This window comes from Ignavibacteriota bacterium (assembly GCA_016212665.1).
Lineage (GTDB): Bacteria > Bacteroidota > Ignavibacteria > UBA10030 > SZUA-254 > FW602-bin19.
Genome location: JACREZ010000034.1, coordinates 115,343 through 173,013, shown reverse-complemented (window position 1 = coordinate 173,013; position 57,671 = coordinate 115,343). Strand labels below are relative to the sequence as shown.

The following is a 57,671-nucleotide window of genomic DNA, read 5'->3' as shown; positions in this document are numbered from 1 at the left end:
ACCACCAACAACATAAATCTTATTACCAAGGACTGTTGCACCAAGCCGCTGTCTTGCTGTGGGCATTGGTAATCCACTTGACCAGCTATCAGTCGAAGGATCGTATATTTGTACATCGTTATAAATAACTGTCCCGGGAACCCCCTTTCCCCCGAAAACATACACCTTGTTGTTGTACACTGCAACAGCATGAACACCTGTTGGTTGTGGTAAACTCGTTTTGGTTGTCCATGGACTTCCACCGACTGTATCGGCTACAGGATTATACTCTTCGACCGTGGCTAACGAAGTTCCAGATTGATTTTCACCTCCAATTACATAAATTTTGTTATTGACCACACCACCTGCAACACCGCCTCTCGCTGTTGGCATAGAAGTTTTTGAAGTCCATGTGTTGGTAGATGGGTCATACAACTCAACACTTGTTATAGGGTTACTACCATTATGCCCACCAATAGCATAGATTTTTCCATCTACAACGGATAATGCAAAATCATAACGGGTATTTTGCAACTGTTGCTTTATTGTCCAAGTATCGGTTGAAGGGTCATATTCTTCCGTCCTCCGATGATTCCACGGGTTGCTTGCCAATCCACCACCTATTGCATAAATTTTTCCATTGACCACAACTGCAGAAAGATTTCTTCTCCCTTCTGCAATGGAAGATTTATAAGTCCATGAGCCAAGTACACCTGCGGAACATTCAAAAAGGAATGATAAAAATAAAAATGTTGTAAATAATCTTTTCATTGTAACACCTATGTTTATGAATAAAAGAAGTAGTTTTTCTTCTATCATCCTTACAGGTGGGTGGTTCTGCTAAATTTTCATTTAGATTTTTTTTGAATATACCGGAATGTGCCACGCACTTGCGCTTCAAGATTCGATAAGATTGAAAAGATTTGTACGATTTTGTAGGAAAAGTGCGTGGCACATACCTTCGCAAGGTTATTCCACGGGATCGGATTATGAATAGCTTTGCTTTGTATTTGTAATCGTGCGGATGTATATTTACCAAGAATTTATTATGGCAACTCGTTTCGAAAATGAGAAAAAATTCAATCATTGGATTGACCATGAAGATGGGACAAGAACGTATTGGTTCGACGTACAAGGCAAAGCGGGATGGTTTGCCCGATATGTAAAAAAGGTGAGTAAAGAAGAAATCACCTTTTCTTTTCATCAAGAAATTTATGATGATTCAGGAATTCTTGTTGAACGCCACGAGAAATACCCGATCGACAAAGGACATCAACAATTAAAAGATGAATTATGATTACTAATAGCATCGTAGCAAATAAACTTCAGCAATATTTTAATCAGATTGTTTCGCGGGAAGAACTCATTTCGTGGTGCGAGAACATGGTGCAAGAGGAAACATTTGACCGGAACCAAACACAGGAAATCGTTGCGCGTATCGGGCTAATGGATGCACAGAATTTCGAAGTCAGTTTCGAGGAACTGATGGAATTATTACATGCTCTCGGGTACAAAATGAAAGTGGAGTTGGTGCATTGAAATGAAATGCCATACACTCAACTTCTCGGCAGGAATGCGGGCTTTACAAAAAGTACTCTAATGTCATTCCCGTGCCAACGGGAATCCAAGAGACAGTGTGGTCTTGACGTGACTGATTGGATTCCCACTTGCGTGGGAACGACACGTTGACTCACACTATTTGGCATCTTGATTCTTTCTGCGTTAATTATTACATTAACGTATCAAATTCAGGTATTACTATGACTATAGCATTAGAAGAATTTTATTCGAACGTTCAACAGTATATCGAATCAGTGTTGAAGGGTGAAAATCTCGTCATTGCACAAAAAGACCAGCCGGCTATCCGGATGGAACCAATTGAGCATGAAATCAATCAGCCACGCCCGTACGGACTGGCAAAAGGGAAAATTTTTATAGCAGATGATTTTGATGACCCGCTTCCTGATTATATTCTTGATGAATTTGAAGGCAAATGAAGTTTCTTCTTGATACTGCAATTTTTATTTGGTACATAACCGAAGATGAAAAGTTATCACAAAAGCACAGAGAAATAATCCGTGATTCCCGTAATAGTGTTTACCTGAGCGCTGTTTCAATTTGGGAAGCAATTGTGAAACAGCAGACCGGGAAACTTACTCTCATCGAACCTGCATACGAGTATCCTATTGAGATGCGTCAACAACATCAGATTCTTCCTCTCCCTCTGACTGAACAGCAGATTCGAGAACTTCCTCTGTTACCATCAATCCATCGCGACCCGTTTGATAGAATGTTAACGTGTCAGTTCGCAAAAGATAAACCTAACCTTGCGGTTTACTAATCCCGTAGGTTTACGACTCGTAGAGGATGCTATATTTATAGAAAAACAACAGAACAAAATCTACAACTCCGTAGGAGTGAAATAATTTCTATGTCACTCCTACGGAGTTTTTTTTCTCGGTCTATCTTTTCTATAAATATTTCACCCTCTACGAGTCGTAGACCAACGGGGTGAAGAGTTTCAAGTTTTTCGGTGAAGAAAAAGTGCGTGGCATGTACAACAACCTTACGAAGGTTAATCCATCCGGATTAAATGTCACTCTCCTTCAATCCAGCAAGAGCAAGAAGATGTCTCTGCAATCCTTTTTTCAATGGAGTATTTCCATGTATCGGGATAGAAATTCTGAATTTACTTCCCGTCTTCCCGAAGATATGGTGACTGCCGTGTACCCGCAGTAATTCCCACCCATGATGTTCGAGGATTGATGCAAGTTCTTTCCCCGATAGTTGTCTCATACTGCAATTTCTACAATTCTCTCATTTCCCGTAAGAGTTGGTTGGTCAATATCTACCAACAAACATCCTTCCACCGCTTCATAAATATTTTGAAGAAGTTCTTCGAATGATTCTCCCTGGGTGGCACAACCGGGGATGGATGGGACTTCTGCCCAGAAGCCGCCTTCTTCTGCTTCGTGAATAATGACTTTCAATTTCATAACTTGATTAAATTTGTGTTGTCTTAATGTAATAACTCTTGATGAGAAATTCAATCACGAAAAAATGAACGTGCCACGCACTTGCTCTTCAAGATTCGATGAGATTGAAAAGATTAGTACAGTTTTGTAGGAAAAGTGCGTGGCACATACGTCGCTATTGAGCCAACGAATGATTCACTTTCGTCCAACTTTTTTGCCATGAAGTTCCGTTCCAGTACTGCACTTCATTTTTCAAATTCTCTAAATATGTTTTATCAATTGAGCCTTTGAGTTTTCCTTCTTTGATAAGTTGTTCACGAACTCTATCAGTCGCCGTGGTAGATTTCACTTCAACTACTTTCATATCATTAGAAAGTAGATAATGAAAATCAGGAACATTATCGGGTCTGTTACTTGTAGTGCTAAATGTTAATAGACCCTCCTTTTCTGATTGAAAAGTGAGGTTATTTGGTTTGTTGCCAAGAACAACATTCATATCGCATATTGGAAACTGTAAATAGAGAATTTCGGCATCGGAAAAAGGCATAGCAAAGCCCTGAGAAACTGTAGATTTTTTCTTACCAGATATTTTTGTTCCATCCAAGACAACAATGCAGAGTCGCTCAACATGAACTGAATCCAGTGCATCATCAATTCCAAAAGCTACAATTTCATTGATACCGTCATTCGTTATATCCTTTGAAAAAAGTCCATTCATTTGTCCGAAGTGCCAGTACTCCCCAAGTACATTTCCTCCAGCATCAATTCGTTGCAGGTACATTGGCGAACGGATGCTCGTCGCTGAAACGATAATATCATTCTTTCCGGCGCCTGTAAAATCTTCCACTAATAAAGCATGAGCCGTAAATACATTGTCATAACGCCTGTTAAGATATTGAAAGTCAGAATTGAATCCTTTGAAAAAAATCAAATTCTTTTTTGAATCAAAGACACGAAGTTTTTGTTGGAAGATTGCTTTCTCATCATCCGGAAGTCGAATTGTGGTTGCGACCTCGTTCACTTTATCGCCATTTAAATCTGCAATTTTTGTAAAAGTTATTCGGTTATGGATTTCAAATTCATTTAAATTGTCATCAACAAGAATGGGAAGTTCCCACAACTTGTTGTATCCCTTATTGAATACTTCAAAATAACCTGTTTTGTTATTGTAATTGTAGATGGCAGGATTTCTATCCTGAAGCAAATCACCCAAAGCAAAAAACGTCAAAGCATATAATAAACTTGAGGAAGCAACACCCGCCGCAACCGTTCTCACCGGATACCGGATGAGATAGTATTGAATTTTCTGTATAAACGTCTGCGGTCGGTACAGCACGGGGGCAGAGAAGGGTTCGTTTAGGGGAGTTACGCTCAATTCAACCGGCACAAGCGCACTTCGCTCTTTCGGTTCGAGCGATTCGTTCCGTTCGTATTCTTCCTTCATCTCGCCGTAAAACTCACGGATGTTGCTCACGAGCGTTCTGCACCCGTGGCACTCCCGCAAGTGCAATTCAATGTCCTGCCGCCGGCTCTCGACTTTTTCCGAGCCAACAACATACATTTCAAGAACATGTTCACTATAATGATTCATTGGTTTATACTATTATCCTTGCAGTTGAGGAACTCTGATAATAATGTAGGGCGAACTTCAGTTCGCCTTTTCGTTTCAAAGCATGACTGTGGAGTCTGTTTTTATCATCGGCGGGTCGAGTTGAAACTCGACCTACATTGATGTTCATAACTCTCTCCTCAGTTTCTTTATCGCGCAATCGTATGTCACCCGTGTCAGGTGTTCGAGATGCGATTTGTAGTTCTCCCGGTATTCTTCTTTCGTCAAGCCGGGAAGGAGCGTTTCCAGACGGTCGAAGTACGAGACTGCTTCTCCGTCCTGATGAATGATTCTGTCAATAAGGCTCGACTCAATCACTTGAAAATATTTCTCAAACATCTCTTCCGGTACATTTTTCTTCCCGACATAGTTCGGTGATGTTTTTGATTTCGTTTCCCTGCACGCATCTTTGATGAGTGCGAGCGAATCATCCATTGCAAGTTTCGATTCGACATCCGGCTGTGAGATTTCCATCATTGTTTCTTCCGAGAAAAGAATCCGAAACGCATACGCAATCGTCATGACGGGAACTATACGGCTGTATTCTTCTTGCTCGCGGAGGAATCGGGAGAGTTTCCCCATGAGCGCGGGGATTTTTTCATCGCCTTCGAACGAGAAACGGAGGTGTTGCTCAAGTTCCTCCCGTTCAATCTCCGGCAGATGTTCGAGCGTATCGCACATCATCGGGACGATGCAATACTCGCCGAACCGTTCGACGTAGGAAAAATTCTGTAACGATTGAAGCGCAAGTTTCATGTTGCGAAGAATTTTCCCGAGCGAAGGGTCGTTCTCGCTGAACATCCGGAAGATGTTGTTGTTTACTTTTCCGAAGACGATTCTCCGGAGATGGAAAAACAACTCATCTTCATTCAGTTCGTCGAAGGTCAGTCCTTCGAAGTATGATTTGATTTGGATGCACGAGTCGTGTTCATCAAGCATAAATACCTCGGCAATACAATCATGGATGAAATCGTCGGGCGGGAGTTTGAAATACGACGGCACAATTCTTCCCGAATGAATCTTCTTCCGAATCACCGGCGCGGCGATGGAAAAGACGATGCGGTAGAATTCTTTCATCTGCGGCGCGGTGTAGTTTCCCGACATAATAGAACTGAGAAGTTCGCGAAGGGAATATTTGAACTGCACACTCACTGTTTGGTTAGTGGTTCGGGGTGAGTGGGTAGTATAAAGGAATTGATTGTAAACAAGCCATCGTTTCGGGGACAAAGATAAAAAGAAAGTGAATAATAATGAAGCAAAAAAACTGCAAAAGAATTGTTTTATCGGACGAAGAAAGATAAATTCCATCCGCAGGAAGAGCGCTAACGGAGAGAGCGTTCCTTTTTGAGAAGAGATTTTCCTATCTTCATCTCATCAAGTAAGGAATCAATATGAATCAACGACAACTATCAACGTTTGGAGCCGGATGTTTCTGGTGTGTCGAAGCAGTCTTTCAGAGATTGAACGGAGTAGTATCCGTCGTCTCCGGCTACGCAGGCGGTCAGGTGAACAATCCTACGTACAAAGAAGTTTGCAACGGAACAACAGGACATGCAGAAGTCTGCCAGGTTACCTTCGACCCGAACATCATTTCGTTTTCCGAACTGCTCGAAGTCTTCTGGCAAACGCACGACCCGACGACACTGAACAGACAGGGGAATGATGTCGGCACGCAATACCGCTCCGTCATTTTCTATCACAACGAAGAACAGAAACAGATTGCCGAACAGTACATGCAACAACTCGATGAATCAGGCGTGTTCGGAAAACCAATTGTCACCACGCTCGAACCGTTCACAATCTTCTTTGAAGCCGAAGACTATCACCAAAATTATTACAATGAAAACGGCATGGCGCCGTATTGTTTATTCGTTGTGAAACCGAAGGTGGAGAAGTTTCAGAAGAGGTTCAGTGAGAAGGTGAAAGGTGGTAGGTCGTAAGTGGTGGATGTAGGTCATAGAAAAAATTGAAATGTTTTCAGGCGCAATGGCGCGCGGGTGTTGGGTGCGGGGGTGAAAGTTTGGCAATAATTGCAACCTCTACATAGCGGCAATCACCCGCTCCAAACGTAAGCGAACTTCCATCGCTACCGGTTCAATCTTCGGGTTGTCAATCAACTGTCCCATCACCATCGGGTCGAATGCGGCGACAACAGTTTCGTTTCCTTTTTCATACACAATAACATTGCACGGCAACAACAAACCGATTTGTTCTTCCGCCTGCAATGTTTGATATGCAAAGGATGGGTTACACGCTCCGAGAATGATATACTTTGTATAATCTGCGTTTATTTTTTTCTTGAGCGTGTCTTTCACGTCAATGGTTGTCAGCACGCCGAACCCTTCCTTCTTCAGTTCTTCCGTGACTTTTTCGATTGCCTGTTCGTAGGTGAGGTTGAGTGTTTTCGAGATACCGTAGTTCATGTTTTTTCCTTTGAATAAATTGTTTTCAATAAAAGTGTATGGGTGCAAGGGCGTTGAGAGCATGGGAGAATATTCACCCGCGCACTCTGCACCAACGCGCTCTACATATTTTTCGTTTGTTCCTCTTGTGAGCCGTTCGGGATAACAGGTTTCCGTCGAAACGAAGAGAAAACAAGAAAACCCATGAGTGCGCCATAACCGGTACTAATGTACGGATTGGAAGTGATTGCACAGGTTCCCGAAACACATCCGATAAAATAATAGTACGCGTATCCACCTGTTGCGCCAAGTAGCGTTGGGAGAATGAAGTGTTTCCACTTCTTCAGCGATTGTAAAAATTCCATTCGGCAATTCCTCCTTTCAGATTTGCGGCGATGAACCCCTGTTGATGGAGTTTTACCGCGGCAATCAAACTCCGACTCCCGCTCAGACAGTAGCAAACGATTTCCTGAGTTTTGTATCGTTCAAGTTCCTTCAGTCTGTTTGATAATTCATGCAGAGGAATGTGAAGTGAACCTTTGATATGATTCTGACTTCGCTCGCTTTGTGAACGAACATCCAACAACACGAGATTGGAATTTGCTTTCAACGCTTGCGACAATTCTGCCGGGGAATAATTTTTCACTAATTTACTCATGCGATATTTTCTGAGATAAACGAACGCGATAAGCGCGCCGATGATGAGAAGAACAATTTGCGGTGTTGACACGTTTGATGCTTTCTAATTGATGCCGCACGAACCGCCGCCGCAACATCCTCCCGTATCGCACGAAGGCGCGGAAGAGTATGAAGGCGAAGAATATGATGACATCGAAACTTGCGTCGCCGACATCAACCGTTTATGTTCTTTCGAACTGCAGGTCGGGCATACAACATCGTCAACGACTTCTCTCACTTTGTGGTAAATGTCGTACTGCGAGTTGCAGGATTTACATTGATATTCAAATACAGGCATACAGACTTGGTTAGTGGTTAGTGGTTAGTGGTTAAATAGTTTATTGTTTCCGGTTGCATTCATTGAAGTGCGTTCAGGTCTTCGACAAATTTTTCAATTTGTATGTCAGAGAATCCTTTTTCTTTCGCCGCGCTTTCGAGCGTTCCCCAAACCGGTTCGCCACATCGAAGGCAACGGATTCCCTGTTCCATCAAATACGTGACCGACTGCGGAAGTTCTCGCACGAGGTCTTCAATCACAATACTCTTTTCTATCTTCATTGACAAGGTTCAGGTTTCGGGTTACTGGTTTGCGGTTTCAAGATTCACGGACTACCCAATGACCAATGACTAATGATCATAGACAAAAGAAAAAAACTACTTTCAGTTTACGGTCGCTTCCTGCGCGTACTTGTTCAATTTTTCTTTGAGAACATTCTTCGGCACGGCGCCGACAACACCATCCACGACCTGTCCGTTCTTGAAAATCGCAAGCGTGGGGATGCTCATGATGCCGTACGTTTCCGCCGTTTGCTGATTCTCGTCAGTGTTTAGTTTTACAACTTTGACCTTCCCTGCAAATTCGCTGGCAAGTTGTTCAACCACCGGAGCGACCATTCTGCACGGTCCGCACCATGGCGCCCAAAAGTCAACTAACACCGGGACTTGTGAGTTTAATACTTCTTGTTGAAAGTTTGTGTCTGTTCCTACTACTACAGAATTGTTCATATCAGTTAAAAATTAAAAAGTGAAAAAAATAATGTTGTTAGAAATTCGGTTGTTCAATTTTATATGAGTGAGTTATCTTCACACTCGGTCTCAGCATCGCTGAGATTGCGCAATACTTTGTCGTTGAAAGTTCGATAGCCCGCTCGACATCTTCGCTGTTGATTCCTTCACCATAGAAGACGTACTCGACATGAATATCGGTCAACACCTGCGGATGTTCTTCCTGCATATTCGCTGTCAGGTTGATTTGAAAATCCTGAACCGGCGTTTTCTTTTTCTTCAGGATGGGAATGACATCCATCGCCGTGCATCCGCCGAGCGCCATCAGAAGTAATTCTTTCGGACTGGAACCGGCTTCACTTCCGCCGAACGTGGGACCGCCATCCATCATCACCCAATGGTTTGAATCTGATTTTCCCGCAAGTGTAATACCGCGGACTTGTTTTACTATTGCTGTTTTCGTTTTCATGTTTTACTGTTTCGTTGTTGATTTGTTGTTTGTTCTCTTTATTTAATAAGATGCAAGAATTCGGGAAAGGATTCACAAGGCAATTTGGGTTACACTACTACTACAATTGCAGAGCCGTACGGAGTCTTTCCCGTCCCGATTTGGACAATCTCGGCTCAGGATATGCACGAAACAATTCTATTGTTTGTTTCAAGTTATTCATATACACCGTGCAGTCCGGACAGTCATCCAAATGTTTTTTTATTATGCGGCACTCAGACGAGTTCAAATCTTTATCTAAATTATTACAGATGTGTTTGAACACATCACGGCACGTTTGCTTCTTTTTCATGATGTCATATACTCGTTTAATTGTTCGCGGAGAAAAACTCTGGCTCGTCGTAATCTTGATTTCACGGCAGGGACAGTCAACTTCATTATCTTCGCCGTCTCCTCTGCCGATTGTCCTTCAACATCCCGAAGTAAAAACACAAGGCGATAATCTACCGGCAGTTTCAAAATTGCTTCATCCAATGTAAGACGAAGTTCTTTCCCCATCATTTCATCAAGCGGAGTCTCACTCCATGCCTTAATCTTCAATCGTGAATCCTGGATCGAATCATCATACTCACTGTGCGAGTGTTCAGGCATGGATGGCTCTTCGATGCTCACCGAGTGTTGTTCTAACTTGCTTCGTCTCCGTTTCATCAAACAATTGTTCGCGACAATGCTGTACAACCACGTACTGAACTTCGACTTCCCGTCAAACTGTTTCAACTTTCGGAACACATTAACAAATGTATCTTGCAGAGTTTCTTCCGCATCATCCTTATCGCGGCACACCTTGAACGAAAAACTATAGACCATCTGCTCGTACTTCTTCACAAGTTCAGTAAACGCACGCTCATCACCCGACTTTGCTTTGGCAAGGAGTTCCCTGTCAAGTTCAATGAGTTGCGGCTCTGGTGTAATGCTTGAAATTGGTTTTCGATTCATGCGGTGAAAATGTAGTGAAAGTGTGTTGAAGTTACAATTACATTTGCAATTCTTCGTTGTGTTTTGTATGCTACTACACATTTTCAAATTTTTTTGCAATGAATTATGAATCAAAGAATTGAAATAAATCCGAACATTCATCTCGGAAAACCTTTCGTCGCCGGGACAAGAATAACAGTTGAAAACGTTCTTGAATTAGTAAACGAAGGAATCGGGTTCAGCACAATCATAAGTGATTACTACCCCGACTTACAAATTGAAGACATTCACGCATGTATCCGGCACGCTATTGATGTTTTGAAGGCAGAAGAACTTCATGTTGCAGTTACTGCATGAAATTATTACTCGATCAAGATGTCTATGAGTTAACGTATCTCTTCTTGAAGAGATCAACCCATGACATTCTTCGAGCATCAGATGTAGGTCTATCACAAGCCTCCGACGAAGAAATACTAAGCTGGTCGCAATCGCAAAACAGAATCTTGATAACTCGTGATAAAGATTTCGGGGAATTAGTTTTCTTAAAACGCCTGGGTAACGGAGTTATTTTTCTCCGGATGGTTCCACATACTTTAGATGACGTCCATAAAGAACTTACAAACGTGCTTTCTTCTTACTCGGAGGAAGATCTAAGAAAATCGTTTGTGGTTGTAGAAAAAGGGAGACATCGGTTTAGAAAATTATCAGACTAACAACCCCACGTGTACACCTTTCCCATTATATAATAAAAGATAATTATGCATCTCCAACTGATTGACTGGCTGATTATTGCCTTCACATTGTTCATCTGCTTTTTCCCGGCATTGTTCTTTGGCAAACGCGCGGGGAAAAGCACTTCCGAGTTTTTCGTTTCCGGTCGCTCCGTCCCGTGGTGGCTTGCCGGACTTTCGATGGTCGCCACAACGTTCAGCAGTGATACGCCAAACCTCGTCACCGATATTGTGCGGCGACAAGGTGTTGCAGGCAACTGGGTTTGGTGGGCGTTCGTTCTCACCGGAGTTGCAACGGTATTTTTTTATGCACGGTTGTGGCGCCGCTCCAACGTCATGACTGACTTGGAATTTTATGAAATCCGTTACTCAGGAAAAGCGGCAAGTTTTGTACGCGGCTTTCGTTCGGTCTATCTGGGATTGTTTTTCAACTGCATGATTATGGCAACGGTGAATCTTGCCGCATGTAAAATCGCCGCCATTCTTTTCGGACTTGAACGATGGCAAACATTACTTGCAGTCGGAATGTTGAATGTCATTTTTGCAACACACTCCGGACTGTGGGGCGTGCTGGTGATTGACATGATTCAATTCTTTATCAAGATGACCGCAGTAATTGCCGCCGCATATTTTGCTATCAACCTGCCACAGGTTGGCGGACTCAGCGGCTTGGTAGAGAAAGTTTCGGCGATGAAAGGTCCCGGCGGACTGAATTATCTTGATGTTCTTCCCGATTTTACCAACAACTGGGATATGGCGATTGCGGTCTTCATTATGCCGATTGCGGTGCAATGGTGGGCGGTCTGGTATCCGGGCGCAGAACCCGGCGGCGGAAGTTATATCGCACAACGTATGTTGGCATCAAAGTCGGAAAAAGATTCGCTTGGAGCGGTTCTGTTTTTCAACATCGCTCATTATGTTCTCCGTCCCTGGCCCTGGATTCTGGTCGGGCTCGCATCGTTGATTATCTATCCCGAACTCTCGGACATTCAAAAAGCATTTCCTGATTTAGACCCGACACTTCTCGGTCACGACATCGCATATCCCGCAATGTTAAAATTTCTTCCCGTCGGGTTTATTGGCTTGATGGTCGGTGGACTGATTGCCGCAAACTCCTCCACAATTCTCACACATCTCAACTGGGGCGCATCGTATCTCGTGCATGATTTTTACAGACGCTTTATCCGCAAAGATGCAGATGACCGGCATTATGTTTTCGCAGGCCGCGTAACCACGGTGCTCCTCTTTATTTTTTCATCAGCATTTGTGTTCGTATTGGATAGCGCAAAGGACGCGTTCGATATTATCCTGCAAGTCGGCGCGGGAACGGGCTTGCTCTATCTTGTGCGTTGGTTCTGGTGGCGGGTCAATGCGTGGAGCGAAGTTGCGGCAATGGTCAGTTCGTTCGCCATTTCATTGGTGTTACTCATTCTCAGCAAAAACGGAATTCATTTCAACACGCACACGGCGTTGCTCATTACGATTGCCTTCACAACTCTCTGCTGGATTCTCACCGCGTATCTCGCACCTCCAACCGATAAGCAAGTGCTTATCAGTTTTTACAAAAAAGTTCGACCCTTCGGTCCCGGCTGGAAACACATTCGCGAAGAAGTTGGTGAAGAACGAGATGAAAAATCTGCAGAAAATATTCCGCTTGCATTGCTCGGCTGGCTTTCCGGTTGCACAGCAATCTGGTCATCGCTCTTCACCGTCGGAAATTTTCTGTATGGAAGAATGAACTATGCGTTCCCGCTGCTTGCGGTGTTCATCATTTCAGGTCTTGCGTTACTGTATGTGATGAATAAGTTGTGGGGGAAGAAATCAAACCAGCCCAAACAAGTCATTTGATTTAAGAAAGCAGGAAATGTTTATCTCTTATTTTGATGAATCAGGCGATGATGGTTATCCTGATTATTCGTCTGAATTATTTGTTCTAAGCAGTATCTACTTTCATTATTCAAAATGGAAACAGAATTACTATTCCATTCAGAAGTTTCGTCAAGGACTTAAGATAACTTGGGATTTTCCTGTTAAATCAGAATTTCATACAAAGGAATTCATTACAGATAAGAACCCCTACCATGGCAAATACAAACCTGTTGAACGAAAAAACATTCTTTTTGATTTTTGTAACTTCATCTCAACTTTAGATTTCAAAATCATTTCAGTGGTCATTGATAAAACAAAAATACGAAGACCTAAATACGAGGTACTAAAGAATGCTTTAACATATAATATTCAACGTATTGAAAACGATCTCAACCTCCCTGAACATGATGGACAATTCCTTATCATTACAGATGAAGGAAGAATTAAAATGATGCGTTCAACAACACGGTCCATCCAACGTATTAATTATATCCCTTCCCAAATCTATCCCGAACCCTACAGAAAGGAAATTGAAAGATTAATAGAGGACCCTCTTCCAAAATCATCTGATGAATCGTATTTTATTCAAATTGTAGATATGATTTCTTTTTTAGTTAGTTTGTTTGCCAAACAAAACTTATGTGAACCAAAACAGGGTTGGGCAAAAAGAGTTCTTGACGTTCTTTCATATGGCGATGATTTAAAATTACTCGATGTTTTAAAACACAGATTTAATCCACGCGCAAGCAAAAGTCCCTTTGGGATTGTCTATTATCCAAAATAGAGAAGCCGCCGGGAGCGACCCAAGCGGCTTCAAAATCTACCACCAGCTACAACTCATTCGAGTCTTGACTGGTTCACTAATAATATAGTAATAAGTGAATAAATTACAAGGGATTTATTTCCTTTTTTGTAAATTTTAAATGAGATTATTTACTTAGATAAGTCATACTTCTTTTGCAATATGTTTAGCATGATATCCTTAAAACATTACACTCGCTGAGAAATATCCCCAGAATGCGGCATCTGCGCTACCGAAGTTTGCACGCATCAATTCGCCCGGGATGAATGTGCTGGCACCGAGTTCGAGATTGAGATTGGAATTGTATTTACACAAGTAGGTCAAATCAATTTCCTGTCCGAGACCTTTCTCGCCGTTCACATCTTCTGCAAGTGAGAAATTATGGAACCAGAAATTCAATGTCCCTCGGTCTGAAACTTTCATCGTTGCGCGAACAAGTAAATCGGCTAACCCGCGTCCGCCTGTGTTCACCGGGATGTTGATGAAATAATCCATGAAGCCATAAAACTTGTGCCCGGTATGAAATGTCGGGTCGAACGATTTGTATTTCGTGTCGCCGGCGGGAGTTCCACTTAATAATTCATAACCGACTGCGACGCGGGAGACCGGCATATCACTCAATGAATATCCGAGCGTTGCGGTGAGCATGTACGCCGCGGCATCAAGGTCGCGGACTTTTCCACCCTGATACGCAAGTTCCGCTTCGTAATCGAACTCATCGAACTTTCCTTTGCCGTAACCGCCGAGAGTGAAACGAGCCAAATCGGAATTGTTCGTAACCGTCGTCGTTCTGTTCCATTGATAGAGCAAGTAACCGTCAATTTTCTGATTCTCAATTCCTTTGAGTGTTGCATAGCCGCCATAAATATCATAGCCGCCATCCCAAACATACGCTGTAGTTGCAAGTGTTGCATTCGGTTGATATGCCTGAACTTCAGTGTGGTTCATTGCCATCACATCTAACCCGAATGATTCGGTATTGATTTTCAATAAGCCGCCATCAAACACCCGCCCGAAATTATGAAACCCGACAGCGCCAAGAATGCGTTCGTTCCCGTAGGCAAGTTCCATCCGTCCGAGTTTAAGTGTCATGTTATCGGAGATAAATTTTGAAACCTCAAGATATCCCTGATGTAAATCGAGATTTTTTAAATCTGTCTGCGTGGTTTGTTCCTGACCGAATGTTCGGGAATCCTGAACCTGAAGAAATGCTTTCACATTTTCAACAGGCAATGCTTCAAATCCTAACCGTGAGCGGAGAAGCGTGTAAGTGTTTGCGGGTGTAAGATTGTTGAAGTCCCGCATGTCCACTTCGCTACGTACGCGAACTTCACCGCTCCATTTTGTGGATGGTGTGAAATCTTGTGCGAACGCAGTTGAAACAAACAATGCGAGGATAAAGAGAATGAAAAGATGTTTCATGTTAGTTGTTCTTTCTTTAATTGTGGATAAAATATTTTGTCTTTTTTCTAATTGAACTAACTGGTCAGACACGCATTCCTACATGTCCTACTGTTTGTCCTATTGCCGGTCTTACAATTTATTTCAATGCTTTCTTTTCTGTTATGGCTTTTTCCAGAAACTTGATTCCATCCTGTGCGGCGGTGATTGATTGCGTCAAGGATTCACGGGCAATTGTCGGATTGTGGAATCCATCAGAGTTTTCTGCTGTCCACCACTCCCACAGTGAGTGTGCCTGATCGTGATACTTGCGTGACTCTTTCAGCGCCGTAGTATCAACACCTGCATCTTTCGCCCGCGTGTACGTATCAATGAACAAGCCGATGTTATATTCCGCTTTTCGCATCTTGCCGCGGATATAATTCTGAATTGCATCAATCTGGTACTCGGCTTCCTTTTCGTTCCATTCTTTATGGCAATTCAAACACGTTTCTTTCGTCATGTATCGTGCGCTCTTCTGTCCGTGCCAGGTAAACGTTTTGTTTCCCTTCTTTGTTTTCGGCATGTGGCAATCTTTACACTCAACTCCGGCACGTTCATGTTTGCTATTCCAGAATGTTTCCGATTCGGGATGCTGAAGTTTGGAAAGCGACGCCCCGGTCACTGCATGTTTGAAGTCCTTGAAGTTAAATGTTTCCATCTTCTTATTGTAATCCAGAACGTTCACCCACGGAAAGATATTTGTCCGGGAATCTGCGTACCCGATTGCTTCCCCGGTTTTCGGGTCGTGCCCGGGATTGCAGTTGTACTCGACATGACATTGAGCGCACATGAGATTGGAATCTTTTTTATTTAAGATTCCGATAGCCCGAAAATCTCTGAACGTAATTTTCTTCATCGTGATTTGCTTGCTTTTTTCTTTGTCATACGGATACGTTCCTTCGCCGCGGTCAACCACTGCTTCAATCAACGCATCGCGAACAACTCGCGGATTTGTTCCGTGCGGGTCGTGACAATGAATGCATCCGACCGGTTGATTGATTGCACGCGCCATCTCGACAACTTTCGACGTGCGCGACCATTTTGCATCGGGCGATGGCTCGCCTTTATATTTCCATGTAAGAATTTGATTGGTGGATTTGCAACTGATGCACGTCGGGTTTGCGGCTGTTGCCGACTGTGTGATAAATGCTTTCTGGTCGCTTGTTGATGGTTCTTTATCTTCCAGAAAATCCCATACGTTTCCGGTCTTCGTAATGTTCTGCCAACTCTTTAATTGAAAACGGCCGCCGTATGCGCGGTCAACGATGTAATGGTCCATCAGCATGAACGCATGACTGCGCGGCTCATCATGCTCTTTGGTAAAACCGTGCGGCGTCATTAATTTATCGAACGTTGGCGAGCGGCTTGTCGTTGTCGCCTTCTCCAACTTCGCTTTCGATGCAAGATTCACGTGCATGAACGACTCGTACTGGTCTTTGTGACAACCGCCGCATTTCGTCAGTTCGAGATTCGTCACCGGTTTGCTCGTCGCGTCCTCAAGATGCTTTGTCAGTTCCGAGTGACATGTTGTGCAGTTCAATTTTGCATGCTTGCTTCCGGTGTGAAGTTCTTTCACTTCTTCATGGCACTCAAAACACTGCTGCGGATTCACCGCTTGCACGGGCGATGGTTCCGTTGTTTCCGGAATCAAAATGATAAAACCAACAGTGATAAATAAGAACAGGGGAATGATAGAAATAACAAATATACGTTTCATTGTTCTTCTTTCAAGATAATAGGATAATTAGATACAAAACTCTAAGACATATGCCTCTGTACAATTCTAATGCCATCAGAAACGAAGTTTATTCTCCTTTATTTTATATAAAAATCAAAAGGGCTGAACATGACCTGTTTCAGCCCTGAGAGAAAGTGAGTTATTTAACTCTCACTATTAAGAGAGAATCTCTTTGTTGAATTCTTCAACGACGACGGAAGTTATTGAGAAACGGTTTCCATCTTCTGAAATACGGTTACCCGTTCGTTACTGTTAATCGTTCGGTCAATCGCCGGATATAAGATTTGCTCTTCTTTTTGATTGTGGGCGAACAACGTATTGAGCATCGTCTGTTCGTCCGAATCAGTTTCAGGATTGCCCGATTGAATTGCGGTGTGTATTGCTTCAAGATGTTTCTTGATTACACGGTGTTCCATCCGCATTACTTCCGTCGGACCAGAGTGATGCATTCCTGTCTTTTGTTCGAAGAGTGGAAAGAGAATTTCCTCTTCCCACATGATATGTCGAAGCAATCCCGAATGAAACTCAAGAAAAAATTCTTTCGCTCTCGGAAGTTCGTTTCGTTTTAATGATTGAAATTGTTTGAAGAGATTATCCAGCCGGTCATGGTCGTCTTCATAATAGTTTGTGATGGTTGATTGGTTCATAGTGTTTTCCTTTGTTATGTGTTGATAAAAAAATTCAAGAGGCAACGACGATAAGGTCGTGCGATGCTTCGACATCAAACGGCTCGAACGAAAGAGAGCCGAAATGCTCAATCTGTTGGAAGCCGGCTTTTGACAAATTGTATTGTAAACGAGATAGTGTCACCGGGTTCAGATGAGTCGTATGAAGAGTGTGCGTCATCTGATTCTCTTTCTGCCTGAGTGTGAGAATATTAAATGCAATGACATCATCAAGATAATCATAAAAGCGGACAAATATTTTCCCATCTCGTTCTTTCACATTCTGAATCCTTTCCTTCTTCTTCATGATTCTCCCATAATTCAGTAGTTGAAGAATTACTACTCCCTGCTCATTCAACACAGAGCGAAAATTTGTCAATGCCTGATTCACTTCTGCATCAGAAAGAAGATGCGGAAGTGTATTGCCGAGACAGAAAACAGCATCTACTTTCTGCCGAACAGTATCGGAAAGATGTTGAAAATCCGAAAGAACGGTTTCGATGTTTACGTTCATTTCAACAGCACGTTGCTTCAAACGCGAAATCATTTCAGAAGAAATATCAACTGCTGTCACCTTCACTCCCAACCATGCAAGTACAAGCGAATGAAATCCTGTACCGCATCCGGCATCAATTGCTGAGTGAATACTGTACTTTGAAACGAGTCCGTTGAAAACCGGTTGTTCCCTGTTGAACCGCTTCTCAAAGTCTATCATGCTATCATAATCCTGAGCAAGCGAATCGTAAAACGATGATATTTTTTCCATAGAATACTCAGTCATTTGGACCATATTGAGGAACTTCACCCCGGTTGTGCTGATATATCGGTGATTCAATTTGCGGGAAACGCTTTAGATATTCCTCCTTTGTCATTCCGTTTTGCCAATGCCCGGTTATCATTGCTAATCCCGTTATCCCGGCAAATGTACCGACGACGAAGACGCCAAACACCCAATTCGGGATTCGAGTCTTTGTGACGGATGTCCTGATATCGAGTGTCTCCTTAACCGGACACGCTTCGACACACGCGAGACAATTCATACATTCATCACTCCACACTCTCTTCACTTTATGAACCTTGATGTTTGACGGACAGGCTTTCGTACACAGTTCACAATCAATACAGGTGGATTTGTTGCGTGTAATTTTCAACGGGCTGAACCAACTGAGAACTCCGAGCAACGCGCCATACGGACATAAAAATCTGCACCAGAAATTTTTTATGAACAGTGAAAAGACCATCAGGATAATGATTGTCCAGAGAGCAAATGAGGAAATGTTCGCGAAGAACTGATACATCTTCACGTCAGCCATTTTGTTATACGGGCTGTAAATAAATGCTTGCAAATCAGGTACGGTCATTTGCCAAATGGAATAGGCGAAGAAAAACAGCAGGAGATATTTCAATGAACGCAACGGGTAATCAAGCCATTTGGGCGGAGTGAGATTTCTTCCGAATAATTTTTTCCCGAACATCCAGAGTGATTCACTCAGCGTTCCAACCGGGCAGAGCCAACTGCAAAATGCTTTTTTCAGTAAAACTCCACCTGCAACAATCGCGATGAAAATAAAAAGCCCCGAAGGATGAACATCGTTGATGATTCCGGTTTGCAACCAATATTTCAAACTGATGAGCGCACTTATAGGAAGAAAACCTTCAACTCCCGGAGGTCGTTCAAAATATGTAGTTTCACCATTCGACATCCCCCACTGCATGAAAAGATAGAACTCAATGCCAATCCAGACGCAAAGAAGGATAAACGAGAATTGAATAGTCGAGCGGAGAAATTGTGAATCATCCCGGAGGCGATGAACAATTCGTTTATACCAGAGTGGTTCAAGCGAAAACTTTATTTTTTTCTTCCGCTGTTCCGTCGGGATTTTTTTGATTTTCAGTTTACGCGCTTCTGCCCGATGGGGAATTGTTTGAAATGTATCAACAATTGTTTTACTGAATGGTTCAGTAAACGTCAATGAATTCGTAGTAAGAACAGATGAATCAGTATTATCAGGTTTCATAGTCAGTCTATCAGATTGTTCTCAATTTTGAGATTGCCGAAGAGTACACTCTTTGAAAATGTTTTAATTTTCGGGCTATTTCCTCAAAACCAATCTGAATAGTCCAACTTGTATGCCATATTGGATATTTATATCCAATATGATTTTTGTCTATTATTTCCTGTTAAATTGAGGTTTTTTCATTTCTGATGCTAATTGTGCAACACTTTTCGTTGTGAGAAGTTGTTTCAGTTCCTCTCTCATCCTTCCCCAATGTTCATGTAACGCACACGGATGCGCATCACCACAATCATCGAACCCCAGAACACAACCATTCATAAAACTCAAACCATCTACCGCTTCGATGATTTGATACAATGTGATTTTATCGGTTGATTTTTTTAAGGCAAATCCACCGAGCGAGCCCTTGAAGGAAGAAAGCAACCCCTTTCGCGAGAGCGCCTGGAGAATTTTCGCCGCAAAATGATACGGCAAATCCAGATGTTGAGTTAATTCCTTGATTGAAGTTTTTTCACCTTCCGGTTTCAGGGCGAGAAAAAGAACTGCTTGCAGTGCATACTCACACTGCCTGCTAAAAATGATACTCATATTATTCCAATTCCTTGATACTTATTTAAGGCTTTCATATAATTTGCGCGCTCGAATGCAGACGGGTCAGCAACTGATTGTTGGCTCATACTTCCTTTCATTTGTTGAACGGAAACATAATCATGTTCTACCATCCACTTCTCCACGTCTTGCAAAACTTGAGCAATGTAGTGGTGTCCATGTTTTAACAAAGCCGAACACATCATCGTAACATCCGCGCCCGCCATCAACATTTTTATCACATCTTCTGCTGTGTGAATGCCGCCTGTCGCCGCGAGACTCGCATTCACTCTTCCATGTAAGATTGCAATCCAACGCATTGGTACTCGCGTAGCGAATGATGTGCTTAATGTAACCCCGGGCTTCACGTCTAATGTTGTCAGGTCAATATCCGGCTGATAGAAACGATTGAATAACACTAATCCATCAGCGCCCGACTGGTCAAATCGTCGAGCCACGTTCGCGAACGAACTGAAGAACGGACTTAACTTCATCGCAACGGGAATTTTCACTGCGCGTTTTACAGCGTGCAGAACTTCGAGATACCGTTCTTCCACTTCTGCGCCGGTGAGCAACGGGTCGGTTGGAATGTAATAAACATTTAGTTCAATTGCATCTGCGCCAGCCTGTTCAAGTTTTGTGGCATAATTAATCCATCCACCGACAGTAATTCCGTTCAGGCTCGCAATGACCGGGATTTCCAACGATTGTTTTGCTTTGCGAAGAAGTTCTACATACTCGTCCGGTCCCAGATTATATTCGCCGAAGTTCGGAAAGTATGTTAATGATTCTGCAAAACTTTCCGTTCCGAAGGAGAGATAATGGTCGAGTTCGGCGGCTTCATGGGCAATTTGTTCTTCAAACAAAGAGTACATCACAACCGCCGCCGCGCCGGCATCTTCAAGACGCTTCATGCTCTCAACCGAATGGGAGAGCGGACTTGATGATGGGATGATGGGATTTTTTAGTGGGATTCCAAGGTATGTTGTTTTCAAATCCATTTTTGTGTTCCTATTTCTGAATAATGTTCATTTTGTTAAAACTTCATGGAGTGCTTTGAGTAAACTTTCAGCAGTGTATGGCTTTGCAAGAAAAGCAAACACTTCTGTTTCAAGTGTAAAAGATATTTGTGAGCCGGTTGTTAATCCGCTTGAAGCAATAATTTTTACCGATGGCTCCAATTCCTTCAGTGCGAGAATCGTCGCATTACCATCCATCACCGGCATCATCATATCAGTGATGACGACATCTATATCCTGCTTTCGTTCTTTGTATAATGCAACGCCCTTTGCGCCATCGCCCGCGGTGAGTACTTTGTAGCCGTACATTTCAAGAGTGTATTTTGTAATATCCCGAACAGACGCTTCATCATCTATCACCAACACACATTCGCCGTTGCCGGGAGGATACTCAACAATAGCTTTTGTCACTTGTATCGCTTCCGCCGATTCTATAGCAGGAAGAAAAACTTTAAATGTTGTTCCGCTTCCGATATGCGAGTACACATCAATAAACCCTTCGTGTCCCTTCACAATTGCATGAACGGTTGAAAGACCGAGTCCCGTGCCGCTCGCTTGCGGTTTCGTTGTAAAGAACGGGTCAAATATTTTGGGTAATACTTCAGGGGGAATTCCTGTTCCCGTATCGCTGACAGAGAGAACAACGTACGGACCGACTTTCGCTCCGTATTGCATTTTTGCAAAATGCTCATCAATAAAAATATTTTCCGCTTTCAGTTCCAGCGAGCCGCCATCGGGCATTGCATCGCGCGCGTTCACGCACAAGTTCAATAATACTTGGTGTAATTGCGTCGGATCTCCCAACACAGTCCATAGTTCTTTTTGAATCGAGCAATGAACTTCGATTGAGCGCGGGAATGTTTCCTTCGCAATTTGTTCCATCTCTCTAATAAGATGTCGTAATTGGATATTCCCCCGCTCTCCTTCCGAACCACGTGCAAACGAAAGGATTTGTTTAATGATATGCTTTCCGCGTTCTGCGCTACTCCGGATGGTTTGAAGAATTTTCACTGCGTGGTCTGTTGTAGCATACCGCTTCAAAACATCAATGGAAAGCAATATCGGAGCGAGAACGTTATTCAAATCGTGCGCTACACCTCCGGCGAGTGTTCCTAAACTTTCGAGTCGTTGCGAACGTAAGAACTGTTCTTCAAGGCGCTTCTTTTCTGTAATATCAAGTTGAATCGCCATGAAGCCGTCAATATTTCCAAATTCATCTAACACGGGACTCATGGAAGATTCGACGATAACCTGTTTTCCTTCTTTCGTTTTGTTGTGAATTTCGCGTTTGACAAACTGTCTGTTCAACAACGTCTCCCAAATCTTTGAATAATCTTCCCGAGAAGTTGAACCACTCTTTAATATTCGTGGAGTTACTTTTCCGATTACTTCCTCCTGGGTGTAACCGTAGAGTTTGGTAAACTCAGGGTTAGCGAACGTGATAATCCCTTCTTTGTCTGTAATAAACACAACCTCACCCAACGACTCGATTGCTTTACGGAGTTTCCCAACCTCTTCTTCTACTTTGACTTTTTCCGTTATATCGGTAAGCGAGCCGACTATGGCAATGGTTTTTCCGTTTAACACGACCGGAGACTCATTCACTTCCACCCAAATTTTTCGTGCTTTCTTTCCAACCAGTTCTAAACGAAACGGGCTTTGCCGTATCCCCGTTTCGATTGCCCGTTGAGTCATATCGTACCCGATATTGTTTATCGGATTTTCAGTCGCAAGTTCTGTCCACCGGACAAGCGCTTCCTCGGGTTCACAATCAAAATAGGAACGAGTCTGTGGGCTAACATACGTAATCACATGTTCGGGTGTGTGTGAGTAGAAAAGATTCGTGCTATGTTCAACTATTTCACGGAGTTTGATTTCACTTTGCCGCAATGCTTCCTCAGCCTTTTTGCGTTCAGTAATATCATTGATAAGCGCCATCGTTCCGATGATAGTATTGTTTCCATCTCGCAACGATGCGGTCGAAATGCTGACGTGTACAAGTGTGCCATCTTTCCGTTTTCTATATGTGTCGTGAACGATATACACACCCCCTTTTCTCACTCGTTCGGCGGCACAGTTGTATTCATCAAATTTATCTTCTGTTAGATACGGCAATGACTTCCCGATTACGTCATTCTCCGTCCAGCCAAAAATCTCCTCCGATTTTGGATTCCATATCGTAACATTCCCATTCAAATCAAGAACATTGATTGCTAACGGCGAAGCCTGAATTAACGCTTCAACAATTTGGTACGATTCCCTGAGTGCTTCTTCCGAACGTTTCCGTTCGGTTATATCGCGCATGATGCCCCTGTACCCGATAATGGACCCGATAGAATCCCGTACCGTTGTTGCCGTATCAAGAACGGTAATTTTCGTTCCGTCCTTGCGTTTCAGTTCTAATTCAAAATCCTGTACGTATCCCTGTCTCCTGATAATGCGTGATTCTTCTTCTCGTTGCCGCGGCTCCCAGTACAACTCATTTGCAACATCAACCGTGAGGAGTTCTTCCTTTGAATGATACCCGAATAGTTCTACACCAGCGGGGTTGATTTCAATAATATGTCCGAACTCTGATGTAAAATAAATAACATCTTTCGATTCTTCGAACAGTGAACGGTATCGCTCTTCAGAGCGTTGTAAATCTTCCTCTGCCTGCTTCCGGCGAATCGTCATTGCAATCTGTGATGACACATATTCCAGCACTTGCAGTTCTTCATCGCCGTACGCATGTTCATCGTGATAATCCTGAACCGCCATGACGCCGATTGTTTTTCCCTCGACAATCAACGGAACGCCCAGCCAGACTGGCGATGGAATTCCGACTAATTCAATCTCTCCCTGACGAACAAGTTCTTCAAACTTTTTCTGGGGACAAAGAAGTGATTTTCCCGTTCGTAGTACATAAGCTGTCACTCCCCTTCCCGGTCTTCCCGGCGGATTCGGAACGTCAACTTCATCAACAAAGTACGGGAAACTTAATAAATCATCCTGCTCATCATACAGTGCGATATAGAAATTACTTGCATGCATAACCTCGCTGATACTATCGTGAACTCCCTTAAACAGTTCTTCCGGCGATTGCGATTTGTCTGCAAACTGAGCAATCTGGTAAACAGTGTTTTGCAAATGTTCGCGATGTTTATGCTCGGTGATATCAATTGAATCCATTATAGCGGAAGCAACTTTTCCATCTTTAATTATCGGTCCGATGATGCACGTGTACCATGCTTCGCTTCCGTACGGACCTGCCGCAGGAACTTCAAACCAGACGGAATGTTGCTTTTCAAAAACTTCCTCGACTTGTTGACGCATAAATAGTGCCGTCTCTGTCGAGACATAATCATAAATTGTCGAACCGATAACACTGTCCCGTTCATATCCGGGTGTAGCGCGATTGATATATAATATCTTCCCTTGCCTGTCAATTTCGTGGACTAATCCGGGCGAACTTTCCATCAACGAACGCCATCGCGCTTCCGATTCTCGGACACTTTCTTCAGCACGCATTTGGTTAGTAATATCGAGCCAGATACCGATAATCTCTTTCGGATTTCCTGCGGAATCGCGAATCAGTACCGTTTGGTCTTCAAACCAGCGATAGGAACCATCGGCGCACTTCCACCGGTATTCCGTCCGGGTAGTATTCTGCTTAATAACGCCGTTGTATTCCGACATTGCATGTTCGATATCGTCCGGGTGAATTCGCGATTCCCAGAATTTCGCATCTTCAATAAAGTGATTGGGAGAAAATCCTGTTATTCGTTCAACCTGTTCGCTAATCCATGTCGTTGCCAAGGTTCTGGAAACATCGGTTGTATAAAATACCATTGGCAAAGAACGGAGAACAAGTTCTTGCTGCTCTACACTGAGCCGCAAGGCGTCTTCAACCTTCTTTCGTTCTGTGATATCACGGGAAATTCCCAACACGGATGTGACCGTTCCTTCCTGATTTTTTATCGGCACAAGATGAGTGTCATGCCAACGCAATCCTGCTTTTGTCGGGAGCGGATTTTCCGACTGCATCGGTTTACCCGTTGCAAAGATTTTCCGTAGCGCTTCTCCTTGTCTCGCCGCCGCTTCACCGGGGAATAAATTCATACGTTGTTTTCCGATAATGTTTAACGGTACATCATTAAACATTTGTGCGGCGAAACTGTTGACGTACTCTACTTCATCATTTTTATTGATGATAAATATTGCATCGTGTGCGGCTTCCGAAAGCGTTCGATACCTCTCCTCGCTTGCGGCTAATTCAGCCATTGCTTGTCGTCGTTCGATTGCAAAGGCAATATGCCCGGCAATGGTAAGCAGTATTTGTACTTCTGTTTCAGTAAACACGTGCGGTGCATCGAAATACACCATGAATTTTCCCAGCAATCTATCCTGAAAAACCAACGGGATAAATCCTAATGCAACAATATGTTCTTTCTCAAACACAGGATGATACGTTGCAAGGCTTTGCTCGTTCCGAACATCCGACACGAATATCGGCGCAGGGTTTGTTGTTTGTGGATTCCACGGCGTATGCCCTTCAACCTTACTGCGATACCAATCAGAAATTCCGCGCCATGCTTTGAACCGAAGTATTCCGTCTTTATCAAAAAGAAGAAGCGAAGCGCGGTCTATATGCAAGTTCCGCGTAATTGCCGAAAGAGATTCTTGATAAATTATATCAATATCGTCCGTGTGGTTGAGCGCGGCAGTGAGGAAGTAAATAGACTGGAGTTGTTCAAATTGATTCTTTAATTTTTGCTCTTGTTGCAGCCGCTCCGAAATATCATTTGCAACGACAAGAATTCCATCTTGCCCGTTTGGCAGCCGGATCATCCGTTCCCGGATCTCAATCGAATAGGACGTCCCGTCTTTTTTGATATTTTCAACCTGATGTTCAAGAATATTCCCTGAAAGAATTTTAGTTATATGTTTCTGGACTTGTTCCCTATGTTGAGGCGGAGCCAGAAATCGCACATTATTCCCGATCAGTTCTTCCCGCGAATACCCCGTCATGCGAAAGAATGATTCGTTTGCATCGACAATCGTTCCGTTTGCATCTTCCAACATGACCCCGCTTGGAGAAAATTCGAAGAGTGTTTTATACCGTTGTTGGTCCAAGAAACGGGCTTCTTCTGCAAGTTTCCTATCGGTAATATCCGTGATAGAACCTATCGAACGAATTGCGTTTCCCTGTTCATCCCTGAAAATAAATGCCCGGTCATGGATAAAACGATACTCACCATTTTTATGTCGAAGCCGGTAATCAATTTCTATTGTAGAAGATTTTGAGAGAGCATTTTCTATTTGCCGTGTAACATGTTCGCGCTCATCCGGATGGATATAAGATTCCCAGGGAGTTTTCTTCGTACTAAGTTCTTCGGGCACATACCCTAACACGGTTTGAAGTGTTGCGCTCCAGACCGTACTGTTCTTTTTCAAGTCCCAGTCATATACAATTTCGTCTGTAATGGAAAGTACTTTTTCATACCGCTCCTGCCATTCCTTCACAATTTTACCGGAACGTTTTCTATCAGAAATATCTCGTGCGACAACCTGTACCGCCGGATTGCCTTGGTATGTAAAAGGAACTGCGGCAACTTCTACATCAATTATTTGTCCGTCAACCCTGATAAATTTTTCCTCAATGAGCGGAACCTCCCGACCTTCTTCCGTCATCATTTGTACGCGTTTACGGACAGTGTCGTGATAGTAGGGGTGAACGATGGTAAGAACTGATTTGCCTAACAACTCATCTGCATTTTTCGCCCCGAGGAGTTTCACTCCCGAAGGATTGACATACACGAACTTCCCTTCGATATGAACAGCGATTGCATCCGGCGACATTTCTACCAAACGCCGGTACCGCTCTTCGCTTTCGCGTAAAGCATCTTCTGTCTGAATTTGACCGAACAATCGTGTCTGAAATTCCTTCCACCAACCAAATGAAAATATCCCGAAGCCGGCAGAAAAAAGTGTGAGCGTAAGAATAAGTTCGCTAACATAACGATTGGGATTTGTTATTGGAGGAAGAAGCAATTCCTCCAACAACATCGGAAGTCGAATCATTCCAATCAATAAATATAAGATTGAAGCGATACCGCCAAGAACGATTGCTTTCTTAAAGAAAGACAATTTCTCCCGTTTTCTCATCTGCAAAGAACTTTTCATAATTGATGGCTTGCGTTATACAATAATTGCACCATAAGACAAGTATCACTGTTTTCTTTTTTGATTCAACAAGAAATCATTGTCGTTATTACAGAACATAACAACATCAACAACAACATTCTCTTTTTCATTCTAAGAAAACACATTTCTATCTTATTGACACAATCGGAAACTACACAATTGTTTTCCTTTTATCAACTTTTTTTTGTTGAATTTGATTTTTTTTAGTCACCGCTTTCCGGCATTGTCTTTTTGGAAGTCACTTCAGTTTTCCCGTTAGCGGGTTGTGCAAGATGCTCATACATTTTCCATCGCGTACTTATATCTCCCTGAGCGAGAATAGCCAATTCTTTGGCTCTCTCCGGTTGGCTCTTTTCAAGCATCTTGAAGCGGGTTTCGAGTTGTGTGAATTCCCGTAACGGCAACTTTGGCGGCTTTGAATCCAACTTGAAGGGATTTTCCCCTTTCTCCGCAAACAACGGATTGTATCGGAATAATTGCCAGTAACCGGTATCCACTGCCATCTTTTGGTTTTGCATTCCTTTCGTCATGTTGATACCGTGTGCGATGCAATGGCTGTAGGCAATAATCAATGACGGACCATCGTACGCTTCCGCTTCGAGGAACGCCTTCACCGTGTGCAGGTCATTTGAACCCATAGCCACTTTTGCGACATAAACATTCCCGTACGTCATCGCAAGGAGTGCGAGGTCTTTCTTCTCCGTCGGTTTTCCGGCGGCTGAAAATTTTGCAACTGCCGAGCGCGGTGTTGACTTCGATGTCTGTCCGCCCGTGTTTGAATAGACTTCGGTATCCAGCACAAGAATATTTACGTTCTTGCCTGAAGCAAGGACGTGGTCAAGTCCGCCGTAGCCGATGTCGTACGCCCAACCATCACCGCCGATAATCCAGACACTTCGCTTGGTAAGATTATCTGCAAGACTCAGAAGATGTTTCGCTTCCGGCGAATTGTTGTTCGCGAGTTTTTCTTTGAGAAGTTCGACACGTCTTCGTTGTTCATAAATTCCCGCTTCATCCGATTGGTTTGCGTTGAGAATTGAGAGGACAAATTCTTCGCCAAGCGAAGGGGAAAGTTTCTCGACAAGTTCACGAGCCATCTCATTATGCTTATCAACCGTTAATCGCATCCCAAGCCCGAACTCTGCGTTGTCCTCGAACAATGAATTCGACCATGCCGGACCGCGTCCATCGTTGTTCACCGTCCAGGGAGTTGTCGGCAGATTTCCGCCGTAGATTGAAGAGCAACCCGTTGCGTTGGCAACAATCATTCTGTCGCCAAACATTTGGCTTACCAACTTCACGTACGGAGTTTCTCCGCATCCCGAACACGCGCCCGAATATTCAAACAGCGGTTCAAGGAATTGTGAACCTTTGATCGTATCGAGTTTCACCGTTCGCCGGTCAACCTCAGGAAGATTCAGGAAGAAATCATAGTTCGCACGTTCTGCTTCGCGCAACGGTAACTGTGTTTTCATGTTGATTGCCCTGACTTTCGTCTCGGTCTTACTCTTCGCGGGGCAGACATCAACACAGAGCGCACAGCCGGTGCAATCTTCCACACCGACTTGTATCGTATATTTCCAACCTTTGTATTCCGTCCCTTTGAAATCCATCGCCTTAAATGTTGACGGAGCGCCTGCAAGTTGAGACGGTTCATATACTTTCGCCCGTATCGTCGCGTGCGGGCAAACTAACACACATTTATTGCATTGAATACAAATCTCCGGCTCCCACACCGGAACTTCCTGCGCGATGTTTCTCTTTTCCCACTTTGCAGTTGCCGTCGGGAATGTTCCATCCACCGGCATTGCGCTGACGGGAAGTCTGTCGCCATATCCGGCAATAATTTCTGCTGTAACATTCCTCACATACTCAGGCGCGTTCGGAGAAACGACCGGAGGCATTTCGATTGTACTTGTGATGGTGTTCGGCACATTCACTTCAAATAAGTTGGCAAGCGTCTCATCAATCGCTTTGAAGTTTTGCTTGATAATATCTTCCCCTTTTTTCCCATACGTTTTTTCGACAGAGTGTTTGATTGCCTCGATCGCTTCTTCACGCGGCAGAACACCGGAGATTGCAAAGAAGCATGTCTGCATAATCGTATTGATGCGCCCGCCCATTCCCGTTTGACGCGCCACTTTGTATGCATCAATCACATACAACTTTAATTTCTTTTTGATGATTTCTTTTTGAATATGTTTTGGAAGTTGGTTCCACACTTCATCGGGACCATAAATGCTGTTCAGCAAAAATGTTCCGCCTTCGATTGCCGTTTGCAACACATCATATTTTTCAAGAAAGAACCATTGATGGCACGCGATGAAGCTTGCACGGTCAATTAAATAACTTGAATGAATCGGCTTCGGACCGAATCGTAAATGCGATGTCGTTGTCGAGCCGGATTTTTTTGAGTCATAGACGAAATATCCCTGTGCATAGAAATCCGTATCTTCACCGATGATTTTGATGGAGTTTTTATTCGCGCTCACCGTTCCATCAGCGCCCAGCCCGTAGAACATCGCACGAACAACTTCTTTTCCTTCTGTCGTGAACTCCGTGTCGTAGTCGAGACTTGTGTTCCCGACATCATCCTTGATTCCAACCGTGAAATGGTTTTTCGGCGTTGTTTTTTTCAACTCATCGAACACCGATTTTACCATCGTTGGCGTAAACTCTTTCGAAGACAATCCATATCTTCCACCAATAATTTTTGGCAACGGTGCAGACGACCAACTTTCATGCAACGCGGTAATCACATCCTGATACAACGGCTCGCCGGTCGCACCCGGTTCTTTTGTTCTGTCAAGCACAGCAATGAATTTTACGCTTGATGGAATTGCGTGGACAAAACTCTTCACATCAAACGGACGGTACAAACGAACTTTCAACAAGCCAACATTCTCACCACGCTCATTCATATATTCGACCGCTTCCTGCGCCGCTTCCGCGCCTGAACCCATCATGATAACAATTCGCTCTGCATTCGGCGAACCGACGTATTGGAACAACTCATATTTCCTTCCGACCTGTTCATAAAACTTATCCATTGCTTTTTGAACAATAGCCGGACACGCATCGTAGTAAGGATTCGCTGTCTCACGCGCCTGAAAGAACACGTCAGGATTTTGTGCCGAGCCGCGCATCACGGGATGTTCCGGCGTAAGTGCGCGTGACCGATGCGCACGAACAAGGTCATCATTAATAAGCGCACGAAGGTCATCTTCATTCAACTGTTCTATTTTCATCACTTCATGCGACGTTCTGAAACCATCGAAGAAATGAACGAACGGAACACGCGATTCTAACGACGCGGCTTGTGCAATCAACGCCATGTCCATTACCTCCTGCACGGAGTTGGAAGACAACATTCCCCAGCCGGTCTGACGGATTGCCATCACGTCGCTATGGTCTCCGAAAATTGAAAGAGCATGAGTTGCCACCGTTCGCGCCGCGACATGAAACACGGTTGAGGTAAGTTCGCCGGCGATTTTGTACATGTTCGGAATCATCAACAACAAACCCTGAGCGGAAGTAAATGTCGTGGAAAGCGCTCCTGCCTGCAACGCTCCATGCACTGCGCCCGCCGCGCCCCCTTCACTCTGCATTTCTACAACCGAGGGGACTGTTCCCCATAAATTTTTCTTCCCGAGCGCCGACCATTCGTCCGACCACTCGCCCATCGGCGAGGAGGGAGTGATGGGATAAATTGCGATAACCTCGTTCAGTTTATGTGCAACATATGCGGCGGCTTCGTTGCCGTCAATCGTTACCATCGTGCGTTTTCGATTCTTCAATTCTTTTCCTGTCTGAGCAGACATTGTTCGATGTACCTTTCTTCTTCTTAATTCAGTATGATTGTGTAAAAAAATCTTAGAGTATAAGGGGTTGTCCAAAAGTCGTAGGCGCAACCTTTATGGTTGCGGTTCCAAATAAAAACGCAGACGTAAAGTCTGCGGCTACACGCCAATCGGACTTTTCGGACAACCTCAAAGAAACAAGTGAGAATTGTCCGTATTTCGGTAGGTTAATTGGCAAGAATCATTCCATGATTTTTTGGAAAAACAGTTTCATACTGATTGTTCTTATTGAAAAGAACATCGAACTTCTCAGAGATGAAATTCAAAGAATCATTTATTGCAGGAATGAGACTGAGGAAAATGAAAGTGCGACTCACTTTCTGCTTTAGGATTAGCAGTCACACAAATTTTGATTGATGTTTTGGAAAAAGTGAGTCGCACTTTCCCCTTCATATCAATACAATTTTTGCAATTCCTCTATGGTCAAAGGCTTTGCAATTATCCTTTTCTCCCTGTCCACCAAGAACATCGTTGGCGTAGTGATATTCCCCCCAGATTTGGGACACGAAGAAAAGAGAGTTTCGTAATACCAAGAAAGGTCCGAAATGGAAGAACAACAAAAACAACAACGAAGAATATTTAATAAAGAATGTTAACTCAATGCCGTACGGTTGGTTACAGAGGGTGGAAGACGAGTGACAGAAGTAACACGGGATATCAGTATATATGAAAACAATGTTCATCATGGAAATCACAGATGATGACAGACAGGGAGAATGCGCACCCGGTTTTATTTGTCACACCCGCTTTGTAATATTAATCTTCCATCATGGCTAACTTTTACCCAGAAGCCCTTTCCCGGTTCAAGCGTTGTCACAGTATAATATCCATTATTGTATCCAAAGTATTGCGAAAGATACAATCCGGGTGGAGTAGAGGTAATGTGTGATACATTAACAGAATCAGATAATGATCCGATTAAATTCCACCCCTGTGTAAGACTTACTGAATCTGTTGTACGTTGGTACCCGGTAAAACTAACCGAGGTTGCTTCAGAGAACTTTAGCCAATATCCTCTGGCTGTCGTTAATGTATCCTCACCAATATACCCGTTGGTGAATAGATACGCTTGAGATATTGATGATGGGAATAATACACTCTTAGAATAATTTTGCACGGATAAAGGAAGTGAGACTAAATTCCAGCCGGACTGGTATGCAACCGATTGACTTGTAGTGGGAGAAGAATCAGGTCTGATGTAAAAATAAACATTATCCAAATACAGAGTAGGAAAATCGCCCGCGATAAGCAATTGAGCAAGATGACGTTTTGTAGTCAGTGCCGTAAATTCCGATAACCGGATATCTATACCGACCCAGTTTCTACCACTGAGCAAAGGATATACATCAGAATTTATCGTTACCTCAGATTCAACATCATCACCCCCCGAATAAATTCCATTCGCTCCGAAATCCACTAATTTTACTCTTAGATTTTTGGCTGCTGTAATGTTTTCAGGAATCCAAACATCCATATGAAAATTATTCATTGTTGAGACATCTATGGTATAGGTAGCGAACTCTATCCCGGCAAAAGTGAGATTTGTATATTTTTTAACATGATCGTCTATAATGTTTACATCTGACACGTCAGCCATGTCCCATGAAGTTGACCATGAATCAACAGGAACGTTAGAATATGCATCGCTAAACAAAGAGAGCACGCTATCACCAGCTATTGTGGGCGCCTCAGCCGGTAACAATGGCTCATTAGTTTCTATGGTCTTGTTATAGAAATAAATATTATCTACAAAGATAGTAGAAAGTGTTCCCGATATTATTAATTGAGCAAGATGGCCACGTGTAACAAGTGCTGTAAATTGTGAAAGCGGAACATCAATGCCGACCCATGTTCTTTTGACCAAGGCAGGTGTTGTAACGGTGTTGAATTGTAGTTCCGATTCAACATCATCACCCCCCGAATAAATTCCATTCGCTCCAAAATCCACTAATTTAACTTTGTATATCGATGATGAGGTAATTGTATCAGGAGTCCATATATCCATGTGGAAATAGGTTGTATTCAAACCATTGATTGTAGGGGATGTAAATTCAATTCCGGCATACACAAGATTTGTATATTTTTTCATGTCATTGCCTGTTACCTGTACATCACTGACATCCGCCATATCCCAGGATGCAGACCATGTAGTTACAGGGACATTGGTATATGTATTACTGTAAACCGAAATGACGCTATCAGGCAATGCCGTTGGAATCGGTGCGGAGACAACCGGCTCATTTGAATATATTGCCGAAGAGGGAATAAATTCAAACGAGGTAATTATTGCTTCGACCCGTTCAGTATCAACGGGTATTCCTCCATTATTACAAAGCCAAAGATTCATGTGAACCTTTTCGTTCCCGGGATGCGGAATAAATGCTCCCTCATAACGCCACTGACTTATCAACAAACCTGTTCCAGAATAACTTAAAAAGTTGATACTGTCGGGTTCCCAACTGATAGAACCGCTTGAGATTTCCATTGAGGTAGGCATATTCCACCTATACATGTGGCCTGTTTGGTCGTAAGGCTGAACAACGTATTGTGCATTTAATCCCTGCCCGTTACCCCATCGCGAATATTCAATATCAATTTCTCTGTGAGTTTCTTCCGGTGCATTATCCCAAGTAAAAAGTCCTAACACAGCATTGCTATCCAATGCGCCAACTCTACTTCCTATATGAAAAATATATTTTCCATACCCAAAGGATTTCTTTGATATTAGCTCGGGGCATTGCCAACGACCATCCCTCAAAGTTATTTTCAAATGTAACTGACCTAAACTATCAACCCAAACGTTATCTGAACTATCAGAAAAATAATTCGCACCGGGACCAACAGGAGAAGCGCTTGCTTTTGCCCACCACTCATACCCTGAAAACGAGAATGGCTTACCATAGCGAAATGTATCTACGCTCGCCACAGAAATCATTAATAATTGTTGTTCATCGAATTGTATCGGTGGTGATGAACCTACAGGAATAAGGTATGCATTTATCATAATTGCATAGATATCACTTCCGCCGCTTACTATCGAACAGGTCCATGTCGAATCAGATGCAATAGAAGTCAACGGTTGGCTTGCCGAAGGTTTGACCCACCATCCTGCTCCATCCATAAAAATATAGACGACCACATTATATGCAGATGGATTTACTCCATGAACTTTTCCATGCAATACTTCTGATGAACCGTAAGGTGGTACGGATGTCAATTCTATAGAGATAGATTTATTCTGTTGTAATTTTTTCTCTTCTTGTTTTCGATTATCTACTTCATTTCCCTGCAATGAATAACTTGTTACTTGTACCGTAAATACGAACAATGTGACAAGAAGAATGACAAGTATAGTATTGATGTAACAGCGAGTTCTCATACACACATTTCCGTTATTAATATATACTTCTCTTTCTTGAGAAGGCAACTTGGGCACAACACGTTTGAAAGTTATCTGGAATTAAGGCAAACAGCAAAACACGAAAATGTACTTAGTATCTAATCGGTATAAAATCAAACTACATATTAATCATTTGTCAGAACAGAGGATACGTAAACATCTATTCTACGCACACGACCATCTCGTTTAAATATTGACGAGCTCGTCTTCTTATCGAGGCTAAGTTCTTTTTGTTTAACAACCTTCCCGGTTCGATTCGTAATGTGAAGTTTGGGATTCACAGATAAATGATATACAACAGGAACTTGACAAAATGTAAATGCTAAACTACCTTTATTAATCTTTATCGATTTTTCTTCTTGGGCAACATCAATGTACTCGAATAATTTAGATTCCTTTAGGAATTCGTCCACATCTAACAATTCCGGGTGAAAAATAATTTTTCCATCATTGATAAAAAGTCCTAACTCTACAAACCTAGAAATGATATCTTCTTTTACTTGACCACTCATCCCCGGTTGCTGCGCACCTTTGTTTCTGGGGGTATGAGAATAAGGGTCAATCGGAAATGCACCGTATACCGCCGGGGATTTATGTACTCCAATACCCTCTTTAATTTCTTTATAATGAGTTGCTAATCTTTGTATAACAGTACCATCATCATTATTTCGGCGCGCTTGTAATATTACTTCCTGAACAGCGATAAGCAATTTTGAAACCATGTGCCAGTATATACATCCCAATCCTTCATATTTATAAAATGTCCCCGACCGTCCTGTAAATGATTGGTGGTCAAACAGGCGCTCGTACATATCAACAACTATATCTTTCTCTTTTTTAACTAACGCAGAATACTTCTCATCGTTTATATTATCAAGGGCAGAGAGTAATACATTCTTATTTCTGAATTCACTATTAAAGTGTACTTTCCCCGTCACATCCATTGTAACAATCTGTCGGTTTCCATCTTTGAGAAGCAACTTAAGTAATTTTGATTTTGTATACTGATGCTTCGCCAGATTATTTTTTTCTACAAAGCGCGGTAATAACCGATCCGGATAAAGCATATAACTATTCTGGTCAATTCTATACATGGAACTCTTTTTAAGAGAATCCAGAACTAACAATGCCTCACTTGCAGAAAGATAACCGGAACTTAAAATTGCCACCTGCCCTTCCAGCATTTCATACAAATTTCGGATTGAAATTTCATTATTGTTTTCGACCTTCATCAAGGTATATGCTTGATACATATTATCCTCGCGTTTGTTTGCTTTTATCGTGTGGTCAATATATTTCAAGGACAATTCGGAAAATTCCAGCATGGAAGAAATATCAACTTTTTTCCTTCTTCCCGACAATCCTTTCTTGTACACAACACTTCTAAAGTTACTGCCTGCCTGCCCAAGATTGTCGAGAATTACTTTTCGTTGTCTGTTCGTTACTGGACCAATCAAGAGAGGCTCAAACTTGAGGAATATTTTCTTTATTGAAGTGAACAGGAATTCGACTTCTTCTGATATGAGTGCATATTTTTTTTCATCCAATGCCCAAATCAGTTCTCGAAAGACACAGATATATCTTCTTAGATAGCATAACGTAACCATGGAAACACCGAAACCGACAAGTGCATTATTCGCATCGTTCCACTCAGGCCGTTGAGTATTCATCCAAATACCTGCTTCAGGAATAAAATTGGAAAGTTTTGATAGTATTGATACAATCATTTTTTCAATCAAATTGACATGAACAATCTCACCTCTTTTGTTCAGGATGAATTTACCATCAGTTCCAATTTGATTAACTCTTTTTTGAATCTCTTTATCCAGGTTCATATCAAAATCAATAGTGCAATGTGGGTCTTGTAACATTGCAGAATATGATTTTATTCGATACGGTACATTCGCATACGCAAAAATATCTTTTAGTAATAATGTCTGAATTTTTTCCCGATGATAATGCGACGATATCTCCAATAATTTCACCAAGTAGATTACTTGGTGGTCCCCCCAATATCCAATGTACGACCATTCGTCGTGGGGATTAATAGATTCCCAATCAAAACCGTCTCGTGTCACCCTGTACGGATTATATCCATCAACCGTTGAGGCATTGACAAATTTCGTAATCATGCCTTCAACGTACTCCGGGTAACTCAATGCTAATGCTTCCCAATTTTGAAATATATCTCTCCAATTACCTTCGTAATTGAGAATTTTCTCACCATTATCGTCTTTTGTTTCAATAGAGAAAAGATTCCATGGTCGGCTTGGGTCGCCATGACGGCGACTAAATGTGAGGGGTAAATATTCATAGCATAATTTTTCAAAATCCAGAGAGCGAAGAGTCTCTGCTTTGAAAAATAATTCAGAACGTTGAAATTTTTCCGGTAAGCGCTGGAAAAACCCTTTGAATTGTTTTGCTATCTTTTTATTTCCCTTTCGAATAAAAGAAATAAAATCATGTTTATTGATTGTATATCCATCATCAAATACTCCCCCGCGCATCACATTATATAAGACGTTAGAATAATGACGAGAACAAACGAGAAAATCTTCTGTTAATTGTAATCCATCCGCACTTGCAATGATTTTCCTGAGACGGCTTGTCCCTAAGGCAACATCTTCCATGACCAATTTTGCGATATTCCTTTTTCCCTGAAGCAAGCTTTTCACCTCAGCTACTTTTCTTGCGTCCTGATTAATATCAGCCACAAGCAACCATTCTTTTTCACCCACCTGGGAAACGTTACATTCCGCATGAATAAAATACGCACCCCGTTCGCCATGAACATCTGTCTCTTGTCGTATGGCATGCCCGGTTCTAAACGCGTCTAATTGTTCAGACGAAAGGAGAATTTTTTTATTGTCTAAGCCAACAGACCATACAATCGTTGCTTTTAATGCTTCGTTTGGTTCAGCCTTGTCAATAGGGATAGAACTCAGTGCAAAGATGCCTAAACCTGATTCAACCTCTAACTCATTTTTTTTATATCCGTCGATGAGCGTGCTATACTCTTGTTGAAAACGACGACTCAGATCGGATGGAAGAATATTTTGAATCCCATCCAGTATTTCGACCTTTATTGGATAGTGATTATGATTCGATAGTTGAGCTCGTTTTATAAATCCATATTTTTTACTGTTGAACCATGAATAACGAAATGTAACAGATAAATCGTGATTGATTTCCTCATAAACGATTTTATTCCCATATATATTTTTATAAAGATTATTTTCGACCCTGTATATTCCTTCACATCGAATAGAAAACGGTTCCCATAAATATTGTTTATCAGACAATGAAACTAATAGGATGGTTTTACTACCTGTATGTTCATGAGAATCGTGAATCTTATCATCCGTGTAGTAAGGGAAAAGGGCATTATCAGGATTTTTTCGGCCTGCAGTGAGCCCTCCATTACTTGAAATAAACATCCAGTGATCAGAATCGCTTACAATGCTCATGAAAAAAGGTTGCATTTGATTGTAATTGGATATTTTGTAAAATTTTTCTCCCTCAATCTCTACATAAGTGCCTTCTACAGACTGATGGAAAGCAGTAAATCCAGAGACTTTTCTATGCATCGTTTTCTTTATCATTCACAAAACCTTTATTCAATTATTGCTCCGGTATTATTAACCGCATAGCAATATTACAAATTCATTGATGAAGTTACATGTTCATTTGAACAAAAATCCCAGTCAAACTACTGGGATTTTATTTGTAATGAAATTTATTGTACTGAGGATGATTCAATAAACACGAGGCTGTCCAAAAATTATATTATAACTTGTAATTTCCGAGGATGGAATTGGATGTTTTTATAATACCTGTCATAACATACATTTATCGGACAACCTCGTTAGGAAGTTCTTTTCGATCGTGTAATCCTTAACTATTAGTTTATTATTTGTTCTACAAGATCTTCCTTTATTTTAACCACTTATTCTACTATTTCATGATTACCATTTTCTTCATCTCGCTGAAGCTACCCGCGTTCATCTTATAGAAATACAGACCGCTTGGTAAATTCTGTGAGTCAAATTCAATATTTTTTACACCTGCATTCTGCATTTCACTAACTAACGTTGCCACCTCCTGGCCTAACATATTAAATACTTTTAGAGAGACAAATTCGTTTGTCGCTAAGGAGTAATGAATGATAGTTGTTGGGTTGAAAGGGTTGGGATAGTTCTGACTTAATGAGAATTCGCTCGGCATGATATAATTATTTGTTTCTGGCGGAGACGGAGGTAACTCTGAATTCGGCATAATACTGATTCTGTTCCCGGCATAAGTTAGGACTGATGAAAGTATTAACGAACCGGCTGTATTTACCTTTACCCAATATGCTTTTCCCGGTTCAATAGAGCTTGAGACTGCATATCCTGTTTCACTGTAATCAAAAAACTGTGAGGTTTCCATACCTGAGGGATCTGAAGTGATACTTGTAACATCGATCGGTGCGCTAATCGAGCCTATCATATTCCATCCTTCGACAACAGGAATCGTTATTGAGGTAATTGAAGTACCACCGAACGTAACGGAAGTTGCATTATCGAATTTTATCCAGTATCCTTTCCCATTTTCTAAAATGTCGGCGGTAGAATATCCACCACTATAGGCAAAAGCAGCAGTTGTTGCAGTCGGGAATACAGCAGATTTTGCATAATTTGAAATGGTCGAGGGAACTGAAACCATATTCCATTTCGCATGGTACTCTGTCGGAATCATACCTCTGTAGAAATACACGTTATCAATAAACATGGTTCGTAGATCGCCGGAGATAATCATTTGTGCAAGATGACCTCTTGTCGTAAGACCGGTAAAGCTTGATAACGGAAGATCAAAACTAACCCAACTCCCCGTAGCAAGCGCAGGAGTTGTCGATGCACTAAAAGTTAATTCATGTTCTACGTCATCACCACCGCCCCATACTCCGCCCGCTCCAAAATCTACTATTTTAATTTTGAAAATCTTTGGGGACGCCGTTGAATCAGGTGTCCAGAAATCCATGTGGAAGTAATTCATCGCAGAGGCATTAATCGTACTTGAAGTAAATTCAATTCCCGCAAACACAAGACTTGTATATTTCTTGGTGTCGTTCCCTGCAATTTGTACATCACTCACATCCGCCATATCCCACCCGGCAGACCATGTATCAACGGTAACATTCGTGTATGCGTTGCTGAACAATGAAATAACTTCTCCTGCAGGAACCGTCGGTGTGGGTGCGGCGACACTCGGCTCAGTTTCGGCTCCGGCGTAGAAATACACATTATCAATAAATACAGTTCTTAGATCGCCCGAAATAATAAGTTGGGCAAGATGAGCCTTTGTTGTAAGACCTGTGAAGTTTGCCAAAGGAATGTTAAGACTCATCCAGTTGCCAGTTGAAAGCGCGGGAACTGAGGAAGCATTCAACGTTAATTCATGCTCAACATCATCTCCACCGCTCCATGCGCCATCAGCCCCAAAATCAACCAATTTTATTTTGAATATTTTTGGTAACGCTGTTGAATCCGGGGTCCACATATCCATGTGGAAAAAGTTCATTGCTGTTGCATTAATCGTGCTAGACGTAAATTCAATTCCGGCAAATACAAGACTCGTATATTTCTTGGTGTCGTTACCTGCAATTTGTATATCACTCACATCAGCATTATCCCACACTGCCGACCATGTATCAACCGTTACGTTGGTATAGGCATTGCTGAATAACGAGATTACATTTTCTGCAGATACTGTAGGAGTTGGGGCTGCGGTAGCCGGTTCTGTTTCTGCTCCTGCATAGAAATAAACATTGTCTATAAACACAGTTCTTAGATCGCCCGAAATAATCATTTGTGCAAGATGACCTCTTGTTGTAAGACCGGTAAAGTTTGATAGGGGAATATCAAAACTCATCCAGTTCCCGGTTGTAAGTGGAGGAATGGATGAAGCATTAAATGTTAATTCATGCTCAACATCATCTCCACCGCTCCATGCGCCATCAGCACCAAAATCAACTATTTTAAGTTTGAATATTTTTGGTAACGCTGTTGAATCCGGGGTCCACATATCCATGTGGAAAAAGTTCATTGCTGTTGCATTAATCGTGCTTGAGGTAAATTCAATTCCGGCAAAAGTGAGATTTGAGTACTTTTTTGTATCGTCACCGACAATCTGTACATCACTCACATCAGCCATATCCCAGACAGCAGACCATGTATCAACTGTTACATTGGTGTACGCATTACTAAATAATGAAATAACATTACTCGATGGAAGAGTGGGTGTGGGTGCGGCAATCGTAGGTTGCGTTGCGGGTAAAATTGCAGAAAAAGTAATATTATCAAAATAAACTACATTATCTGAAGTTCTTCCACCAAGATTAAAATCGGGGAATACAATTATTTGATCAATGTTCGTCGATGCTGGATTACCAATCCGTGCCGAAAAATCGAAAGTTAATTCTTCCCATTCATTAATCTTTGTATTCGCGACTTTAATTTCTCCGTCCGAACCTCCGACTGAGGTTGCAAATTTGATGCCTACGTCACTAATTACAGATTTGTAAACCATCATTTTAATTGTGCAATTGGTTGCATCTAATGTAAATGTTCCGAGATCGGTAGTGTGCTGGCTTTCACAACCAGCCCACGGCTGACCTGCCTGTAATGCTGTAAATTGAGCCACGTAGCTCGAAGTATTTATCCCTGTTGCTGAGGGATTAGCAACGACCTGAAGTGCAGGATTCGTACTATTTTCAAATACGGTCCAAGTCCACGTTCCACCATTTCCACCAGGTTCAAACGTAACGGGAACGTTTTGAGCGAACGATATACTGCTCAGTAATACGCATGTTAGAACATATAGATAAAAGTGTTTCATGTTCATTTTCCTTTATGAGATTAGATTTTGTGTGATTTGTTATGGTTAATTAATTTATTTAAGTATAGATAATCGATTGTTTCTATTTTCGTTCTGTGCCAACAATAGATAAACTCATTTTGTTTTACGATGTTGTAAATAGGTTATAAATGATTTTTTAGGAGTACGATTCTCATTAAAAACGCCCCAATGTTTTTCTACATCATCGGGACCAGATTTTTCACCGCCACCCTTCCATGATTCATCAAATGCCTCAAATATGAATGTGGGGATTTTATTTTTCTCTATCCATCCATGAATATTGATGAGGAATTGCTCTTGAGCCTCTACGCTTACCTCACCCTTTATCAATGTCCCCTGTTCATCTCTTCCTCTTTTTGTAGAATCATACATTGTCGCCCAGCCGGTTTCTCCAAGAACAATTTGTTTTCCGGGATGCATTTCCTGAATGAAGCGAAATGTTTCATCTAACCAGGATATTCCGTTGCTGAGTGTCTTCCCGTTCCAAAGTGGATGAAGATGTGTAACAAGAAAATCAATTTCACTCGCGACCAACTTACTCTCTTCTTTGTTCCAAAAATTATAATCGTCGGCAGTTGTTACCGGAACATCTGTATATTTTCGTATAGCTCGTATATACCTTATAAGTACATCCGAATTCATTTTGTGCCCCGACCACGCGACCTGTGTCTCATTCCCAACACTTACACCAACAATATGCTTCTCGTATTGACGAACCAATGAAATGCACTGCAATAGTTGTTCTATGTTTGCATTTTTCATACTTGAATTGCCGGTCTCGTTTTCAATCCAAACTCCAAGCAAAACCTTTATAGAAAAGTTTTTTTCGTTAATCACTTCTAAAAGATATTCGGTATTAACATCCGCACTATAAACTCTTATGAGATTCCAATGCTTTGCCATGATAGACACATCTTCCCTTATCTCATCTTTGGTAGGATTATTCCCTCCGGGCGACTGACCTTTTCGGTAACAGCCATAGGCGATTGCATTTCCAATCCACTGTTTACCTATGTATGGATTGAATTTCCTGGTTTCATTAACAGAAATTTTATTAAAGACTACTTCTGATTCGAGTTCTTGTTTTATCTGTGAAATCATTGGTTCTCCTTTACGCCCCTTTAGTACAACACTGTTTTGGGCGTTTAATAATTCAAGGAAGCAATACACCAACAATATGGATAGGATGAGATTTTTCACCGTAGCATTCTTCGTCCATTTATGAAGACAACTGAGATTATTAGTTCATGTCTCATCATTTAGGATTCCTTTTTTTCCGGTTGAGAAGTAGTGCCTCTTCTCCTTTCTAATTCCATACGAACCTCGTGTGCTCTTTCTGCGGTAATGGGATAAGAAACTACAGCCCATATTGCTAACACTGACGCCAGCAATGGTATTCCGGCATCGAATAATCGCATGAGAAATATTGTCTGTGCGGTTTGGTTTCCACCAAGAGCAAGGTCAAAGCCCGTTGCATTGAGGAGGAAACCTCCTCCGGCAAGTGCTGCCGCCATACCAAGTTTAACAACCCACCAGAAAATTGAACTATACATCCCTTCACGTCGTTCACGAGTTTGTAATTCATCCACATCAACAACATCAGCAACCATTGAAGGAATGAGAGTGAATAATCCGCCTAAGCCAAATGCTATTAAGGGTGCCGGAAGAACACTGAGGAGAGGAATGTTGGGATCGTAACATATCCACTTCAGCCCATAACCAAGAATCGAAATCAACGTCGAAACAAAAAATGCTTTCCTTTTTCCAATCTTTGTTCCAAGCCAAGTTACAAATGCAATAACAATGAATGTTCCTGCGGCACCGACAGTCCCGGCAATGCCTGCGTATTTTGCCCCCAAGGTTTGATCCCCTTGTGCCACATAATAAATAATTACATAAGATTGAAATGATGAAACAAGAATGAAACCATTAAAAACTAAGAACGTGGCAAGGCAGAGTTTTTGAAATGGACCGGATTTCAATGTTACTCCAAAACCTTTAAAGAATCGTTTACTATTTTGCAATAAGGCGCTGCCTTCTACTTGCTTTGTTACTCCCTTTTGATTTGTTTCTTCCTGTTCGGCAACTTCTTTGAATCGTTCTTTTAAGAATATTGCCGGTAAAATACCGAACCCGATCGTAACAATGCCAATGATAATTGATAAACCTGCTGCCCCGGAAACTTGGTCGAGAAAAAAATCTTTGTTTGTCATGATCCACAAAAACCAAGGAGAAATGATATAGGCAATTTGACCGAGAAAGTTTTGTACTCCCATAAGTCGCGTGCGCTCATTGTAATCAGGAGTGAGTTCGTATCCGAGGGCAACCCAGGGTGCGGCATATACAGTATAAGCGATATAAAAAAGGATGGAACCAATGAGGAAGTAAACAAAATAAAATGTTTCCGTCTGTCCCTTAGGTAATTGCCACAACAAAGCAAAAATAATTCCTGAACCGATTGCCCCTGTAAAAATATATGGTCTTCTTCGTCCCCACTTCGATCGGGTATGGTCAGAAATAAATCCCATGACAGGATCGATAAACGCATCGACGAGGCGTGGCAACGCCCCTAGGATTCCAACAATAGCAGGATTCATTCCCAATCCAAGGTTGAGAACAATCATCATCCCTCCAATCGCAGCTGCCAGTAGATTATTAACAAACGCTCCTGAACCATAAGCAACTTTTTTGGAAAATGAAATCCTATCTTCCGGTGCCGTTTCGTAATTGTTAAAATAATTCATAGACAGTCCTCCTTTTCATACTTGCTCTTTGAACGCAAACTCTCTTGAAGAGAAAACAGAGAGAGAAAATGCTCTTTAAAAAAATCATTCAACCTCCTTGTAAACCCGCACCCAATCAATAAGCATCGTTTGCGGAAACGGCGTTGTAGCATTTGGTGAGCCTACATAATCACCGCCTACTGCAAGATTAAGAATAATATAAAACGGATGGTCGAACACCCATGTCCCGGTAATGTTTGCGGGAGTTATCACCTGATAAAGTGTATCATCGACAAAATATTTCAAATAATCTTTTCCCCATGCTACTGCAAAAGTATGGAAACGATTATCGAACCTGTCATTAATTAAATAATAGGGTTTCGTGATTGCATTTCTGCCAGAGTAGTTAGGTCCGTGAGCGCTACCGTTTATACCATTGGGAATTTGACCTCGATATTCCATAATATCTATCTCGCCGCACTTGGGCCAAGTCACAGAATCATCGTTTGCGCCAAGCATCCAAAAGGCGGGCCAGAGACCCTGCCCTACCGGTAATTTGATACGTGCTTCAACTCTTCCGTATGTGAATTCAGCCAACCCCTTAGTTGTGATTCTGGCAGAAGTATAACTTTGTCCCTTGTAATATTCTTTGCGCGCAGTGATTGCAAGATTCCCTACTCCATCTTGAGAAATATTTTCCGGACGATTAGTATCATATTCAAGTTGATTATTTCCCCAGCCCGACCCTATTTCATGGCTCCAACGAGTAGAATCAATCTGCGTTCCTGCGACACCGTTAAATTCGTCTTGCCAAACAAGGCTTAAGCTCGGTTGTTCAGGTTCGGTTGTATGATTACATCCTGCAAGAGCAAGAAAAATTACAACATAACAACCATGAATGCCGGATAGCAAAGTTAACTGCTTCGATAATTTAATGAAGTCGTTCCAAGTCATAATAATATCCTTCAGGTTATTCATTTCGATTTAGATGTAGATCGTTTTACCCGTTTACGGGCTGACCGTTGAAATAAGTTTGGTTCGCTTAATGCTTCATCAAGGGCGAGTGTTGCCGCTCCTATAGCAACGGCTTGAGGACCGATTTTGCTTGTCCCTATTTCTACATTAGAACCGGGATTCAATAACGTACTCCGTTTCACTTTATCACGAATCTGTTCAGTAAGTAATGTTCCTAAGCGCGCCATCCCTCCGCCAAGAATTACCATCGCGGGATTCATAGTATTAACTAAACTTGCTATTGCTATTCCCATGTAAGTTGATAGTTCACTTACCACTTGAAGGGCAAGAGGGTCGTTGGATAATGCAGCGTTCTCAATATCCGTCATGGTTAATGAATTTCCAGCGAGCAAACTTTTCGGGTACTTGTTCCGTAACTCTCTTGCTCGAGCAACCAGCGCCTCTGCACCAACAAACGTGGTCAGACAACCTTTTAGCCCGCAAACACATTGTTTACCATTTATATCAATTGGGATGTGACCGATTTCGCCTGCTAAACCTGACGAGCCCCGATATATATTTCCTCCAAAAATATATCCGGCGCCTATTCCATACCCCATTTTAATAAAGATACGGTCATCCACTCCCCGCCCGGCTCCCCACCAATATTCTGCAAGCGCCGCAAGGTTGGCATCGTTATCTACGTGAGCAGGCACGTTATACTTTTGTTGGAGACGTTCTAATCCTGTTCTCCCCTGCCATGCAGGAATAACAACTTCAGAAAGCCAATTCGGACGAATCGGGTCGATTGGACTTGGCAAAGCAACGCCTATTCGAAATAATCGTTTCACTCCCTTATCTTGAGTTGCAATACACTTGTCGCAGAGTTCAAACACCAACTCACGAGTTCCTTCCGGGTCTGTACGAACGGGATGATTTTTTTCTTTCCAAACAAGCACTTTGCCCCGCATATTGGTAATAACAACAGAAACGTGGGTTGCTCCAATATCTACTCCAATGATATATCGTGCATTGTCTTGGAATTCAAGAACAATAGGGGGCCTTCCACCGCGCGATTTCCCTATGCCAACTTCGGCTACCAACCCCGTTTTGAGGAGCGGTACTAAAATTTCAGAGACAGTAGAACGAGATAAACCGAGTCGTCTTGCGACATCAGCGCGGGAAATTTGACGCTCGCTCCAAATTAGCCGCAACACCGATTCAGCTAATGGACGATTACGAGTTACGTTACCGTTATGCTTCTCAGTTGTATTTTGTTCGTCTTGATTCATAGAATAATTTTTTGTCTTTAATATTCTGAAGTATTATTTATGGAAATAGACATTATCAAACCATACGGTTTTTACATCTCCTGCGCCTGAAACAATCAGTTGAGCGAGATGTGCTCTTTGTGTTAGTCCTGTGAATCTCGACAACTGAATATCAAGACTTACCCAACCACCGGTAACTAATGGTGGTGTTGAGGTTGAATTAAATGTCAGTTCAAACGCTGTATCATCGCTTCCGCCATACACTCCATTGCCACCAAAGTCAACTAATTTTATTTTTATGGCTGAAGGAGAGACAACAGAATTCGGAGTCCATACATCAATGTGGAAGTAATTCATCGTAGAGGCATCAATCATATTTGCACCGGTGAATTCAACACCTGCAAAATTGAGGTTTGTATATACCTTCACATTATCACTACCTATAGTTTTGTTTGTAACAATAGCGGTACTGTATTGCCAGGACGCCGCCCATATATCTCCATTAACCGGATGATTGGTATACGCGTCACTAAAAAGCGAAATCACATCGGCTTCATCTCTAACCGGAGGAATCGGAGCGCCCGTTGCAGGAATTACTTTGTAGAAATAGATATTGTCAACCCAAATCGTTTTCAATGCGCCGGTTGCCGAAAGAATTAATTGCGACAGATTTGCTTTCGTAGTAAGTCCTGTAAAACTAGCTAATGGAATATCGAGAGATACCCAGGAGGCGGTTCTAAGAGGGCTGGGTGAGGAAGCAGAGGTAAAAGTAAGTTCGGATTGTACATCATCGCCACCACCATACACACCATTTACCCCGAAATCTACCAATTTAACTTTAAACGTTGCACCCAAAATCGAGTTTGGTGTCCAGATATCAACGTGGAAATTTTCCATTGATGAAGCATTAATCTGATTCGCGCCTGTAAATTCTATACCAGCATAATCAAGATTAGTGTAAAGCATAACATCGTTTCCTGCAACCGACCTGTATGTTTCATCAGCCATATCCCATTGGGCAGACCAGGTATCGACAGCATTGTTATTGTAATTATCACTGAATAATGATATTACATTAACACTCGGGACGGTTGGTAGAGGAGCCGCGGTTGTTGGCGCTGTTTGTCCGGGAGTGACCGTTCCCTGATAAAGATACACATTATCCACCCAAACGGTTTTCAACCCACCCGATATAATTAATTGTGCGAGGTGGCTTCGTGTGGTAAGTGCAGCAAAATCTGAAAGGGGAATATCAAGACTAATCCACGAACCTGTTCGTAAAGCATTCGGTTGTGTTGTTGAAGTAAAAGTACATTCAGATTGAACGTCATCACCTCCTCCATATTTACCATTGTTCCCAAAGTCAACCAATTTAACTTTGAACGAAGCAGATGAAGTCGGATACTGAGTCCAGATATCCAAGTGAAAATGAGTCATCATTGAGGCATCAATGGTGTTCTTCGAAAAAATGATTCCTGCAAAATCAAGGTTAGTATATACTTTTACATTGTTATCGTTAATCGTTCTGTTTTCAACTTTTGCATGATTCGTCCACTCTGCCGACCACGTATCCACCGGGATGTTGCTGTATGTATCGCTGAAAATTGAAATCACTTTATCCGATGCATGTAGAGGAGTAGTAGCCGGAGTCGTTGGACTTAGTGCAGCTTTAACGTTGTTGACGGCTACTTGACCAGTGGCATTAACCGAACCAAGTTTTGCTGTAATAATTGCACTGCCGGGTCCCACCGCTTTAATAACCCCATCGGTACTGACTGAGGCAACAGTATCAGCAGATGAAAAATATTTTAAATAACTCGGTGATGCTTGTACCGTTTGATCTCTACCATTGAGATTAAACTTCACATCAATCGATTTATCAATTACAAAGGTATCCCCTTCAATTGCATTGTTAAATGATGATGTTGTTATAGATGTACGCGGATCAGTAATAGTACCAATGTTCTCATATTTAATTTCATCAAGCCAGAAATTGTAACCTACACCATTCAAATTAGCGGCAGAAAAGAAAAACAGACCTTTTTCTTTTGAGAGTTTTTCAGGAGAAGGAATTGGAAAGACATACTTTGTCCACACCTGATGCAACGCGACATCCGATACTTGTGCAGTATATTTAGAAGTTCCTGTATTGTCATTTCCAATACCGAAATTAAATTTTGTTTCTACTGTAGCTCTTGCCCAAAAGGTAAGCACATTATACCCGCGAAGGTCGCGTCCAGAAGTAGAAACAAAGGCGCCACCTGCATAAGGATAAGTGCTATACATATATCCATCGTTCGGTACGGATATTTTAAGCGATGTTGTACCGCTGTATGTTTCCGTTTCATCCATTTGTAAGGCATCTAACTTTGAATCACCGAACGATTGATATTGTATTGCAGGACCGAACTGATCGGTGAACACTTCGGCATCTTTAGGATAGGTAGCCGACTCTAACATACTGGTATCTCTTTCACAACCTGAAATAGCGAACACCAACACTATCATTGCAACTGCGAACAAACAAAATAGATTTCCCTTGGTCATGACTTCACTCCAAATTTGTAACTGTTTATTTCTTTTGTTGTTTGGCATCTCATTCTTTCAAAAAGACAACCCATTGTTTCCTCACATTCCGACATTCAAGTGAATGTAGGTACGAATTTCCCATTCATTCCCGATTGGTTGTCCGGGTGTTTCGGTATTTGGCACAAGGTTTCCTGTAGCGTCTAATATTTTAATAAAATCGTATCGTGCCGAGTATCTATCAAGTGAACGCCATGTACCGATAATGCCAATTCGGGTTTGCGGAATATCGAACCATTCCGGTGTACCGAAAACAGTTGAGATATCAGCACTGAATTGTAGCGGATAGGTAAGATTGAAATCGCGATGATAATCGTAAGGACCCCAATCATTGACCTTTGCTGATGCGATGAATTTCATTGAATTATAAACACATCGTACATTGCCCCCATAACGATGAATCAAACGAACATCACTTCCGTTTGGCTCAACCGTTCCAAAGTATGTGTTTGCAATTATACCAACACCCGATTGCATTTTGGAAATAAAACGAGAGTTAACTTCCCATACATCTCTTGCCGGTGTCGCACCGGGAAACGCAAACAGTGTTCTTCCATCTTTCAAAATGCCAATCGAGGCATCTTGTGTCGTGGGTTGATGACGAACGACAATGCCTGTACTAAATGCAAACGAGGCGTCTTCGCGTAGGTCGTTATCCCACATATAAAGCCAGGTTGCAGGAGTCGGGTCATAATTGATAAGTAATTCGCCTGCTACTGTTTCTCTATTCCCTCGTACTGCAAACGGGTCAGCAAGGATATTTCTTGGACGACCGGGCGCAGGAATATCGTTAGGTATTGGCGCTTCAATTGGTTTTTGCCACAAAAAGTTTGGAGCGATCTGCCAATTACCAAAAAGAACCGCTAACCCTGTAAGGAAACTTCGTTGATTTCCCATTCCACAATCTTTGAGTCGCCATCCCGTGTATGTAAGAGTTGAAGTTGGTCCTCCATCGGCGACGAGACCCATCACCGAACCTTGAGCATACCAATTCCAGCGGCCACTTGAGAATGTTAGTTTAACCTTTCCTCCAAATGCATCTGATGATTTAATATGGTCTTGGTAAATTGTATAGTTACCCGATGTCCCAGTCGCAATCTGGAATTGTTGTCCTACTTTTGTACTTCCCGACCAGATTCCACCTACCTCGATTCCCAATTCACCTTTTTTATAGGCAAGATGGAGTGTACCTTTTCGGGTTGGTGCCAACGGTACCGCGAACGAACTGACTGCTGTACTCTGCTTATCAATATCTTCCTGATACATACCAGTTGCTTGAATTGGTCCGAACGACCGTTGATATTTCACAAGTACAGTAGGATTTGCACCCCACCAGAGTTGAGGACCAAAAGCAACCTTTAATCCGTCAAAAAGTTTCTTTCCGGTAACTTCAAATCCTAAGGGGGCATCTGCATTGTAAAGATTGATATTATCACCGTAATTTGCTTCAGGATATAAGCCAAAGAAATCGCCTTCATATCCCCAATGATAATGTCCTGTTCTGTAGAAGCCATCCAGCATAAGCCAACGACTGTCCCATAAAATACTGGCATTAAATATCTTCACCCGTTCAAGATCGTTCATTTGTGATGTCCCAGATCCGGTAACCACCGTTCTGGGAAGTCCCCGATTTTCATAAAAGATTTCATCGATGGGATTTTCAGGTACATGACCAAGGATATTGACTGAAACTTTACCCGTAATATTTTCGGATGGACGTGCTTCTACCTCGGCATAGAATGATTCCAAATGGTCAAAACCCAAAAAAGCAGGAGTTGATGTCCCTCCCGGTATCCTGTCGGCGGGAGTTGTAATCCGTTCACCACCCGTGTTATACGTTTCAAACTCCATCCTTAATCCGCTTATTCTTACTTTTTTTATCTCCTCGGTTTGAAGCGATGCGCGATCACCCCGAGCAGTTAAGACATCCTCAACCAAGTTTATACTGTTAAAATGATTTCTTATTCTAATTGTATCAGTTGCCGTATTATAGATATCAAGCCTGTACGCCCTTTTCAATGCGTAGAACGAAGCGCGTGGATACAATTGATAATACCCATTACCGTCGGAAGGTCCTTTTGCACATATACCAAACCATTCCTCATTCATATTGTTCTCCCCTTCCGAATAATCCTCTTTATATCCGCCATTGGACCAGGAAGCATTCACATCATGAACATCGAGATTAATTTCCTGACGATATTTCCACCAACCATCACTGAACTGGAATGTAAAACCACCGATTGCATTTCCTATTTTTCCCTTACCGCTCGATTGTTCGAATATCTCCTGCCAATTACCAAGGAGGTAACGCGCTTGTGAGATTTGGTCTTCGCACATATCTTTTTCATTGAAAGCATCTGCACCAAACTCTGTGAACATGATGGGAATATTTAATTTTTCTTTCACCGTTTGAAATGCGTCACGGAATGAAATCCCCCTGTACATATTTGTCCCGAAGATATCGAGACCCTGAATTTCTTTGGCAATAATATCGATGAATAACAAATCACCATTGGCTATCGCTACTGGGTGCTTGGTATCTTTTTGTTTAATTGTTTTAATAGCATCATTAAATAGCGAATACATCTGACGAGCTCTCATTGATTCTAATGTTTCACCCACAGGAATATCCTCGGTCGCCGCACCACCCCAAAAGAGTCCATAATTGTTTTCATTACCAAGTAACCACATAAGTAAACCGGGAGTAGCTCTAAAATCATTAACCATTGAGTCCACTTCTCGTACAAGATACTCTCGTATTCGAGGATCAGAATAATCCGTGTTAGGCATATACATACCATCAATTGAAACACCGTAACGCCCGAATGTATGATTTAATACCGTATAAATTCCGTAGCGCTCATAAATATATTTAATCCAACGAGGAGGTATGCCAACATATTGGCGGATAGCATTTACTCCCATATTTTTCAATAACGGCATTTCATTATCAAGTGCCGTTTGAATTACATTATCCGGCTGTGACCATAAACTGTATGTATAATTTTTTCCAATAGGATAATAATCCCAATTCATACCGATAATCATGAAATCTTTCCCGTTCACCTGAAGCGTAGTACCCGATGCATCTGACTTTACAGTTACCTGTGTTTCTTGTGCTTCAGTAAACACTGTTGCAGAAATAACAAGTACGATATAAATCAAGAATATCAACACAGTACGAAAATATTGACCGTTTGTCTTGAAAGGAGAAATCATGTGATGCTCTGTAAAAATTAAATATTCAGAAATAACCTCAACTTAGTCCGCAATAGTACTGTTGAGTATAAAATTGATTGAAGTGTTTCGATGGATGTTTTAACGTTTTGGGAGAGAACAAAGGATGATATGATTTGATGAGTAAAGGGCGGTTGATCTACACGGTGTAGTATTGCTTGATTTGTGCCCGGACATTTTGAAGATATGACGATTCGACAACTGCTTTCAACTCTGCCTGTGCTGTTAATATTTTTCTTGATAACAATCATGTCAATGGACAATATTCAAAATCAGGTTTTTAATATAACTAGGACTTTGTTCGGCATGCGAACAATGTACTTCTTTTTTTTTTATTTGTCAAGTAATTTATTTTTGTATTAACTCTTTAGGATTCATGTTTTCAGATATTGGGGAAACTGAACAAATGAAGGGAATATCCCACAACCTTTCTCCTTCCCCGCCGTACACAAAAACGTCAACAAAAGCGGTATAACAATTAACCAAGTGACTTTACGAGTCATTCTACGAATCGTAATTTGACTGTCAACCGTCACCCATTTACATTTGTCTAATCATAAACTTCGAAGGAATACCCGGATTGCCGTCGTCGGACGACAAGAAACTTATTGAAGAATCGAAGAATGGTAACCACAATGCGTATAAGCAGTTAGTTGAACGAAACATGAAACAGGCGTACAACCTTGCTTACCGGTTTGTCGGAAACCACGACGATGCAGAAGACGTTGCGCAGGACGCGTTTGTCCGTGCGTATCGTTCGCTGAACTATTTTCGCGGCGATGCGGAGTTTTCGACATGGCTCTATCGTATCGTCACCAATCTTTCGCTGAACAGAGTAAAGCAAATGCAACGCATCAACAAACATGAATTGCCGATGCTAGAAATAACAACATCAGGCATCGGACATGAACCGTCGTATGTTCATTCGTTGGATACATCGTCGCACATTGAGCGGGCATTGCATGAACTGCCAACACTTCAGCGCGCCGTCGTCATCCTTCGCCACATGAACGGGCTTTCCACCAAACAAGTGAGTTCCATTCTCCGTTGCACGGAAGGAACAGTGAAAACACATTTGCACAGGGCAATCAGAAAATTGCAATCAAAGTTAGAATTTTTGAAGACAGAACACGCATGATGAACCACGCAACAATAAAAAATCTCCTTTATGATTTTGTGATGAACGAACTTCCGGATGCTCAACGAAACCGGGTTGAAGTTCATCTCAAAGAATGTCAGGAATGTACAGGTGAAGTTGAAACGCTCACACTATTTGTCGAGCAGTTACGGAACGAAACAATTGATTGGAGCGAGCAACAAACTCCCGCATACTGGAATCATTTTGCCGATGCAGTCGCAGAGCAAATCAGACAAGAAGAAAAAGAACGACGGAGTTTTGCAGAACGATTCGGAGAGTGGCTTGATTCATTTATTTCATTCCGACCGAGAGACATTGCAATTACCGGAGCGGTCTGTGCATTGCTTGTAGTCTCGTTTGTCGTTGGTAGGGTATATTTTGTGAAAGAAAAAGAAGCACAACCACAACAACAACTTGCTCAACAAACTCCCGTTGTGGATTCTGAATATGTTCGTTTGCATGATTATTTCAGAAAATCAAAAGCATTGCTTGTCGGGTTGGCAAACACGAACGAAGGCGAAGTTGAGCAAGTTGATTTGGAGACCGAGAGAACGCTTTCCAATAATTTACTGGATGAATCCCGTTCGCTGAAACGGACAGCGCTCGACCCGCGCTCGGAGCGGCTCATCAATGACATGGAGAAAATATTTCTCAAGGTTGCCAACGGCGGCGACAATAATGATTTTCCCGAACTCGAACTGATTCGAAACGGAATCGAGCGGGAAAATCTTCTGTACAAAATCAGACGGGCGGAAGCGACCTATCGCACCGTTCCCGTTCAGTTTGCAAGTGATATCCGATAATCAAGAAAGGAAAAGAGAATGAAGTTACTTGTTGGTTTGTTTTTCGTTTGTAGTCTGGCTCAATCACAGGAAACAACAATCGTGATTGATGAACTGCCGGTGAATGTAGCGTTTGCACCGTTGGTGTTTCATGGAGAAACTGATGCAGTTACAGAATGTCTGACGTTGGAACAATCAGAGAAAAAAGATGACCCGGGTTACACATCATACAAAAAAGGATACGACTTTGTGCTGGATGAAGAATGGCAGAAAGCCATCAAACAATTTGCCGAGATGATGAAAGCGTTTCCGAAAAGCAATTACTACGACGATGCGATGTACTGGACTGCGTACTCGTACAAACACACCGACGAAGACAAAGCGCGTGAGTTGTACAAACAGTTCATGAAGAAATATCCCGACAGCAAATACTACGATGACGCCGTTGCGGATTTGGATGATATGGATGTCTCGTTTGTCTTCACAACATCGGACGACAGCAACGTTGCTGTGGTAAAGACGATTCCGGGAAAAGGTTTTACATACGGCGTAGGAACAACCTACAACATTGCGAAACAACACATGCGTTCTTCGGAACGAATGTTACAACGCCAACTCAACCGGTTGTACACGCCTCGACCTTCTGCAATAACAGTTACCGGTGCGCCCGCTCCGATTCATTCGTGGGAAAAATTAGACAAGGAAACTCAACTCCGTATGGATGCGTTGAACGCACTTGGTGAACGGAAAGAGGATGAGATGTCGTACAACGCGTTAAAAACAATCGCGACCGATGCAAAACAACATCACCAACTCCGTGTTGCAGCGATGGAACTATTACTCGATTTCAAAAAACACGACCCGCTCCCCGTTCTGCTCGAAGTTGCGAAGAAGGATACGAGTCAGGAAATTCAGAACAGGGCGATTGATTACATCGGCATGATATCGGGGAACAAAAATCGTTCGGTTGAAACGTTGAGCGAATTGTTTTCCGTTATTCCGAAATATCGCACCGAGCAATTGATGACGATTCTCAGTTCGGTAGCGGAAATCGGAAATGAGAAAGCGGTAGTGTTTCTTACCGATGTTGCACAAACGAACGAGAACTATGACTTGCGTCGCGATGCAGTTTATTATCTCGGAAGCATCGGAAGCGACAAGGCGCGGGAAGCGTTGTTCGAGATTATGACGGGGAAAAAGGAACGGTAATTTCTTCATCACTCTTTCTATCACGACTTCAAGCTTCATTTGCTATATTGGTACTACGTGTAACCGGATAGTGTTACTGCAGATATAAAAGAAGCGAACTCTCTCCTTTCTTTCGAACTGAACACTGTGGTAGTGCAATCAAGAAATAATCCATTTTGATGTACCAAATTCAGAAAGCAAGTTATGAACGAGAGCAGATTAAAAAACTCGGTTCTGCTACGAATGGTTCTTGTTGGCGTACTGACCTTAGTATTACTCCCTCCAACGGTAATGATAGAGTCGTTAATTATCGAACGACAAGAACGACGCGATGAAGCAATCAAAGACGTAAGTCAGGGCTGGGGAGGAAGTCAATTGTTGACAGGACCGATTCTAACAGTTCCATACATGAAAAAGAATTCCGGGAAGGATGGAGACATCCAATACTCAAAAGAGTACCTTCAAATTCTTCCGGAACATGTATCTATCAACTCATCCCTTGACCCGAACGTGAGATACCGTGGAATTTATGAAGTGATCCTCTACAATTCAACCGTGAATCTTTCCGGCGATTTTTCACTCCTCACTCTTCAAGAACAAAAAAAGCCAATCGAAAATTTGTTGTGGGATGAAGCGTCTGTCACGCTGGGAATTTCCGACCTCAAAGGAATAAAAGATTCCGCTTTACTGATGTGGGAACAAGTTCCATATTCTCCAAAAGCAGGCACTGATATTCCCTCCGCTATTCACTCCGGCGTGAGATATTTCCCTGCAATCACACCGGAAAAAGAACGATATTCGTTTTCTCTTCAGTTGAATCTCAACGGAGCGACGGATTTCCGTGTTGTTCCTGTTGGAAAAGAAACATCGGTGATGGTTTCATCACCATGGAGCAATCCAAGTTTTCTTGGAAGCTTTCTGCCGGAATCAAGAACAATTACATCGAACGGATTCGAGGCAACATGGAGAGTACTGGAATTAAACAGAAACATCCCGGATAACCTTACCGATGTGGACAATAACATCGAAGAAAATTCTTTTGGAGTTCGGTTACTCGTTCCTGTTGATGAATACCAGAAAACGATGCGGACGGTAAAATATGCAATCATGTTTATTGCGTTAACATTCCTCGCATACTTTCTGACAGAAGTACTTGGGAAGATACTTCTTCATCCAGTCCAATATGGATTGATAGGGTTCGCGTTGGTTCTTTTTTACGCGCTTCTTCTTTCACTGTCTGAACATGTTACCTTCAATGTTGCGTATTTAATTTCCAGCATCAGTATCATTGGGTTGATTACGGTGTACACAAAATGGATAACTCAGAGCGGGAGAATCATGATGATTATTCTTAGTGTCCTCGTGTTGCTGTACAGTTTTCTCTATGTTACATTACAACTTCAGGACTACGCCTTGTTGTTAGGAAGTTTGGGGCTCTTACTCATCCTCTCGTTCGTCATGTACCTGACGAGAAAAATTGATTGGTTTTCACTAAAGACAAGTGACCCGTCATCGGGTGCTTAACAAAAGTCAGCAGAGAAATGGGGCTGTCTCAAAAATCTAAATAAAGAGTAGCCGCAGACTTTATGTCTGCGTTTTTGATGTGGAAACGCAACCATGAAGGTTGCGCCTACAGTGAAATCTAACTTGTGAGACAGCCCCATCCTCTGCAATATGGCTGTTGTTTCGATTTCCATTTTTACACCGACTTCTCCGAATTGCGATGAAAGAGCCGGGCTCACTTACCTTCCACCAAGTTGACGTAAGGCAGTTCGAGCCGCCTGAAACCCCGGCGCAACCCGTAGCGCTTCTGAATAATGAAACTTCGCTTCTTCAACCTTTCCCGCTTTCGCAAGTACGTTACCGTAATTGAAATGGGCGTTGACATGGTTCGCATCAAGCCGTATCGCGGTTTCGAAGTGTTGAATCGCTTCCTCAGTCTTTTCCTGAAGAAAAAACAGACGACCGAGATTTGCATGAGCATCGGCAAACTCCGGGTCTAACTCAATTGCGCGAAGCCATTGTGTTTCCGCCTCATCGAGTTTACCTTGCTGTGCAAGTGTCACTCCGAAATTATTGTATGTTGGCGGATGAGAAGGCATTAGACGAATGCTTTCCCTGAAAAGAGGAATCGCTTCATCGAAATTACCCTTGCGTGAAAGCGCCGCTCCCAAATTATTGTGGGTCAGTGGATACGACGGGTTGATACGAAGCGCTTCACGGAAGTGCAGGATTGCCTCATCGGTTTTTCCTGAATCCGCAAAATCAAGACCGAGACAGTAATGTGCAAAATAGTTATCTGTTGTAACACTGAGCGTATGTTCAAGAATTGTCTTGCTGTTTTTCCAATATGATACCTGAGTCCGCGTCGCAAACATCATACTCAATGTTACGAACACAAACGTAACGAGAAGAATCGTACGATGATTCTTCCATTGATTCATCAACGATGGAACTCCCCACGCCAACATCACCGCAAGCCCGATTATTGGCACATACATA

At 42.3% G+C, this 57,671-nt stretch carries 46 protein-coding genes (2 of these 46 running past the window's edge); 13 read left to right on the top strand and 33 right to left on the bottom strand.

The features are described 5' to 3' along the window. A protein-coding gene (locus HY960_12705; protein ID MBI5216604.1) for a T9SS type A sorting domain-containing protein crosses the window boundary here: on the bottom strand, nucleotides 1-750 show its 5' portion. Its footprint begins 2,631 nt before the window's first position; the window shows 750 of its 3,381 coding nt (coding positions 1-750); its start codon is at nucleotides 748-750; the stop codon falls past the left edge of the window. Nucleotides 751-1,027: 277 nt separating this feature from the next. On the opposite strand from HY960_12705, the gene HY960_12700 reads away from it, so the two are divergent. From HY960_12700 to HY960_12685, 4 genes are all read left to right on the top strand, one after another. Continuing rightward, nucleotides 1,028-1,276: a hypothetical protein gene (locus HY960_12700; GenBank protein MBI5216603.1), complete on the top strand. Its 249-nt coding sequence runs from the start codon at nucleotides 1,028-1,030 to the stop codon at nucleotides 1,274-1,276. After that, nucleotides 1,273-1,518, top strand: coding sequence for a hypothetical protein (locus tag HY960_12695; GenBank protein ID MBI5216602.1), 246 nt, complete (start codon nucleotides 1,273-1,275; stop codon nucleotides 1,516-1,518). Before HY960_12700 ends, HY960_12695 begins: the two co-directional genes overlap by 4 nt. 221 nt (nucleotides 1,519-1,739) lie before the next feature. Continuing rightward, entirely contained in the window at nucleotides 1,740-1,976 is a 237-nt protein-coding gene (locus HY960_12690) for a type II toxin-antitoxin system Phd/YefM family antitoxin (protein MBI5216601.1), read from the top strand. After that, nucleotides 1,973-2,320: a type II toxin-antitoxin system VapC family toxin gene (locus HY960_12685; GenBank protein ID MBI5216600.1), complete on the top strand. Its 348-nt coding sequence runs from the start codon at nucleotides 1,973-1,975 to the stop codon at nucleotides 2,318-2,320. The genes HY960_12690 and HY960_12685 overlap by 4 nt, the downstream gene beginning before the upstream one ends. A gap of 248 nt (nucleotides 2,321-2,568) precedes the next feature. Here the strand turns inward: HY960_12685 and HY960_12680 are convergent, their stop codons facing one another. The 5 genes from HY960_12680 to HY960_12660 form a co-directional block, all read right to left on the bottom strand. Beyond that, on the bottom strand, nucleotides 2,569-2,775 hold the full coding sequence (locus tag HY960_12680) for a type II toxin-antitoxin system HicA family toxin (protein ID MBI5216599.1): 207 nt from the start codon (nucleotides 2,773-2,775) through the stop codon (nucleotides 2,569-2,571). Then, entirely contained in the window at nucleotides 2,772-2,975 is a 204-nt protein-coding gene (locus tag HY960_12675; GenBank protein ID MBI5216598.1) for a type II toxin-antitoxin system HicB family antitoxin, read from the bottom strand. Before HY960_12675 ends, HY960_12680 begins: the two co-directional genes overlap by 4 nt. A gap of 154 nt (nucleotides 2,976-3,129) precedes the next feature. After that, nucleotides 3,130-4,545, bottom strand: coding sequence for a hypothetical protein (locus HY960_12670; protein ID MBI5216597.1), 1,416 nt, complete (start codon nucleotides 4,543-4,545; stop codon nucleotides 3,130-3,132). A 4-nt stretch (nucleotides 4,546-4,549) separates the two neighbouring features. Then, nucleotides 4,550-4,693, bottom strand: coding sequence for a hypothetical protein (locus HY960_12665; protein MBI5216596.1), 144 nt, complete (start codon nucleotides 4,691-4,693; stop codon nucleotides 4,550-4,552). Beyond that, the gene (locus HY960_12660; GenBank protein MBI5216595.1) at nucleotides 4,690-5,709 is read right to left on the bottom strand and encodes a hypothetical protein; all 1,020 of its coding nucleotides are present in this window, start codon (nucleotides 5,707-5,709) and stop codon (nucleotides 4,690-4,692) included. The genes HY960_12665 and HY960_12660 overlap by 4 nt, the downstream gene beginning before the upstream one ends. Nucleotides 5,710-5,954: 245 nt before the next feature. Here HY960_12660 and msrA point away from each other — a divergent pair, with 245 nt between their 5' ends. Continuing rightward, the gene (gene msrA, locus HY960_12655; GenBank protein MBI5216594.1) at nucleotides 5,955-6,503 is read left to right on the top strand and encodes a peptide-methionine (S)-S-oxide reductase MsrA; all 549 of its coding nucleotides are present in this window, start codon (nucleotides 5,955-5,957) and stop codon (nucleotides 6,501-6,503) included. Between the two features lie 99 nt (nucleotides 6,504-6,602). Here the strand turns inward: msrA and HY960_12650 are convergent, their stop codons facing one another. From HY960_12650 to HY960_12615, 8 genes are all read right to left on the bottom strand, one after another. After that, nucleotides 6,603-6,986 carry a DUF302 domain-containing protein gene (locus tag HY960_12650; GenBank protein ID MBI5216593.1) on the bottom strand — a complete coding sequence of 128 codons (384 nt, stop codon included), beginning with the start codon at nucleotides 6,984-6,986 and terminating at the stop codon, nucleotides 6,603-6,605. A gap of 101 nt (nucleotides 6,987-7,087) precedes the next feature. After that, nucleotides 7,088-7,330: a hypothetical protein gene (locus tag HY960_12645; GenBank protein MBI5216592.1), complete on the bottom strand. Its 243-nt coding sequence runs from the start codon at nucleotides 7,328-7,330 to the stop codon at nucleotides 7,088-7,090. Beyond that, nucleotides 7,309-7,695, bottom strand: a complete 387-nt coding sequence (locus HY960_12640; GenBank protein MBI5216591.1) for a rhodanese-like domain-containing protein — start codon at nucleotides 7,693-7,695, stop codon at nucleotides 7,309-7,311. The genes HY960_12645 and HY960_12640 overlap by 22 nt, the downstream gene beginning before the upstream one ends. Before the next feature lie 12 nt (nucleotides 7,696-7,707). Next, a complete protein-coding gene (locus tag HY960_12635; GenBank protein MBI5216590.1) occupies nucleotides 7,708-7,941 on the bottom strand; it encodes a zinc ribbon domain-containing protein in 234 nt (77 codons plus the stop codon). Nucleotides 7,942-8,000: 59 nt separating this feature from the next. Continuing rightward, complete coding sequence (locus HY960_12630) at nucleotides 8,001-8,201, bottom strand: DUF1858 domain-containing protein (GenBank protein MBI5216589.1); 201 nt, start codon at nucleotides 8,199-8,201, stop codon at nucleotides 8,001-8,003. 102 nt (nucleotides 8,202-8,303) lie between these two features. Beyond that, nucleotides 8,304-8,648: a thioredoxin gene (trxA, locus tag HY960_12625; GenBank protein ID MBI5216588.1), complete on the bottom strand. Its 345-nt coding sequence runs from the start codon at nucleotides 8,646-8,648 to the stop codon at nucleotides 8,304-8,306. Between the two features lie 37 nt (nucleotides 8,649-8,685). Next, the gene (locus HY960_12620) at nucleotides 8,686-9,117 is read right to left on the bottom strand and encodes an OsmC family protein (GenBank protein MBI5216587.1); all 432 of its coding nucleotides are present in this window, start codon (nucleotides 9,115-9,117) and stop codon (nucleotides 8,686-8,688) included. Nucleotides 9,118-9,444: 327 nt separating this feature from the next. Continuing rightward, nucleotides 9,445-10,092: a sigma-70 family RNA polymerase sigma factor gene (locus tag HY960_12615; GenBank protein ID MBI5216586.1), complete on the bottom strand. Its 648-nt coding sequence runs from the start codon at nucleotides 10,090-10,092 to the stop codon at nucleotides 9,445-9,447. Between the two features lie 105 nt (nucleotides 10,093-10,197). Here HY960_12615 and HY960_12610 point away from each other — a divergent pair, with 105 nt between their 5' ends. The 4 genes from HY960_12610 to HY960_12595 are packed head-to-tail and all read left to right on the top strand — an operon-like array spanning nucleotide 10,198 to nucleotide 13,455. Next, complete coding sequence (locus HY960_12610) at nucleotides 10,198-10,428, top strand: DUF433 domain-containing protein (protein MBI5216585.1); 231 nt, start codon at nucleotides 10,198-10,200, stop codon at nucleotides 10,426-10,428. Then, the gene (locus tag HY960_12605; protein ID MBI5216584.1) at nucleotides 10,425-10,784 is read left to right on the top strand and encodes a DUF5615 family PIN-like protein; all 360 of its coding nucleotides are present in this window, start codon (nucleotides 10,425-10,427) and stop codon (nucleotides 10,782-10,784) included. The genes HY960_12610 and HY960_12605 overlap by 4 nt, the downstream gene beginning before the upstream one ends. 45 nt (nucleotides 10,785-10,829) lie before the next feature. Further along, nucleotides 10,830-12,650, top strand: a complete 1,821-nt coding sequence (locus HY960_12600) for a Na+:solute symporter (protein ID MBI5216583.1) — start codon at nucleotides 10,830-10,832, stop codon at nucleotides 12,648-12,650. Between the two features lie 16 nt (nucleotides 12,651-12,666). After that, nucleotides 12,667-13,455: a DUF3800 domain-containing protein gene (locus tag HY960_12595; GenBank protein MBI5216582.1), complete on the top strand. Its 789-nt coding sequence runs from the start codon at nucleotides 12,667-12,669 to the stop codon at nucleotides 13,453-13,455. A 198-nt stretch (nucleotides 13,456-13,653) separates the two neighbouring features. On the opposite strand, the gene HY960_12590 is transcribed toward HY960_12595, so the two are convergent. From HY960_12590 to HY960_12505, 18 genes are all read right to left on the bottom strand, one after another. Continuing rightward, nucleotides 13,654-14,895 carry an alginate export family protein gene (locus tag HY960_12590; protein MBI5216581.1) on the bottom strand — a complete coding sequence of 414 codons (1,242 nt, stop codon included), beginning with the start codon at nucleotides 14,893-14,895 and terminating at the stop codon, nucleotides 13,654-13,656. Nucleotides 14,896-15,013: 118 nt separating this feature from the next. Next, nucleotides 15,014-16,633 carry an ammonia-forming cytochrome c nitrite reductase subunit c552 gene (locus HY960_12585; protein ID MBI5216580.1) on the bottom strand — a complete coding sequence of 540 codons (1,620 nt, stop codon included), beginning with the start codon at nucleotides 16,631-16,633 and terminating at the stop codon, nucleotides 15,014-15,016. Nucleotides 16,634-16,854: 221 nt separating this feature from the next. Continuing rightward, nucleotides 16,855-17,301 (bottom strand): hemerythrin domain-containing protein, encoded by a 447-nt coding sequence (locus HY960_12580; GenBank protein ID MBI5216579.1) that lies wholly within the window; start codon nucleotides 17,299-17,301, stop codon nucleotides 16,855-16,857. 34 nt (nucleotides 17,302-17,335) lie between these two features. Then, complete coding sequence (locus HY960_12575; GenBank protein MBI5216578.1) at nucleotides 17,336-18,085, bottom strand: class I SAM-dependent methyltransferase; 750 nt, start codon at nucleotides 18,083-18,085, stop codon at nucleotides 17,336-17,338. Nucleotides 18,086-18,092: 7 nt separating this feature from the next. Then, entirely contained in the window at nucleotides 18,093-19,337 is a 1,245-nt protein-coding gene (locus HY960_12570; GenBank protein ID MBI5216577.1) for a 4Fe-4S binding protein, read from the bottom strand. 153 nt (nucleotides 19,338-19,490) lie between these two features. Then, the gene (locus HY960_12565) at nucleotides 19,491-19,925 is read right to left on the bottom strand and encodes an Rrf2 family transcriptional regulator (protein MBI5216576.1); all 435 of its coding nucleotides are present in this window, start codon (nucleotides 19,923-19,925) and stop codon (nucleotides 19,491-19,493) included. Continuing rightward, complete coding sequence (locus HY960_12560) at nucleotides 19,922-20,926, bottom strand: dihydroorotate dehydrogenase-like protein (protein ID MBI5216575.1); 1,005 nt, start codon at nucleotides 20,924-20,926, stop codon at nucleotides 19,922-19,924. Before HY960_12560 ends, HY960_12565 begins: the two co-directional genes overlap by 4 nt. Nucleotides 20,927-20,953: 27 nt before the next feature. After that, on the bottom strand, nucleotides 20,954-27,109 hold the full coding sequence (locus HY960_12555) for a PAS domain S-box protein (protein MBI5216574.1): 6,156 nt from the start codon (nucleotides 27,107-27,109) through the stop codon (nucleotides 20,954-20,956). Between the two features lie 224 nt (nucleotides 27,110-27,333). Beyond that, nucleotides 27,334-30,951: a pyruvate:ferredoxin (flavodoxin) oxidoreductase gene (gene nifJ / locus HY960_12550; GenBank protein ID MBI5216573.1), complete on the bottom strand. Its 3,618-nt coding sequence runs from the start codon at nucleotides 30,949-30,951 to the stop codon at nucleotides 27,334-27,336. Between the two features lie 769 nt (nucleotides 30,952-31,720). Beyond that, nucleotides 31,721-34,369, bottom strand: coding sequence for a hypothetical protein (locus tag HY960_12545; protein ID MBI5216572.1), 2,649 nt, complete (start codon nucleotides 34,367-34,369; stop codon nucleotides 31,721-31,723). A gap of 146 nt (nucleotides 34,370-34,515) precedes the next feature. Beyond that, nucleotides 34,516-37,992: a hypothetical protein gene (locus tag HY960_12540; protein MBI5216571.1), complete on the bottom strand. Its 3,477-nt coding sequence runs from the start codon at nucleotides 37,990-37,992 to the stop codon at nucleotides 34,516-34,518. 352 nt (nucleotides 37,993-38,344) lie between these two features. Beyond that, nucleotides 38,345-41,266, bottom strand: a complete 2,922-nt coding sequence (locus HY960_12535) for a T9SS type A sorting domain-containing protein (protein MBI5216570.1) — start codon at nucleotides 41,264-41,266, stop codon at nucleotides 38,345-38,347. Nucleotides 41,267-41,380: 114 nt separating this feature from the next. Next, entirely contained in the window at nucleotides 41,381-42,487 is a 1,107-nt protein-coding gene (locus tag HY960_12530) for a glycosyl hydrolase family 17 (protein ID MBI5216569.1), read from the bottom strand. A 59-nt stretch (nucleotides 42,488-42,546) separates the two neighbouring features. After that, a complete protein-coding gene (locus tag HY960_12525; GenBank protein MBI5216568.1) occupies nucleotides 42,547-44,031 on the bottom strand; it encodes an MFS transporter in 1,485 nt (494 codons plus the stop codon). An 84-nt stretch (nucleotides 44,032-44,115) separates the two neighbouring features. Next, nucleotides 44,116-44,964, bottom strand: a complete 849-nt coding sequence (locus HY960_12520; GenBank protein ID MBI5216567.1) for a glycoside hydrolase family 16 protein — start codon at nucleotides 44,962-44,964, stop codon at nucleotides 44,116-44,118. A gap of 20 nt (nucleotides 44,965-44,984) precedes the next feature. Further along, entirely contained in the window at nucleotides 44,985-46,256 is a 1,272-nt protein-coding gene (locus HY960_12515) for an ROK family transcriptional regulator (GenBank protein ID MBI5216566.1), read from the bottom strand. 33 nt (nucleotides 46,257-46,289) lie between these two features. Further along, nucleotides 46,290-48,782: a hypothetical protein gene (locus tag HY960_12510; GenBank protein MBI5216565.1), complete on the bottom strand. Its 2,493-nt coding sequence runs from the start codon at nucleotides 48,780-48,782 to the stop codon at nucleotides 46,290-46,292. Nucleotides 48,783-48,863: 81 nt separating this feature from the next. Next, nucleotides 48,864-52,043 (bottom strand): glycosidase, encoded by a 3,180-nt coding sequence (locus HY960_12505; protein MBI5216564.1) that lies wholly within the window; start codon nucleotides 52,041-52,043, stop codon nucleotides 48,864-48,866. Between the two features lie 598 nt (nucleotides 52,044-52,641). On the opposite strand from HY960_12505, the gene HY960_12500 reads away from it, so the two are divergent. The 4 genes from HY960_12500 (at nucleotide 52,642) to creD (ending at nucleotide 56,693) form a co-directional block, all read left to right on the top strand. After that, on the top strand, nucleotides 52,642-53,199 hold the full coding sequence (locus tag HY960_12500; protein MBI5216563.1) for an RNA polymerase sigma factor: 558 nt from the start codon (nucleotides 52,642-52,644) through the stop codon (nucleotides 53,197-53,199). Continuing rightward, nucleotides 53,196-54,002: a zf-HC2 domain-containing protein gene (locus HY960_12495; GenBank protein ID MBI5216562.1), complete on the top strand. Its 807-nt coding sequence runs from the start codon at nucleotides 53,196-53,198 to the stop codon at nucleotides 54,000-54,002. Before HY960_12500 ends, HY960_12495 begins: the two co-directional genes overlap by 4 nt. A gap of 18 nt (nucleotides 54,003-54,020) precedes the next feature. Continuing rightward, nucleotides 54,021-55,190, top strand: a complete 1,170-nt coding sequence (locus HY960_12490; protein MBI5216561.1) for a tetratricopeptide repeat protein — start codon at nucleotides 54,021-54,023, stop codon at nucleotides 55,188-55,190. 183 nt (nucleotides 55,191-55,373) lie between these two features. Beyond that, nucleotides 55,374-56,693, top strand: coding sequence for a cell envelope integrity protein CreD (gene creD, locus HY960_12485; GenBank protein MBI5216560.1), 1,320 nt, complete (start codon nucleotides 55,374-55,376; stop codon nucleotides 56,691-56,693). Nucleotides 56,694-56,911: 218 nt separating this feature from the next. Here creD and HY960_12480 read toward each other — a convergent pair whose 3' ends face one another. Continuing rightward, a protein-coding gene (locus tag HY960_12480; GenBank protein ID MBI5216559.1) for a tetratricopeptide repeat protein crosses the window boundary here: on the bottom strand, nucleotides 56,912-57,671 show its 3' end. 1,076 nt of this gene lie beyond the right edge of the window; the window shows 760 of its 1,836 coding nt (coding positions 1,077-1,836); the start codon falls outside the window, past its right edge; it ends in the stop codon at nucleotides 56,912-56,914.

Excerpts from the sequence above, each read along its gene's own strand:
- HY960_12700 (MBI5216603.1), top strand. The coding sequence starts at position 1,028 with ATGGCAACTCGTTTCGAAAATGAGAAAAAATTCAATCATTGGATTGAC.
- HY960_12695 (MBI5216602.1), top strand. The coding sequence starts at position 1,273 with ATGATTACTAATAGCATCGTAGCAAATAAACTTCAGCAATATTTTAAT.
- HY960_12690 (MBI5216601.1), top strand. The coding sequence starts at position 1,740 with ATGACTATAGCATTAGAAGAATTTTATTCGAACGTTCAACAGTATATC.
- HY960_12685 (MBI5216600.1), top strand. The coding sequence starts at position 1,973 with ATGAAGTTTCTTCTTGATACTGCAATTTTTATTTGGTACATAACCGAA.
- HY960_12680 (MBI5216599.1), bottom strand. The coding sequence starts at position 2,775 with ATGAGACAACTATCGGGGAAAGAACTTGCATCAATCCTCGAACATCAT.
- HY960_12675 (MBI5216598.1), bottom strand. The coding sequence starts at position 2,975 with ATGAAATTGAAAGTCATTATTCACGAAGCAGAAGAAGGCGGCTTCTGG.
- HY960_12670 (MBI5216597.1), bottom strand. The coding sequence starts at position 4,545 with ATGAATCATTATAGTGAACATGTTCTTGAAATGTATGTTGTTGGCTCG.
- HY960_12665 (MBI5216596.1), bottom strand. The coding sequence starts at position 4,693 with ATGAACATCAATGTAGGTCGAGTTTCAACTCGACCCGCCGATGATAAA.
- msrA (MBI5216594.1), top strand. The coding sequence starts at position 5,955 with ATGAATCAACGACAACTATCAACGTTTGGAGCCGGATGTTTCTGGTGT.
- HY960_12650 (MBI5216593.1), bottom strand. The coding sequence starts at position 6,986 with ATGAACTACGGTATCTCGAAAACACTCAACCTCACCTACGAACAGGCA.
- HY960_12645 (MBI5216592.1), bottom strand. The coding sequence starts at position 7,330 with ATGGAATTTTTACAATCGCTGAAGAAGTGGAAACACTTCATTCTCCCA.
- HY960_12635 (MBI5216590.1), bottom strand. The coding sequence starts at position 7,941 with ATGCCTGTATTTGAATATCAATGTAAATCCTGCAACTCGCAGTACGAC.
- HY960_12630 (MBI5216589.1), bottom strand. The coding sequence starts at position 8,201 with ATGAAGATAGAAAAGAGTATTGTGATTGAAGACCTCGTGCGAGAACTT.
- trxA (MBI5216588.1), bottom strand. The coding sequence starts at position 8,648 with ATGAACAATTCTGTAGTAGTAGGAACAGACACAAACTTTCAACAAGAA.
- HY960_12620 (MBI5216587.1), bottom strand. The coding sequence starts at position 9,117 with ATGAAAACGAAAACAGCAATAGTAAAACAAGTCCGCGGTATTACACTT.
- HY960_12615 (MBI5216586.1), bottom strand. The coding sequence starts at position 10,092 with ATGAATCGAAAACCAATTTCAAGCATTACACCAGAGCCGCAACTCATT.
- HY960_12610 (MBI5216585.1), top strand. The coding sequence starts at position 10,198 with ATGAATCAAAGAATTGAAATAAATCCGAACATTCATCTCGGAAAACCT.
- HY960_12605 (MBI5216584.1), top strand. The coding sequence starts at position 10,425 with ATGAAATTATTACTCGATCAAGATGTCTATGAGTTAACGTATCTCTTC.
- HY960_12600 (MBI5216583.1), top strand. The coding sequence starts at position 10,830 with ATGCATCTCCAACTGATTGACTGGCTGATTATTGCCTTCACATTGTTC.
- HY960_12595 (MBI5216582.1), top strand. The coding sequence starts at position 12,667 with ATGTTTATCTCTTATTTTGATGAATCAGGCGATGATGGTTATCCTGAT.
- HY960_12590 (MBI5216581.1), bottom strand. The coding sequence starts at position 14,895 with ATGAAACATCTTTTCATTCTCTTTATCCTCGCATTGTTTGTTTCAACT.
- HY960_12585 (MBI5216580.1), bottom strand. The coding sequence starts at position 16,633 with ATGAAACGTATATTTGTTATTTCTATCATTCCCCTGTTCTTATTTATC.
- HY960_12580 (MBI5216579.1), bottom strand. The coding sequence starts at position 17,301 with ATGAACCAATCAACCATCACAAACTATTATGAAGACGACCATGACCGG.
- HY960_12575 (MBI5216578.1), bottom strand. The coding sequence starts at position 18,085 with ATGGAAAAAATATCATCGTTTTACGATTCGCTTGCTCAGGATTATGAT.
- HY960_12570 (MBI5216577.1), bottom strand. The coding sequence starts at position 19,337 with ATGAAACCTGATAATACTGATTCATCTGTTCTTACTACGAATTCATTG.
- HY960_12565 (MBI5216576.1), bottom strand. The coding sequence starts at position 19,925 with ATGAGTATCATTTTTAGCAGGCAGTGTGAGTATGCACTGCAAGCAGTT.
- HY960_12560 (MBI5216575.1), bottom strand. The coding sequence starts at position 20,926 with ATGGATTTGAAAACAACATACCTTGGAATCCCACTAAAAAATCCCATC.
- HY960_12555 (MBI5216574.1), bottom strand. The coding sequence starts at position 27,109 with ATGAAAAGTTCTTTGCAGATGAGAAAACGGGAGAAATTGTCTTTCTTT.
- nifJ (MBI5216573.1), bottom strand. The coding sequence starts at position 30,951 with ATGTCTGCTCAGACAGGAAAAGAATTGAAGAATCGAAAACGCACGATG.
- HY960_12545 (MBI5216572.1), bottom strand. The coding sequence starts at position 34,369 with ATGAGAACTCGCTGTTACATCAATACTATACTTGTCATTCTTCTTGTC.
- HY960_12540 (MBI5216571.1), bottom strand. The coding sequence starts at position 37,992 with ATGATAAAGAAAACGATGCATAGAAAAGTCTCTGGATTTACTGCTTTC.
- HY960_12535 (MBI5216570.1), bottom strand. The coding sequence starts at position 41,266 with ATGAAACACTTTTATCTATATGTTCTAACATGCGTATTACTGAGCAGT.
- HY960_12525 (MBI5216568.1), bottom strand. The coding sequence starts at position 44,031 with ATGAATTATTTTAACAATTACGAAACGGCACCGGAAGATAGGATTTCA.
- HY960_12520 (MBI5216567.1), bottom strand. The coding sequence starts at position 44,964 with ATGACTTGGAACGACTTCATTAAATTATCGAAGCAGTTAACTTTGCTA.
- HY960_12515 (MBI5216566.1), bottom strand. The coding sequence starts at position 46,256 with ATGAATCAAGACGAACAAAATACAACTGAGAAGCATAACGGTAACGTA.
- HY960_12510 (MBI5216565.1), bottom strand. The coding sequence starts at position 48,782 with ATGACCAAGGGAAATCTATTTTGTTTGTTCGCAGTTGCAATGATAGTG.
- HY960_12505 (MBI5216564.1), bottom strand. The coding sequence starts at position 52,043 with ATGATTTCTCCTTTCAAGACAAACGGTCAATATTTTCGTACTGTGTTG.
- HY960_12495 (MBI5216562.1), top strand. The coding sequence starts at position 53,196 with ATGATGAACCACGCAACAATAAAAAATCTCCTTTATGATTTTGTGATG.
- HY960_12490 (MBI5216561.1), top strand. The coding sequence starts at position 54,021 with ATGAAGTTACTTGTTGGTTTGTTTTTCGTTTGTAGTCTGGCTCAATCA.
- creD (MBI5216560.1), top strand. The coding sequence starts at position 55,374 with ATGAACGAGAGCAGATTAAAAAACTCGGTTCTGCTACGAATGGTTCTT.